This is a genomic window from Streptomyces sp. NPDC060002, assembly GCF_042737245.1.
In the GTDB taxonomy this organism is placed as follows: Bacteria; Actinomycetota; Actinomycetes; order Streptomycetales; family Streptomycetaceae; genus Streptomyces.
Map to the genome: position 1 here is coordinate 39,429 of NZ_JBHWUW010000013.1, position 57,671 is coordinate 97,099.

Consider the following 57,671-nt stretch of genomic DNA (forward strand, 5'->3'; position numbering starts at 1 on the left):
GGCTCCCGCCCCCCACCGCGGGGGGGGGGGCGCCGCCGGCCCCGGCCTAATCGGGGGGGTCGCGCGACCCCCCCCCCCCCCCCCCGGCCGCCGCCCCCGGGCGGGCGGCCCACGACGACACCCGCGAGTCCCCGCGGCACGTCGATGGATGAGGCTTCTGACAGGTTGACGGACATGTCTCCTCCTTGAACTTGATTCGACTGTCCATGCTTGACTCATTCCGTGTCAATATTGATTGAATCAATGCACGCGTCTTGTGGATACGGTGACCTCCATGCGCGATCAGGAACCCGGACCCGGCCACCCCGAACGACGGCTGAGCACCAAGGAGGCCGCCGAACTGCTCGGTGTGAAACCCGAGACCGTGTACGCGTACGTCAGTCGCGGCCAGCTGAGCAGCCGGCGCACGCCCGGAGGCCGGGGCAGCACCTTCGACGCCCAGGAGGTCGAGGCGCTCGCTCGACGCAACAGGCGGGAGAGCAGCGGGAGTCCGGGCTCCGGGGCGGAGCTGTCCGTACGCACGCGCGTCACCTTCATCGACCAGGACCGCTACTACTACCGGGGCGTCGACGCGGTCGAACTGGCCTCCCGGCACTCCTACGAAGAGGTGGCGGAGTGGCTGTGGACGGGTCGGCTGCGGCCCGGCGTCACCTTCGCCGCGCCCGAGGCATCCGTCGAGGCCGCCCGACGCGTCGTCGAGGCACTGCCCGAACACACCGGTCCCACCGACCGGTTGCGGGTCGCCGCCGTCGCCGCCGCGGCCGCGGACCCGCTGCGGTTCGACCTGTCCGAGGACGCCGTGCTCGGCACCGCCCGCATCCTGATCCCCACCCTCGTCGCCGCCCTGCCCCCGAAGGTGCCCACGCACCGTGACGAGGGTCCGCTCGCCCTGCGTCTGTGGGGCAGGCTCAGCGGGCGGCCCGCCGAGAAGGCGCAACTGCGCGCCCTAGACATGGCGCTCGGCCTGCTCGTCGACCACGACCTGGCCGCCTCGACGCTCGCGGTGCGCGTCGCCGCCTCGGCCCGTGCGCACGCCTACGCGGCGGTCTCCGCCGGGCTCGGGGTGATCGAGGGACCGTTGCACGGCGCGGCCGGAGGGCTGGCCCACCGCCTGCTGCTCGAGGTGCTCGACATCGGCAGTGCCGCCCCGGTGATCGCCGAGGAGCTACGCGCCGGCCGCCGCATTCCGGGCCTCGGTCACCGGCTCTACCCCGGCGAGGACCCACGCGCGCGTGCCCTGTTCGCCCTCCTGGAGGAGATCCCCGCTGCCGGGCCGGCCCTCGCCGCGTCCCGGGACATCGTGGCCACGACCGCCCGCCACACTCCGCTGCACGCCAACGTGGACCTGGCGCTCGCCGTCCTCACCGTGTCCTGTGGCATGGGGTCATCGGCCAGTGAGACGATCTTCGCCGTCGCCCGTACGGCGGGCTGGATCGCCCATGCCCTGGAGGAGTACGGCGAGCGGCCCCTCAGGATGCGCCCGAGCGGACACTACGTAGGGCCCAAGCCACCCCAGCCGCTACCGAGGTAGGAAGACCGCGCAAGCCGTCGCGAGCGGGCCTGCATCACCGTCCGGGAGGACAGGACCGGCACCGCCGCGACCAGGGGCGCCACCCGCGCAGACCAGGGGCCCCTCTTCCTCGCGGCACGCGCACGCGTACCCGCACGGCCGAGCACCTGCCCCGGCCTGAAGTCGTGCTCCGGCAAGTCAGGTTAGGCTCACCTCTGTGAGTACGTGCACGACCGTCTCGCGGGATCTCGACGAGCCCATTTCCGGAACCGCGGCCACGGCAACGACCTGGCTCCTCCTGGAACAGCCCGGCCCCTGGGGTGCCAAAGCGCTGGTCTCGAGCCACCTGGACCCGGCTCTGGGCCGCGCCCTGGATGCCGCCGCGCAGGACACGGGCGTACGCGTCGCGCTCATCCGCCGACCCGGGCGCCACGCGGACTTCGGAGCGGCGCCCCTGCGACAGGTGTACGCGGCCCACACCGTCCCCGGCCGGGTGTGGCTGCGCAGCGCCACCACCCACGACCCGGGGCAGCTGCTGGACCTCGACTTCGCCGCGCTCGGCAGGGGCGACCACCGCACCTTCGACAGCGCGCTGCGGGGCGGGCCCCACACGGGTGACCCGCTCGCCCTCGTCTGCACCAACGGCAAGCGCGACCGCTGCTGCGCGCTCCTCGGCCGTCCGCTGGCCGCGGAGCTCGCGGCCTCGGGGGTGCGGGGTGCCTGGGAGGTCACCCATCTGGGGGGTCATCGCTTCTCCCCCACGCTGCTCGTCCTCCCGTACGGGTACGCGTACGGCCGCGCCCAGGCCCACACCGTCAAGGAGGTCCTGCACCGCGTCCAGGACGGGCGGATCGTCGTGGACGGGTGCCGCGGATGTTCGGCCTGGGAGCGGCCCGGACAGGCGGCGGAACTGGCGGTGCGCTCGGCGACCGGCGAGGACGCCGCCGAGGCGCTGCGCGTCGTCCGGACCACGGGCGGCGCACCGCGCTGGGAGGTGACCGTCGCGCACACGGACGGACGCCGCTGGCAGGTCGTCGTCGCCCAGGGCGCTTCGCTGCCGCCCCGGCCGGAAAGCTGTGGCGCCTCGGTCCTCGGTTCACCTGCGCGGATGGACGTGGTGGCGGTCCGCGAGCCGGCCGGGGCGGCCCTGGTGGGCTGACACGCCTCCGGACGCGATCCGGCCGCACCCCGCGCGGGCACGAGGGAATCGTTTCCTCTTGAGTCGGTCAAGAGATCCACATCACCCACCCCTACGGCTGCGCCGGTCCACCCACGTACCGTCTTGGGTATGAGCCCCACTCCCCCCGCCCGCCGTCTGCGCCTCGGAATGCCGCGGCGCATGTTCTCGCAGGTCCTGCTCATGCAGCTGACGATCGCCGCGGGGGTCGTGGTGCTGGCGACCGGGCTGTTCCTCGCCCCGCTCAGCGATCAGCTGGACGACCAGGCGATGCGCCGAGCCCTCGCCATCGCGCAGACCACCGCGGCGGTGCCGCAGTTCGCCGAGGACCTGCGGAGCACTCAGCCCTCGGTCGACGGACCGGTGCAGCGGGAGGCCGAACGGATCCGCGAAGCCAGCGGCGCGGAGTACGTCGTGGTGATGGATCTCCACGGCACCCGCTGGTCGCACACCGACCCCGAGCAGGTCGGTGGCCATGTGTCGACGGACCCGAGCCAGGCCCTGGCGGGCAGGGACGTCATGGAGATCGACAGCGGCACCCTGGGCCGCTCGGCCCGCGGCAAGGTGCCCCTGCGCGACGGCGACGACAGAATCGTCGGCGCGGTCTCGGTCGGTATCGAGTACGACAGCGTGCGCGCCCGCCTGATCCACGCGATCCCCGGACTGTTCGCCTACGCCGGCGGCGCCCTCGCCGTGGGCGCGCTGGCCGCCTGGCTGATCTCCCGGCGCGTCCAGCGCCAGACCCGCGACCTGGCCTTCTCGGACATCTCGGCGCTCCTCTCCGAGCGGGAGGCGATGCTGCACGGCATCCGGGAAGGCGTCGTCGCACTGGACCGTGCCGGCCGCGTCCGGCTGCTCAACGACGAGGCCCAGCGCCTCCTCGGTATCGGTGAGGAAGCGGTGGGCGCTTCGCCCGACGAGGCGCTCGGCGGCGGACGTACGGCCGATGTCCTGGCGGGCCGGGTGACCGGCACGGACCTGATCGCCGTCCGCGGACAGCGCGTCCTGGTCGTCAACCGCATGCCCACCGACGACGGCGGCGCCGTGGCCACCCTGCGCGACCGCACCGAGCTGGAGCAGCTCGGGCGCGAACTCGACTCGACGCACGGTCTCATCGACGCCCTGCGCGCCCAGGACCACGAGCACGCCAACCGCATGCACACCCTGCTGGGGCTGCTCGAACTGGAGATGTACGACGACGCGGTGGACTTCGTCGGGGAGGTCGTCGGCGATCACCGGGCGACCGCTGAGCAGGTGACCGAGAAGATCGCGGACCCGCTGCTCGCCGCTCTGCTGGTCGGCAAGGCGACCGTCGCGGCCGAGCGCGGTGTCGCCCTGTGGGTCTCCGACCGCACCCGGCTGCCCGACCGCCTGATCGACCCGCGCGGGCTGGTCACGGTCGTCGGCAACCTCGTGGACAACGCGCTCGACGCCGTCGCGGGCAAGCCGCACGCGCGCGTGGAGGTCGAACTGCGCACGGAGGGCCGTACCGCGGTCCTGCGGGTGCGGGACACCGGCCCCGGCATCCCGGCCGAGCAGCGCGAGTTGATCTTCACCGAGGGCTGGTCCACGAAGAAGCCGCCCGCGCACGGCAAACGCGGCATCGGGCTCTCCCTGGTGCGCAGGCTCGCCGAGCGGCAGGGCGGCCACGCCACGGTGGACGAAGCGACCGGTGGGGGCGCCGAGTTCACCGTCGTCCTGCCCGAGGCACTCACCGAGCCCGATCTGGAACCCGCCCTGGCCGCACCGGCGCAGAGCACGGCCGAGGAGGAGTCGCGATGATCGAGGTCCTGGTCGTGGACGACGACACCAGGGTCGCCCGGGTCAACGCCGCCTACGTCGAGAAGGTGCCGGGCTTCCACGTCGCCGGCGAGGCCCACAGTGCGGCCGACGCGCTGCGCCGGCTGGAGCTGCTGCCCCGCGTGGACCTGGTCCTGCTGGACCACTACCTGCCGGACGAGACGGGTCTTGAGGTCGTCCAGGAGATGCGCAGGCGCGGCCACCAGACCGACGTGATCATGGTGACGGCCGCACGGGACGTGACGACGGTGCAGGCGGCGATGCGTCAGGGCGCCCTTCAGTACCTGGTGAAACCGTTCGCCTTCGCGGGTCTGCGCGCCAAGCTGGAGGCGTACGCCGAGCTGCGCCGCACGCTGGACGGCGGCGGGGAGGCCGAACAGGCCGATGTCGACCGCATCTTCGGCGCGCTGTCCGCCCCCTCGGAGCCCGGTCTGCCCAAAGGGCACTCCCCCACCACCGCCGAACTCGTACGCCAGTCCCTGATGAACGCCGAAGGACCCTTGTCGGCCCAGGAGATCGCCGACCGGACCGGGGTGAGCCGCCAGACCGCCCAGCGCTATCTGAAGCTCCTGGAGCGCACGGGGCGGGCCCGGCTCACCCTGAAGTACGGCGACGCGGGCCGCCCGGAACACCGCTACGTATGGGCGACCCGCGCCTGAGGGCACGGTCCTCGGGGGCGGGGGAAGGAACCGTGCCCCTCCTGGGATACGGATCCCGGCCCGCCCTCTGCTCGACCGTCAGCCCACCGCCTTCTCGACGAACTCGGTCGTGTAGGTCTTGCCCAGGTCCACGTCGGCGTTCTGGATGTTGGGATTGAAGGCCTTGAGGACCTTCTCGACGGTCTCGGGGCCGTTCTTGGGCATCACGCCGTCGTTGGTGAACATCGGCAGCGTGTTCTTGATGGCCACCGAGTACAGCAGCTTGTTCCCCTGGGAGTAGTCCGTCGGCATCTTCTCGGCGATCTCGGCCGCGCTGTGGGTGGACATCCACTTGAGCGTCTTGACGAATGCATTGGCCAACTTCTGGACGGTGTCCTTGTGACTGTTGACCCAGTCCGTCTGCATGTACAGGCTTGACGAGGGATACGGTCCGCCGAGCGCGTCCTCGGATCCCTGCGGGGTGCGCATGTCGAGCAGGACCTTGCCGGCCTTCTTGTCCAGGATGGTCGCCACGGTCGGGTCGGTCGTCATGCCGCCGTCGATGGCCCCCTGCTGGAGCGCGGCGATGAAGGTCGGCCCCGCGCCCACGGCGACCGGGGTGAACTCGCTGACTTTCACGCCGTTCTTGACCGCGAGGTACTTGGTGAGGAAGTCGGTCGAGGAGCCGAGGCCCGTGACGCCGAGTTTCTTGCCCTTGAAGTCCTTCGGCGAGGTGATGTCGTCCTCCGCCTCGGTGGAGACGATCTCCACCTCACCGGGCGCGTGAGAGAACTGCACGACGGACTCGACCTCCTTGCCCTTCACCTGAAGGTCGAGGGTGTGGTCGTAGAAGCCGACGGCTCCCTGCACCTGGCCGGAGACGAGCGCTGTCTCGGCCTGGACACCGGCCGGCTCGCTCAGCATCTCGACGTCGAGCCCCTCGGCGTCGAAGTAGCCCAGGCGCTGGGTCAGCATGGCGGGCAGGTAGATGACCTTGTCCAGGCCACCGACCATGATCTTGACCTTGGTGCCCTTGCCGTCCCCCTTGCCTCCGGACCCCGTGGACGAGGTGCTCGCCGCGTCGTTGGCACAGGCGGTGAGCGTGGAGAGGGCGAGCAGGCCGGCGGCGGCCAGGGCCGTGTATCTGGCGGTTGTGCGCATGGCGGGTTCACGTCCTTGTGAGAGGGCGATGCGGGGTGGGGCAGGGGTGAGGGGAGGGGAGGGTGAAGGGAGGGCGGGTGAAGGGAGGGCGGCGCAACCGTCGACGGAAGGTCCCGAGGACCCCTTCGTGGAAACGGCTCCTCGGGGAAACGGCTCCTCGAGGGATCGTTCAACGAAGGGTCAGCTGTCGGAGCCCGACGGCTTCCACCGGAAGATGCGGCGCTCGGCGAAGGTCAGCAGGCCCTCCGCGACGAGAGCGACGACGGCGAGGATGACCATCGCGGCGTACACACCCGCCGCGTTGAACGTGCCCTGCGACTGCGCGACGAGCAGGCCGATGCCCTTGGTCGCCCCGATGTACTCGCCGACGATGGCGCCGATCAGGGCGAAGCCGAAGCTCACATGGAGGCTGGTGAAGATCCAGGAGGTGGCGGACGGGACGACCACCTGGAGCGTCACCCTGCGGTCGCTCGCGCCGAGAATGCGGGCGTTGGCGACCAGGTTGCGGTCCACCTCGCGGGCGCCCTGGAAGGCGTTGAAGAAGACCGGGAAGAACACCAGGACGACGGCCGAGGCGACCTTGGAGGCAGGGCCGAGGCCGAACCAGATCACGAAGATCGGAGCCAGCACGATCCTGGGTATGGAGTTGAGCACCTTGATGTATGGACCAAGGATGTCGGCGAGGAAGGTGATCCGTCCCAGTGCGATACCGCACACGACACCGGCGACCACACCGATGATCCAGCCGAGCAGTGCCTCGTAGAGCGTGTACCAGATCTGCTCACCCAGAGAACCGAGCGCGGTCCCGTGCGTCACCCAGGTCCAGATCTGGTCCCAGATCTTCGTGGGCATCGAGAAGTTGAAGGGATCGATGACCTTGGCCCGCGAGAACGCCTCCCACAGGGCGAGCACAGCCACCAGGAGCAGAACACGGGACGCCGTCACGACGGCCTTGCGTCTGCGAGCGGCACGCGCGCGCGAGTGGGCGCGGTCAGGTGCCTTGGCCGTGTCGACGACCGGCGTGCTGAGCACTTCAGGCGACACGGGCGGCACCTCTCTCGCGGGTGATGCGGACCTCTTCGCCGAGGGACTCCCAGATCTCGCGGTAGATCTCGATGAACCGCGGCTCCAGACGGACCGACTCGACCTTGCGCGGCCTCGGCAGGTCGATGTCGAAGACCTGCTTCACGGTGGCGGGGCCGGCGGTCATCACGACGACCCTGTCGGCCAGCGCGATGGACTCCTCCAGGTCGTGGGTGACGAAGACGACGGAAGCGCCCGTGCCCTCCCACAGCTCGAGGAGCTCGTCCGACATCAATGCCCTGGTCTGCACGTCGAGCGCCGAGAACGGCTCGTCCATGAGGAGGATCTCCGGGTCGTTCACGAAGGTCGCGGCGAGGGCCACGCGCTTGCGCTGACCGCCGGAGAGCTGGTGCGGGTAGCGGTCCTCGAAGTCGGTGAGCCCGACCCGCGCCAGCCACTCGCGCGCTTTCAGCTTCGCCTCCGCCTTGGGCACACCGCGAAAACGGGGCCCGGCCATGACGTTGGACAGGACCGTACGCCAGGGAAAAGTGGCGTCCTGCTGGAAGACGAAGCCGACCTTGTCACCGACGCCACGCACGGGCTGCCCGGCGACCATCACCTCGCCCTGGGTGGGCTCTTCCAGACCGCTGACCAGGGTCAGCGTGGTCGACTTGCCGCAGCCGGTCGGGCCGACGACGGCCACGAACTCGCCACGCCCGACAGTGAGGTCGAGTTCTCGCACGGCGGTGTGCGGGGCCCCCGACGGGGTCCTGAAGACCTTGCTCGCGCCCCGCAGCTCGATGGCGGGGCTGGTGTGTGCGCTCATGGCCGGGGACGGTAGAGGTGACCCGGGAGGCGCCATCAGCCTTCTGGCCGCATGCGCTTCTTTTGCTTGCAGTAGCCTGTTGTGCTCGTTTTGCTCCCGCTAGAACAGCGAAGCCGAAACACGGGCTTAACGCCTGCCTGGCCTTCACGGAGAGAGGCCCGATGATTGACGTCCTGGTGGTGGACGACGACTTCCGTGTCGCCGAGATCAACGCCAAGTACGTGGGAAAGGTTCCCGGCTTCCGGGTGGCCGCCCGCGCGCACAGCGCCGCCCAGGCGCTGGGAGCCATAGAGCGCGGAACCATCGACCTGGTGCTGCTCGACCACTACCTGCCCGACCAGACCGGCCTCCAGCTCATCCACCGCATGCGGGAACAGGGCCATCGGACCGACGTCATCATGATCACGGCAGCCGGCGACGTCACGACGGTCCAGACCGCGATGCGCCTGGGCGCCCTGCACTACCTGGTCAAACCGTTCACCTTCGCTGCCCTGCGCACCCGCCTCGACTCGTACGCCGCCCTGCGCCGCACGGTGGACCGGGTCGGTGGGCAGGGCATCGCCGGCCAGGAGCAGGTCGACCGGATTTTCGGCGCCCTGCGCACCGGGCCGGCGCCCTCGTCCCCCGGCCTGCCGAGCGGCCACTCGGAACCGACCACGGACCTGATCTGTGACGTTCTGCACCGGGCGAAGCACCCTCTGTCGGCCCACGAGGTCGCCGCCGAGACCGGCCTGAGCCGCTCCACCGCCCAGCGCTACCTCCGCCACCTGGAACAGGCCGGACGCCTGCACCTCTCCCTCAAGTACGGCGACACGGGCCGCCCGGAACACCGCTACGCCTGGGTGGCGCCGTAGCCGTGCGCCAGGACCCCGATACGCCAGGACCCCGATACGCCAGGACCCCGATGCGGTACGACGACGAGGAGTCGCCCGCTAGGCGGCGCCCGCCCCTGTCAGTGACCGCACCTCGGTCTCCGCGTGCTTGGCCTCGTCCGCGACCTCGGCCGAGGTGACCGTGCCGAGCCAGCCCGCCAGGAAGCCCAGCGGAATCGAGACCAGGCCGGGGTTCTGCAGCGGGAAGTACTGGAAGTCCACGCTCGGGAAGAGCGACTCGGGGCTGCCGGACACCACGGGCGACAACACGACCAGCGCCAGGGCCGGGACCAGCCCGCCGTACACCGCCCACACGGCGCCCCGCGTGGTGAAGCCCCGCCAGAACAGCGAATACATCAGGACCGGCAGATTCGCGGACGCCGCGACGGCGAAGGCGAGCCCGACCAGAAAGGCGACATTGAGATCGCGGGCCAGCAGGCCGAGGGCGATCGCGACGACGCCGACCCCCACGGCGGCGACCCGCGCCACCGCGACCTCGCTGCGGGGTTTGGCCTGCCGACGGCGCAAGGAGGCATACAGGTCGTGCGCCACCGACGCCGAGGAGGCGAGCGTGATCCCGGCGACGACCGCGAGGATCGTGGCGAAGGCGATGGCCCCCACGACCGCGAACAGCACCGCTCCGCCGGTGGAGTCGGCGCCGCCGCCCAGGTCGAGTGCCAGAAGTGGAACCGCCGTGTTCCCGGCCGCGTTCGAGCCGCGCACCGCCTCCGGGCCGACGATCGCGGCCGCACCGAAGCCGAGGACGATCGTCATCAGGTAGAAGCCGCCGATCAGCCCGATCGACCAGACGACGGACCGACGGGCGGCCTGCGCGGTCGGCACGGTGTAGAAGCGGGAGAGGATGTGCGGCAGCCCCGCCGTACCCAGCACCAGCGCGAGCCCCAGGCTCATGAAGTCGAAACGCGCGGTCCAGTCCCCCCCGTACTTCAGCCCGGGTGCCAGGAACGCGGCACCGTGCCCACTGCGCTCGGCCGCCGTGCGCAGCAACTGGTCGAAGTCACCGTGGAAGCGCATCAGAACGAGCACGGTCAGCGCCATGGTGCCGGCCAGCAGCAGAACCGCCTTGACGATCTGGATCCACGTGGTCGCCCGCATCCCTCCCAACGACACATAGATCACCATGAGCGCACCGACCCCGATGACGGCCCAGGACTGGGCCGCCTCGCCGGTGTTCCCGAGGAGCAGCGCGACCAGGCTGCCGGCGCCCACCATCTGGGCCACCAGATAGAGAACGGACACGGTGACCGAGGAGGTTCCCGCCGCGATCCGCACCGGCCGCTCGCTCATCCGCGCGGCGACCACGTCGGCGAGCGTGAACCGTCCGCAGTTGCGCACCAGTTCGGCGACGAGGAACAGCACCACCAGCCAGGCCACGAGGAAGCCGACCACATACAGCAGCCCGTCGTACCCGAACAGCGCGATGAGCCCGGTGACGCCCAGGAAGGAAGCGGCCGACATGTAGTCACCCGCGATGGCAAAACCATTCTCCATCGGGGAGAACAGCCGCCCGCCGACGTAGAACTCCTCCTCCGAACCATGGCGGTTGCGGCTCACCCAGGTCGTGATCCCCAACGTGACCGCGACGAAGGCGCTGAACAGCAAGAATGCCAGCGCCTGATGGTTGCCGGTCACGACGCACCGCCCTTTACTCCGCGAGTCAACTCCTGTGTGTCCCACCGCAGTTCGAGCGCGGCGCGATCCCGGCGCAGCCGCGCGTGCCGGGCGTAGGCCCAGGTGAGCAGAAAGGTGCTGAGGAACTGCCCCAGCCCGGCGAGCAGCGCCACGTTCACCGCGCCCACCACCGGCCGCGCCATCAGTCCGGGCGCGGTCGTAGCGGTCACCACATACGCCACGTACCAGACGAAGAACCCTGCTGCTGCGGGTACCACGAACCGCCGGTACCGGCTGCGTACCTCCTGGAAGGCCGCGCTGTGCTGCACCTCGAGGTAGATCTGAGCCGCTGCCCCGGTTCCGGTCTCCCGCCGACGTGCCGGGGGAACCTCGGGCCCAGGGGTGCTCGTGATGGCCGACTCGCCCCAGCCCGAGGCGAGCGCGTCGTACCACGGGTCCTCGTAGCGCACGTCCCCTGGCGCCTCGGCGTACGCCTGGCCCTGGCCTTGATGGTGTTCGTGCACGTGTGGCGTGGAGGCGCCGCCATCGGGACCGTCCCCGTCGGCGCGGGCCCGACCGTTGCTTGACTGCATGCCCAAGGATGGACAGAACGGGAAGATCCCCGACTATTGTTCCCCGAACACTTCACCCCATCAGGTGACCGACGCGCCGTTCACCCCGCGGGCGGCCGGACCAGCCCCTTCGCGTACGCGTAACGCACCGCCTGGGCCCGGTCCTTGAGCCCCGTCTTGGAGAACATGTTGTTGATGTGCGTCTTCACCGTCGCGGTGGACACGCTCAGCCTGCGCGCGATCTCCTGGTTGCTGAGCCCCTCGGCGATCAGCAGCAGCACCTCCGCCTCCCGTGTCGTGAGCCCGTCGGGGACGACGCGGGGCGCAGCCCGCTCCGGTTCGGGCGCCGACAGGCGCTCCAGCAGCCTCCGCTGGACGCTCGGCGACAGCCCCGCGTCCCCGGACAGCACACTGTGCACGGCCCGTACGATCTCGTCGCCGCCCGCGTCCTTGGTGAGATACCCCCGTGCGCCCGCTTTCAGCGCGGGGAACAGGGACTCGTCGTCCGCGTAGGTCGTGAGGACCACGACCTGTGTCCCGGGATACTCGGACCGGATGCGCCGGGTCGCCTCCACTCCGTCACAGCGCGGCATGCGCAGGTCCATCAGCACCACATCGGGAGCCAGTTCGGCGACGAGCCGCACGGCCTCTTCACCGTCCCCGGCGGCGCCCACGACCTCGACTCCCGGCAGCAGCCCGAGCAGCATCACGATGCCTTCCCGGACGACCGTCTGATCGTCCGCGACCACAACCCTGGCGGGCTCCCTCACCGCCTCCTCCGTCATACCGGAACCTTCAGCGTCACCACGAACCCTTCCTCGTCCGGCCCAGCAGCGAGGGACCCGCCCAGCAGTTCGGCGCGTTCCCGCATACCCAGCAGACCGTACCCGCCTCCGGCCCGGGCGAGTTCGCCCGGCGGACCACCCGAGTCCCGCACGTCCAGGGTCACTTCATGCCGGCCGTACTCCAGTCGCACACGCACCTTGGCTCCCGGTGCGTGTTTGCGAGCGTTCGTCAAAGCCTCCTGCGCAACTCTGCGCACGGCCTGCGACGCCTCGACCGGCAGCGGTCTGCGGTCACCCCCCACCGTGACCTGGGCACCGTCGGACATGCGGACGAGATCGGTCAGGAAGTCCTCCAGCGGGGTCAGTTCACCGCGCAGCGCGGAGAGCGACTGCCTGGTCTCCTCGAGGCCGTCGCGGGCCATCCCTCTGGCCGCCACCACCCGGTCGAGAATCTGCTCGCGGTCCGCGCCCCGCTCGATCAGCAGCCGGGCCGCCTCCAGGTGCACGAGCTGCGCCGAGAGACTGTGGGCCAGGACGTCATGGATCTCCCGGGCGATGCGGGCCCGCTCCGCGAGTGCGGCCGACTCGGCCTCGGCCGCGCGCGCGGCCCGCTCCTGGGTGAGCAGTCGCTGCGCGGTGCCTCTGGCTTCGGCGTCCAGACGCAGGGCGTATCCGGCGAGGGCCATGCCCCCGATGGCAGCGGCCGAGGTCACCCCCGAGTCGTCGTTGACCACGGCGAAGGCGGCGAACCCGACCGAAGCCGCCGGCAACGCCGCCCCCAGCGGCAGTCGCTCCAGTGCCACGATGGCGCACCCGCACCACAGGACCGTGGCTGGGGAGCGGAAGTCCGCTGCCTCGGCCCCGGCCGCCAGCCCCAGCAGCATGAGGAGAAGTGCCAGGGACGGCCACAGCCGGTGTCCGAGCGTCGTCCGGAACAGGGCCCACGCCAGCCCACCTGCCACAAGAACGCCACCGGCCCCGGCGACCGCGATCCACCCCTCGATGCGGCTGTCGTGGAAGGCGCTCCACAGGAGCGCGCCCAGGACCAGCAGCCTTACTGCCCAGGCCAGCAGCCGCCTGGGGCGCGAGACCCCTCTGGGGCCCAGCGCCTCCCGTGAGGGCCAGCGTGTCCAGACGTTGTCCGTCACACGCGCTCCTTCCACGGGGACCGCGGCACGTGGTCACCGTACGCCGTGGCGTGCGCGCGGGCCTGGTTCAGAGACTGAACGCGCCAGATCAGGATCTCGGAGCGGACCAGCAAGGTGGCCGCGAGTCCCAGCATCAGGGCCGCACCGTCCTGGCGGATGCCCAACAGTGCGCCGACCCCGAAGAGGCCCGCCCTCAGGCCGATGCCGGCTCCCCAGGCGGCCACGCTCGCTCTGGTGCTCTTGCTCCACACGGCGCCGTCCGGCTCCACCCAGATGCGGGTGGTCCAGGCCCAAGCGGCTCCCATGGCCAGCGCGACGAGCAGTTCGGCGCCGAGCACCAAGACCGACTCGCCGTGGTGACGGGCATCGAGGAGATCGGGTTCGCGCAGCGCTATGACGGCCAGGATTCCCGGCAGGAGCCACCATCGCCGGTCCGTGTCGATGCGGCTTGCGCGGAACTGCCGCACGATCACGAGTGCGGCCACAGCCACGATCACCAGTGCGTTGACGAGCCCGGACATCACAGCCTCCGTGAGCGGGAAGGGAAGGCCGGCAGCGAGTGCTGCCGACGCCTTCGACGCTACGGAAACACGGCGGTCCACAGATCGGAGCAGGGGTGGATCATGGGTGGATTTCCGGAGGCTTGGGTTCTCCACCCGCGGGTGGAGAACCCAAGCCGGACCTGCACGATCCGCCCGACCGGCACAGGACCGGGCCGAAGCTGCGAGACCCGGTCGGACCGGACGCAGTGGCTACGCGTCGATACGGGACCGGTCGAGCGTCGCCGCCGAGCTGGAGATGAACTCCTTGCGCGGCGCCACGTCATTACCCATGAGCAGATCGAACACCTGCTCGGCCGCCTCCAGGTCGGAGAGGTTGATCCGACGCAGAGTGCGGTGGCGCGGGTCCATCGTCGTCTCCGCCAGCTGGTCGGCGTCCATCTCGCCGAGACCCTTGTAACGCTGGATGGAGTCCTTGTACCGGACGCTCTTGCTCTGGAACTCCATCAGCTTGTCGCGCAGCTCACGGTCCGAGTACGTGTACACGTACTTGTCCTGGCCCTTCTTGGGCTGGACGAGCTCGATGCGGTGCAGGGGTGGGACCGCGGCGAACACCCGCCCGGCCTCGACCATGGGCCGCATGTAGCGGTGGAACAGCGTCAGGAGCAGCGTCCGGATGTGGGAGCCGTCCACATCGGCGTCGGTCATCATGATGATCTTGCCGTAGCGAGCCGCGTCGATGTCGAAGGTTCGCCCGGAGCCCGCCCCTATGACCTGGATGATCGCGCCGCACTCGGCGTTCTTGAGCATGTCGGTGACGGACGACTTCTGGACGTTGAGGATCTTGCCCCGGATCGGCAGCAGTGCCTGGAACTCGGAGTTCCGGGCGAGCTTGGCCGTACCGAGCGCGGAGTCTCCCTCGACGATGAACAGCTCGCTGCGCTCGACGTCGTCGCTACGGCAGTCGGCGAGCTTGGCGGGCAGGGACGAGGACTCCAGAGCCGTCTTGCGGCGCTGCGCGTCCTTGTGCTGCCGGGCTGCGATACGCGTCCGCGCGGCAGCGACCGCCTTCTCCATGACGACCCGCGCCTGAGCTGCGGCATCGCGCTTGGCGGAGGTCAGGAACGCCTTGAGCTCCCTGGAGATCACGGTGTTCACGATGCGCCGGGCCGCTGAGGTGCCGAGGACCTCCTTGGTCTGGCCCTCGAACTGGGGTTCGGCGAGTCGCACCGTGACGACGGCGGTCAGGCCCTCCAGAGCGTCGTCCTTCACGACGTCGTCCTCGGCTACGCGCAGCAGCTTCTTGGCGCGCAGCACCTCGTTCATCGTCTTGGCGATCGCCTGCTCGAAGCCGGCGACGTGCGTGCCGCCCTTGGGCGTGGCGATGATATTGACGAACGATTTCACGTTCGCGTCGTAGCCGGTGCCCCAGCGCAGTGCCACGTCGACGCCGAGCTCACGGGTGACCTCCGTCGGGGTCATCTGCCCATGCTCGTCCAGGACCGGGACGGTCTCCTTGAAGGTGCCCTGCCCGGTGAAACGGAGGACGTCGCAAACAGGCTTGTCGGTGGCCAGGTACTCGCAGAACTCGCTGATGCCACCGTCGAAGCGGAAGGACTCCTCGCCCTTGCTTCCGCCCTCGCCGAGGCCGTACTCGTCGCGCACGACGATGGTCAGGCCGGGCACCAGGAACGCGGTCTGGCGAGCGCGCTGGTGGAGGTTCTCCAGGGAGAGCTTGGCGTCCTTGAGGAAGATCTGGCGGTCGGCCCAGTAACGCACCCGCGTGCCGGTCCGGTTCTTGGCGACCCGCTTGATCTTCCGCAGGCCGCCCGGCTCGAACTTCGAGTCGGGGCCGTCCGCGGCGAAGGCGCCCGGAACTCCACGCCGGAAGCTGATCGCGTGGGTGTGGCCGCCCCGGTCCACCTCGACGTCGAGGCGGGCGGACAAGGCGTTGACCACGGAGGCGCCGACGCCGTGCAGACCCCCGGAGGCGGCGTAGGAGCCGCCGCCGAACTTGCCGCCGGCGTGCAGCTTGGTCATGACGACCTCGACGCCGGACAGACCTGTTTTGGGCTCGACGTCGACGGGGATGCCACGGCCGTTGTCACGGACCTCGACCGAGGCGTCGTCGTGGAGGATCACTTCGATGTGGTCGCAATAGTCGCCCAGGGCCTCGTCGACGGAGTTGTCGATGATTTCCCACAGGCAGTGCATCAGACCACGACTGTCGGTCGAGCCGATGTACATACCCGGGCGCTTCCGCACGGCCTCGAGCCCCTCGAGGACGAGCAGGTGCCGCGCGGTGTAGTTGGAACCGTCCCGGTCTGCTCCTGCCAGCAGCGCTGTGGACGGCACGGAGGTTTCGGCGGTCACGCGGTTCGCTCCTCGCTGAATTTCACTTGGGGCCCTTCTGGGTAAGGGCGCGGCTTGGGTAGCCGCCAAGAGGGTACCGAGGCCTGGTAGAGCCGTTGTAACGCCACCCTCGTCCGAAACTCAGACTAGTCCAGCGTCGCATGCGTGTTCGATCCCTCGATGGAGTGAAGTACATATCACGTTCCCTTCGGGGCATGAACCATTTAGGCTCCGGGCACGTCCTCATGAACAAACCGGCAAGCCGGCCGGGGAGGACCGAACCATGACCGACAGAGCAAAACCGTAAGCACCACAGACCACGCAATACGGCACATTCGCCGCCAAACCGGCAGCAGACGGCCACCTCGGAAAGATTTTTTCGAGGACAAGCCACGAGCGGGAACGTTTTGGGGCTGGTTGGATGTTGACCCTGGTACGACAGCTCGTCGAGCTAGAGAAGAGGCGACGTGACTACTGTTCTGACCCCCGCGAGCCCGCTGACGGCCGCAGACCGCTGCGACCGCTGCGGCGCCCAGGCGTACGTACGCGTCGTGCTGCTCAGCGGCGGAGAACTGCTCTTCTGCGCCCACCACGGCCGCAAGTTCGAGCCGGAACTCAAGAAGATCGCCGCTGAGATACAGGACGAGACAGAGCGGCTGACGACCGTTCCGGCCTCCAGTTCGGAAGAAGAGCACTGATCTGCGCGTCCACGACGAGCCAGAACCGGCACAGGCCGGTAGACGGGCGGCCGTCCCTGCTCCCAGGGGCGGCCGCCCGCTCTCATGGCAGCAAGCCGGCCACGCCGCGGCAGGACTCGCTCAGACGCCCTCAGAGGGCTTCATAGCGCCCTCCTGGCCCCGCGCCCAGCCCAGCGCCCGTACGGCGTCCGAAACGCGCGTGTAGACGCCCGGACTCCCCGGACGCCCACAGCCGCTGCCCCACGACACGAGGCCGATGAGTCGGCCCTGTGCGACCAGCGGCCCGCCACTGTCCCCCTGACAGGCATCGCGACCGCCCCGCATCTCCCCGGCGCACACCATGCTCCGCGCGTCGTAGGTGCCGTCGGAGGTACCGGGGTACGCCTGCTCGCACTCCGCGTCGGCCAGCACATGGACCCGAGCCGCTCGAAGGGTGCGGGCATACGCACCGAACCCGGTGGCGTCTCCCCAGCCGTAGACGACGGCGTCAGTGCCCGCCGCGTACGCCGAATCGCCCTCGCCGGCCATGCCGATGACCGCACCCGCAGGAAGTGGGTCGGCAAGGGTGAGTACGGCGAAGTCCCCGGCATTGCTGGAACTGTCATAGGCGGGATTCACCCACACGCTGCGCACGGAGACCTCCCGCCCGGTGTCGCTGTACAGGTCCGTACGGCCCGCGACGACCCTCAGGTCGGCCAGCTGCCCCGGCGGCGATCCCAGGACGTCCTCGCCCATACAGTGGGCCGCGGTGAGCACGGTGGACGGGCCGACCGCCACCCCTCCGCAGAACTGCCCGGAGCGCGTACCTCCGAACCGGTCACGACTGGACAGCGCGACCGTCCACGGGCTCTCGGAGACGTCGACCGGGAAGCCGCCCACGACAACACCGTCGGAGGCCGCCGGGGCGGCGGAGCCCAAGGGTATGGCCACCGCCGCGGCCGCCAGGATCAACGGCCGGGCCAGGGCCCGGACAAGGGGACGACGCATGCGCGCTCCTCACTCTGGAGTGACCGATGGACACCCAGAGTCATCCAAGGCGCGGCACCCCGCACCTGCGCCGACGCCGAAGGCCCGGCTCCCTCACGGGAGACCGGGCCTTCGGCGTCGTACGGCTGCGACCTAGTCGAGGTAGTCGCGCAGCACCTGCGAACGGGACGGGTGGCGCAGCTTGGACATGGTCTTGGACTCGATCTGGCGGATGCGCTCGCGCGTCACGCCGTACACCTTGCCGATCTCGTCGAGGGTCTTCGGCTGACCGTCGGTGAGACCGAACCGCATGGAGACGACGCCCGCCTCGCGCTCGGACAGGGTGTCGAGGACCGAGTGCAGCTGCTCCTGGAGGAGAGTGAAGCTGACCGCGTCGGCCGGGACCACGGCCTCGGAGTCCTCGATGAGGTCACCGAACTCGCTGTCACCGTCCTCGCCCAGCGGGGTGTGCAGCGAGATGGGCTCACGGCCGTACTTCTGGACCTCGATGACCTTCTCCGGGGTCATGTCGAGTTCCTTGGCCAGCTCCTCCGGGGTGGGCTCGCGGCCCAGGTCCTGGAGCATCTGGCGCTGTACGCGCGCGAGCTTGTTGATGACCTCGACCATGTGCACCGGGATACGGATGGTGCGGGCCTGGTCGGCCATCGCGCGGGTGATCGCCTGACGGATCCACCAGGTGGCGTACGTGGAGAACTTGTAGCCCTTGGTGTAGTCGAACTTCTCGACCGCGCGGATCAGACCGAGGTTGCCCTCCTGGATGAGGTCCAGGAAGAGCATGCCGCGGCCGGTGTAACGCTTGGCCAGAGAGACCACCAGACGGAGGTTGGCCTCCAGGAGGTGGTTCTTGGCCCGCCGGCCGTCCTCGGCGATGATCTCCAGCTCGCGCTTGAGCTTCGGCGCGAGCTTGTCGGCGTTGGCCAGCTTGTCCTCGGCGAACAGACCGGCCTCGATGCGCTTGGCGAGCTCGACCTCCTGCTCGGCGTTGAGCAGCGGGACCTTGCCGATCTGCTTGAGGTAGTCCTTCACCGGGTCGGCGGTGGCACCGGCCACGGCGACCTGCTGGGCGGGCGCGTCGTCCTCGTCGTCGTCGGAGAGGACGAAGCCCTTGTTCTCGGCCCCCTCCTCTTCCTCTTCGCCGGGCTTGGCGTCCTCGAGGACCTCGTCCTCGGCAACCTCGGCGTCGTCCTTGCCTGCGGTCTTCTTGGCCGCCGTCTTCTTGGCGACGGTCTTCTTCGCGACCGCCTTCTTGGCGGTCGTCTTCTTGGCCGCCGCCTTCTTGGCGGGGGCGGTTTCGTCTGCGGAATCGTCCACAGCAGGAGCGGCCGGGGTGGCCGGGGCGGCCGTGGCAGTGGCCTTCCTCGTGGTCACCGCCTTCGCCGCGACCGTCTTGGTGGCGGTGCGCTTGGCCGGACTCTTCGCTGCGACGCTCTTTCGGGTGCGCTTGGGCTCCGCGGCACTGACCATCAGCGTCACACCCTCTTCCTCGAGGATCTGGTTGAGGCTGCGCAGTACGTTCTTCCACTGAGTGGCCGGAATCTGGTCAGCTTCGAAGGCCCGACGCACATCGTCGCCGGCGATCTGCCCCTCAGCCTTTCCCCGCTCAATGAGCGCCATGACAGAGACGGACTCGGCGATCTCCGGCGGGAGCGTACGGGATGTGCTGGCCGACACGAACAACCTCTCGGAACGTTGGAAAACGGCTTTCGGCCCCGTCCGTGACGGACAGGAGCCGACCACCGGCCTGGGGGTGGCCGACGGCGCGGGCGGGGGCCGGGAGGATTAACAGCGCCTTGTACGGCGTCCGTATTCCCTCCGCGGCAGTCACCTCTTAGGTCATCGCGTTGTTTCCACAAGCGTTACGCCCAATCTTCGTGGCCCGAGTCACACCCCGTAAGCGTTCAAAAAAGGTCAGACGCGGGCAGACGAGGTCACCCGTGAAGCCTACCGGTGCCGCCGGGACCGGTTCCGCCACATCGACCGTCGGACCCCGCAGCCCCCGTGACGGGTTCTGCGGGGTCCGACGGGAGTGCGGGTGCAGAGGCCGAGGACGACGCGGGAGGGGGAAGACGTCCCCCGGCCGCTTCCCCGCGCGGTGCGGTCAGTGTTCGCGCGGCGCCGGCACGACGCGCTCCACCTCGGGATGAACGGTGAGCAGCTGACGCATGGCCGTCTCGGCCGCGGCGCCGTCGCCCGCCGCGAGGGCGTCGGCGATCCGGCCGTGGTGCCCCAGCGACGCGTCGTTCGGCCGGTCACAGCCCGTGACCGGGCCGCCGGAGACCTGGAGGGCGGACGACACGATCCCTGAAAGGTGTTCCAGCATGCGGTTGCCCGCGACCTGGATGAGCAGCGAGTGGAACTCGGCGTCGGCCCGGGAGTAGGTGAGCGCGTCGCCCTGCGCCGTGGCGTGCGCCATGATCTCGACCATGTCGGACAGTCGCTGCTGGATGTCGGCGCGTCCGTGCCCCGCGGCGAGGCGGGCGGCAAGCGGCTCGATCGTCCAGCGCAGCTCGCTCAGCTCGCGCCGTTGGTTGTCGCGCTGAGGGCCGAACGCCCGCCACTCGATGATGTCCGGGTCGAGAAGGTTCCAGTCGCTCACGGGACGCACGCGCGTGCCGACGTTCGGCCGGGCACTGACCAGACCCTTGGCCTCGAGGACACGCAGCGACTCGCGGACGACGGTGCGGGACACCTCGAACCGCTGACCGATCTCCTCGGGCACCAGCGGTCGGTCGGCGCCCAGATCGCCCGAGACGATCATCTGACCGAGCTGCTGGACGAGTTGGCCGTGCAGCCCGCGTCCGCGGTTGCCCGCGGTACGGCGGCCCACACGGCCCAGCTCGGGCTCCGGATCCCAGACGGGGGCTCCGGCACGTTCGGCCACAGGAGCCTCGGCGAAGGGGTAGCGGTCGAGTTCGCCCGGGCCGGAGAGACCGGAGTCGGTGGAGCGGGCGGCGGTCATCATGGTGTGCGCAAGGGTACTCACGGATCCTTTGTCGGCGCTGCTCCCAACTCCCTTGAGGTCTTTGGTGAAAAGCACACGAAAGGGTGATCGCTCACCCCGTCGCAATTGACGCCTTATCGGAAAGAAATGGGCTTTCTTCGGGGAGTTGCGCACACGCCGGGATCGGATCGGCCCGGACGGTGATCATCTGGCTCTGCTCCGCAGGGTCGTGAGCAGGTACGCGCACAGCAGGGCCGTCAGTGACAACGCCATTGCTCCGCCGACCGGTTGGGCGATCACGCGTGCCACGGCGTCCAGATAGCGCTCGCCGCCGAAGGGCCACTGCACCAGGAGCAGCTCGCGCAACCGCATCGAGAATCCGGCCGCCGTCCGCACGGACGCGCTCTCCACGGCCTTCTGTACGACGGGCAGGACGACGACGGGCATGGCGACCACCGCCGCCAGCCCGGCCGTGGTGGATCGGAAGACGCCGGCGGCCAGCACACCGGTCCAGGCGCAGCCCACCACGAGACCGATCCAGCTCGCGCTCAGCGAAAGCCAGCCCGCGGGAACCTGTGCGACCTCCCGTCCGTAGACGAGATAGAGCGCTTCGGCGTCGCATCCCACCGTGAGAATGGCCAGCATCAGTGCGGTGAGAGCGGCGACGAGGAGCTTGGCGGTGAGCACACCCAGCCTTCGGGGCACCGTACCCCGGTCCACGGCCAGGGCGGGGTGGCGGAACTCGTCTCCGAAGGCCAGCGCACCGAGCAGTCCCGCGCCGAGCGCCGCGGGCGGCAGCGGAAGCTCCGCAGGCCACGCGGCCAGCAGCCGTGCAGGCGCGGTGTGGCCCACGCGGGCCAGGAGTACGGCGGTGAGGGCGGAGACGACCAGGACCAGGGCACCGGTGGTGAATCCGGTGCCGATGCCGGTGGCGCGACGGAGTTCGTAGCGGAGTGGACGCAAGGGACTGGGGGCCGAGCGGACGGAGATGGGAGGTGGCAGGGCGGGCAGGGTGTCGACACCACGGGACGCGAAGGGTCGGGTGAAGCGCTGAGCCGAGGACATGACAGACGCGGCCGGGGAACAGGAGGCGGCGGGGCCCACACCGGAAGTGGTGCCGTCGGCGGTGTCGGTCTCTCCGGGCTGCCGGAGTTCGTTGAGGATCGCGCCTGTGGAGTCGTCCGGATCGCAGGCAGGGCGCCTGCCCCAGACAGTCAGGGACTCCGTCGTGTCCGGGGTCTCTGCAGCCCGACCCGCGACAGCCGGTGTGACGACACGGGACGGGGAGTCGCCATCGGAAGCCAGGATGACGTCGTGATGTGCCGCGTCGACCGGCCGGTACGGTGCTGGAGGCGGCGTCGATGCACCGTCGGGGCTGCATGGCGCGTCCGCGGTGCCTGTGTGCCGGGTTGCGCTCGCCACACGTGTGTCCTCCGGGACCCCCTCGCGATCCGTGTCCTGCTCGGAGGCGGCGATGGTGGCCGGTTCCCCGCCCCAGGAGTCCTGGCCCGCTTCCCCCGAAGGGCCCGGTCCTGCCTCGGAGTGCGTACGCCGTGGAGCCTCGACTCCCGCCCCCGGCCCCATGTCGCCCGTCTCGTCGGCGAGTTGGTGGACCAGGATGTCGTGCCGGAACGCCGTCTCGCCGACGTGGGCGCAGCTACTGCCGTACACGGAGAGCCGGTTGCCGCCCTCCTGCACCACCTCGACGGAGCGCTGCTCGGCTCGGGCCTCCCTGGCGAGCAGGGCGGCCAGGCGGACGGCGTGTGGGCTGCGGACGGCCACCCTGGGTCGCAGCCGAGTGCGGGCGAAGTCGGCGGCCTCCTGGTCGGCGACCAGTGTGCCCCGGTCCAGGGTGATGACCCGGTCGGCGGTGCGAGCCGCCTCCTTGGGGTCGGTCGTGGTCGTCAGAACGGTACCGCCCTGGTCCGCGTGGGCGCGCAGCATGCCGTGCAGCCAACGGTTCTCGCGCCCGGAGAGCCCGTCGGCCGGATCGTCGAGGACGAGGGTGTGCGGGTCCGCGAGAAGAGCGCAGGCAAGGCCCAGCCGCCGGTCCACGCCGCGGGACAGGGTGCCGAGGCGTTCGTCGCGCAGACTGACCAGGCCGACCACCTCGAGCACTTCGTCGGCCCGCCGCGCCGGCACCCCGGCGGCCGCGCACAGCATGCGCAGGTGGCCCCGGACCGTGCGGGCCGGGTGCCCCGGCACATCGCCGAGAACGACGCCGACCTCACGCGAGGGGTGAGCGATGCGGTGCAGCGGACGGCCTCGGAAGTGGGCGAGGCCGCGGCCCTGTTCGAGTTCGAGCATGAGTCTCAGCGCCGTGGTCTTGCCCGCGCCCCGCGCTCCGAGCAGCACGGTGACGCGGCCCGCGCGCGCCTCGAAGGAGACATCGTCGACGGCGGGCGGAAGCGCCTTGCGGGAGTTGCTGGTCAGTCCGAAGGCCTGGATCACCCGTAGCAAGATAGCGCGTTATATCCCTTTTTCCCGTTCACCGCACGGTGACGCCGTGCGGCCGGTCACGCAGCCGCGACCGACCGGTTCGGGATCCCTCTCCACTTGTCATGGGGCGCGGTCGGCCTGGTCACACCTCGGGCCGCAGCATCGGCGGGTTGAGCAGGGTGGCGCCGCCCGCCCGGAAGAGCTGGGCAGGGCGGCCGCCCTGCCGAGTGGTGGTGCCACCGGTGGGCACCAGGAAGCCGGGCGTGCCCGTGACCTTGCGGTGGAAGTTCCGCGGGTCGAGCGCCACGCCCCACACCGCCTCGTAGACCCGGCGGAGCTCGCCGACCGTGAACTCGGTGGGGCAGAACGCGGTCGCCAGGGACGAGTACTCGATCTTGGAACGGGCCCGCTCCACGCCGTCGGCGAGGATCTGGGCGTGGTCGAAGGCGAGCGGTGCGACCGGTTCCCCGTCACGGCCGTAGCCGCCATGCTGAAGCAGCTCCTCGACCGGCGCCCAACGCGCGTTGCTGGCGTCTCCGCCCGCTCGCGGCGCCGGCAGGTCCGGGGCGAGCGCCAGGTGCGCGACGCTGACGACCCGCATCCTCGGGTCGCGCTTGGGATCGCCGTACGTGGCGAGCTGTTCCAGGTGGGCACCGTTGTCGTGGGCCGGGGCCGAGGGGTCGTGTGCACGGAGTCCGGTCTCCTCGGCCAGCTCGCGCGCCGCAGCCTGGGTGAGGTCCTCGTCGGCCCGTACGAAGCCGCCCGGGAGCGCCCACCGCCCCTGGAACGGCGCCTCGCCCCTGCGCACCGCCAGCGCGCACAGGGCATGGCGGCGCACGGTCAGCACGACCAGGTCCACGGTGACGGCGAAGGGCGGAAAGGCTGACGGGTCGTAGGGCATGCGGCGATCATAGTCGTCTTCCTGACGATAAACACTCCCTTCGCCGGCCGCTTCGATGGCTGATCCACTTCGGTGTCGCCGGGCCGTCGTCGTCCACCCCGGCCGACGTCCGGAGCCGCGTCGTACGAGGTCACAATCCCCATTGCAGTCCGTCGGCCGCCTCCTCCACCATGGCGAGACCGAGCCGACTGACCCGTACGGAGAAGGGCGCGCCGTCGACCCGCAGTCCGGTCAGGCGGATCTCCCCCAGGGGCGCGCCACGCAGGGGTCGCAGGGTGACGGTTCTGGCCGGAACGTCGGGCCGGACGCCGGCCAGGGTGGCCAGCAGCAGCACACCGGCCGCCGCCGCGGTGGCGGCGGGACGACAGGCGGCCGGATGGGGAAGCGGGGCTTTCCCATCACCCCGTTTCTCCCCCGCGTACATCTCCGGGAGCCGATGCCCGAAGGCTTCGGCCGCCGTCAACAGGCCTCGCAGCAGCGCGGCGCTCTCCTTCTCGTAGCCCGCGGCGGCCAGGCCGGCCACGGCGATGGCCGTTTCGTGGACCCGGACGGCACCGCTGCGGTGGCCGAATGGGTTGTAGCCGACCTCCTTCGCGCCGAGGCCACGGAGTCCCCAGCCCGAGTCCATGACGGGGCTGCCGAGCAGCCGGGCGAGTTGTTCGGTCTGCACCCGGTCCAACAGCCCGGGGGCGTGGGCGCCACCGCCCAGCAACCCGGTGTCGAGGAGGTGGACGGCCGTCGCACAGAGCTGGGGCAGCGGTCGCCCGTCCGGGGTACGGGCGGTGGCGGGTCGGCCGCCTCCGGGATCGTCGATCCAGAAGTCGCGCCGGAAGGTGGCGCGCAGCTTCCGGACCCACTCCCGCAGCCCGTCCCCGCCCGGTCTGCCACAGGCGTCGAGCAGGTCGGCGCCGAGCAGTGCGGCCCGGTGGGCGTGGGCCTGAGTCTCGCAGCGGACGGGACCACCGGGCTGGGGGTCGCTGAGGTAGGGCCCCTCGCCGACCGTCGTACGCAGCCAGGTCAGGCAGCGCTCGGCCGCCGGCAGCAGTTCCTCCGTGTCGTTGTCGGGCAGCCCCCATCGGCGGGCCTCCGCGAGGAGCACCGGGAAGAGCAGTGTGGCCTCGGTGCCCGTACAACCCGGCGGAAGGTGCGCGCCCGCGTCCCGCCGGGGGCCGGGGATCATGCCGCACCGTGGCCCCGGAGCCGTGATCTGTGTACGGGCCAGGGTGCGCAGCGTGCCCGAGGCCAGGCGGGTCCCGAGAGGCAGTGTCATGCGGGCCGCGGCGAGCGCGTCCGCCGGTGCCAGACCGCAGCGCCACGGCGCCCCTGCCGCGAGGTGGGTGTCGGCGGGGTGCGCCGGGTCTCGCACCAACAGGGCCTGAAGATCCGCGACGCTCGTCGCCATCAGCGCCGGGACGCGCGGATCGTCGCCCGTCGCCTCCGCCGGGGCCAACGGGCTCGTGGCCGCCCGCCCCACGGCTCGGACCGGTCCCGCACCGTCCAGGCGGACCCTCAACTCCACACGGACGGTGCCGCCGGGAGGCACGTCGAAGTCCCAGCGCAGCAGCCCCGCGGAGGCGATCGCGTCGGCCGGGGGCGGGTCGGCCGTGACGCACGAGGCCCCTGCGGCGCAGGACCACCGCAGACCGGAATCGTGGACGCTGGCGGCCAGTTCGGGCCCCACGGTGCCGGACGCGATCGCCCCCAGGTCGGCCAGATCGGCGCCGAGTGCCACCTCGACCGGGAGGCGCAGCGGCCGGGCGGCGGCGCTGTGCAGCGTGATCACTTCTGTACCGTCCGCGGAGCGGGTCCGCTCGACGACGATGTCCGGGTCCGGGCCGCCGTGCGGTGTGACACGGAGCGTGCCGACGAAACGGGCCCGGTCGGCCGAGGTCATCCGGGCCTGGACCGCCAACGGTTCGCGTCCCGCCACCCGCACCTGGCAACGGGACAGGATGCGCCGGCCCGCCCGGTAGAAGCCCTCCAGCCCATGTCCCGTCAGCTGCCCCTGTTCCGTCGAGATGGCGAGGCCCGGCAGGGCGACGCAGATCATCGCCGTGTGGGCGGGGGGCAGGCCGACGGAGCGAGGCTGGGTCGGCGTCCCGGGCGGTGTCCCGGCGCCTCGGGACGGGGGTGGCGGCGGGCGACGCCCTGTGCCGACCGCCGGGAAGGCGGACGTGCCACGGATGCCCGGACCGGCGGACCGGCGCGGGCCTCCTTCCGGCCCGACGAGCGGAGAGGGTGGCCAGGTGCGCCGGCCCTCGCCCGGAAGTCCGGCCCGCTGCGGGCCGGGCCCGGGCCCGTCAGTGCGCGGTGGGTCGTCCCCCGTGCCAGGGGGCGGCATCGGGGTCTCGGAGCCGGAGCGTTCGTCGGCGGCTGAGGGCGGAGTCGGCTGATGCATGCGGTGACTTCTTCTGCTCTCTGTGCGCCTCGGACATGGTCGCGGCCGGGTGGACGGCTCCGGCAGGGCGGTGCGCTGCGGCGGCACGAGCCGTTCAGGCGTTCCGCCACTCAGGTGAACGGGGCGGGACTCCCCCAGGTCACGCCCCGTGGCCACACGGCCCACCGAATGGCGGCCGGATCCGGACAGGCCGGGCCGGCTCCGGGGCACGCTGGGCCGGCCGGGACGCGTGTCCGGCCATGGGCGCTCACCAGGCACGGCAGGCTGTTTACCCGGCTTCGGTCACCGTCCGCCCACGAGGGACACCGTGTTCACCACCACGGCAGGGTGGGGTCATCCCTTCCCCATGGTGTCGTCGCTGTCGGACCTCAGGCCTTCCGAGGAGTCGTCGCGGCGCCGCGTGGAGGCCTTCCCCACCGGGCGGGTGCGGGAACCTCCTCGGCTCGGCGCGGCAGGGCGCGTGATGTGCGGCCTCGGCGGCTTGGCGCGAAGCTCGTTCGTTCCCCGTGCCCGGCGTTCCGGTTGCCGGCCTTCTTCCGCTCCGGCCACAGCCTGTGCGCGACCCGCGCCGGCATCGGTGGGGCGGACGCGGCGACGCCTGCGAGCCGGCGTGAGGGCTGATGTCGGCACAGGTTCTGATGCGCAGATGGCCGGAGGGTGCGGGACGCAGCCGGAGGTGCCCCCCTCTTCACCGGGTCGGTCCTCGTGTTCGGCTTCGCCGGAGCCGTCTACGTCGTTCGGTTCGCCGGAGCGGTTCCCTTCGCCGGAGCAACCGCGCTGATCGGGGCAGCTCCTCTTGCCGGGGTGGTTCTCCATTTCTGGACACCGGAGATCGGTGGACGCGTCTCCCCACTCGGTTGCGCACAGGCCTGCGCGGAACACCGTCCCGCCGGTGTCCTGTGGGCCCTCGAAGCCTTCGGAGTCCTCGGCCTCGGCCGCCTCGCCAGGTGTCTCCACTGCCGTGGGCATTCCGCGTCCCTCGCGCTCGGTGCGCAGGCAGCGTCGTACCGACTCGGGGTCGAGGCCTTCGTTGCAGGCCTGGTGCAGGAGGCGGGCGAACAGATAGTCCGGGTCCGCTCCCAGGGCCATGGCGAGGGCCTCCCTCGCCTCGAGTTCATCGCCGCTGGACCAGGCGACCCAGCCTGCGAGGGTGAGAGGCGCCGCCGCGTGTTCGCCGTAGGGCCCGACACAACGCCGCGACAGCGCCCGCCAGAGACGCAGGGCGGGGGCCGCCTCGTCGCCCTCCATCCACCCCGCCGCCCGGTCACGCGTCACCCGGTCCTGAAGGCCGAGAATCAAAGCCGCGGCTTCGTCGAATCCGAGCAGTTCGTCGTCTCGGCGGTCCGCGATGAGAGCACCCGGCACGACGGGCGTCTCGGCGAGGCGGCGCACCAGTCGTCCGGCCAGTTCGAGCGTCTCCTCGGCCACCGCCGCGCGACTCGCCTCGTCGAGGATCCTCGGGACGAGCGCCATGCCGGCGGTGTCCAGGGCGACCTCCTGCTCCAGCGCGGCACCGGTCTCCAGGGGCAGCAGTCGGGCGCGCAACTCGCGCAAGGTGCCCCTGACCTGGATCCCCGCGTAGGTCGCGGCCGCGGCCAGCACTGAGGTGCCGGGCAATCCCATCGCCCCCCCTTCGACCGGACAGCAGCCCTTGCCCCCGCAGCAGTACGACCAGAAACGGCCGTCGGAGATACAGAGCGCCTCGATCACGGGGACATCGAGGCGGCCGCATTCGAGACGTAGCCGGTGGGCCAGCGGCTGAAGCCGCTCCATGACCTGACGGCCCGTCTCCCCCTTCCCCGGTTCCTGGCAGAGGTAGGCGACCATGTTCGCGGGACGGATACCACGGCGTTCGCTGCCCTTCACAAGCCCTTGCGCCAACTGCTGGGCGACGGCTTCCCAGTCGTCCGGGTTCGCGGGAATGCCGAGCCGGGCCCGGCCGCCGAACCGGCCTCGCCCGCCGCGGTCGTGCAGGGCGACCAGGACGATGCTGTCTTCCGGCCGGTACCCGAGCAGATAGGGCAGGGCGTCGGCCAGCTCCCCCGGAGTCCGCAGGGTGACCTGGTGGTCGGCGGCACGTGCGCCGTACCCGACATCTCCGTCGTACATCGTGTGGCTGACATAGTCCGGGCGCTCACGTCCGTCCCGTCCGGTGATGTCGCCGTTTTCGGAGGATCCAGTGGTCTCGCTGTGATTCGTCATGCGCCGACGATCTCGCGGATCACAAGGTTCCGCTTAGCCTGTGGATAAGTACGATCAGGAACACGTCAGACATCCGGGGTGGACGGGCCGCAGCACCGCCGAGCGAGGCCCCGCTCCTTCCCGCCGCTGACCGGATTGTCAGCGCCGTCCTGTTGTATGGGGGCATGGAGCACACGAGCAACGCGGATCTCCGGGCCGACGCCGACGCCGTCCTCGCCCGCCTCGTCGGGGACGACACGGGCGTGGCCCGGCTGCGGGAGGATCAGTGGCGGGCGATCGAGGCGCTGGTCGCGGACCGGCGCCGGGCCCTGGTCGTGCAGCGGACGGGGTGGGGCAAGTCCGCCGTCTATTTCGTGGCGACCTCGCTGCTCCGCGCCCGTGGTTCCGGCCCCACGGTGATCGTCTCTCCGCTGCTCGCCCTGATGCGCAACCAGGTCGAGGCAGCGGCCCGGGCCGGTATCCACGCACGGACGATCAACTCCTCGAACACCGAGGAGTGGGACACCGTGCAGGACGAGATCGCCGCCGGCAAGGTCGACGTCCTGCTGGTCAGCCCGGAGCGGCTCAACAACCCGGACTTCCGTGACGAGGTGCTGCCCGCACTTGCGGCCGCGACCGGACTGCTCGTGGTCGACGAGGCCCACTGTATCTCCGACTGGGGCCACGACTTCCGCCCGGACTACCGTCGGCTGCAGACCATGCTCACCGATCTCCCGCCGGGCGTACCGGTGCTCGCGACGACCGCGACCGCCAACGCACGCGTGACCTCTGACGTCGCCGAACAGCTCGGCACCGGCGGCACCTCGGACGCCCTGGTGCTGCGCGGCCCGCTGGACCGCGAGAGCCTCAGCCTGAACGTGCTGCGGCTGCCCGACGCCGCCCACCGGATGGCGTGGCTCGCCGACCATTTCGACGACCTCCCCGGCTCCGGAATCGTCTACACGCTCACCGTCGCCGCCGCGGAGGAGGTCACCGCCTTCCTCCGGCAGCGCGGCCACATCGTCGCCTCGTACACCGGACGCACGGAGAACGCCGACCGGCAGCAGGCCGAGGAGGACCTGCTGGCCAACAAGGTCAAGGCGCTGGTCGCCACCTCCGCGCTCGGCATGGGCTTCGACAAGCCCGACCTCGGATTCGTCGTGCACCTGGGCTCGCCCTCCTCCCCCATCGCGTACTACCAGCAGGTGGGTCGCGCCGGTCGCGGTGTGGAGCACGCGGAGGTGCTGCTGCTGCCGGGGAGGGAGGACGAGGCGATCTGGGAGTACTTCGCGTCGCTCGCCTTCCCGTCGGAGGAGTTGGTGCGCCGCACACTGGATGTCCTCGCGCGTGCGGAGCGGCCCGTTTCGCTGCCCGCCCTGGAACCCTTGGTGGAACTGCGCCGCTCCCGTCTGGAGACCATGCTCAAGGTCCTCGACGTGGACGGGGCGGTCAAGCGGGTCAAGGGCGGCTGGCTCGCGACCGGACAGCCGTGGAGGTACGAGACCGAGCGGTACGAGTGGGTCGCCAAGCAGCGCAAGGCCGAGCAGGAGGCGATGCGGCAGTACGCGTCGACGACGGACTGCCGGATGGAGTTCCTTCAGCGCCAGCTCGACGACGAAGGCGCCAAGCCCTGCGGCCGCTGCGACAACTGCGCGGGGGCGCGTTACGCCGCCGAGACGTCCACGGCCGCACTGGACGCGGCGCGAGTGGACCTGGGCCGCGCGGGCGTCGAGGTGGAGTCCCGCCGGATGTGGCCGACCGGACTCCCGGCGATCGGCGTGGAGCTCAAGGGGCGTATTCCGGCCGGTGAGCAGGCGTCGACCGGGCGTGCGTTGGGGCGCCTCTCCGACATCGGCTGGGGCAATCGGCTGCGCCCGATGTTCACCGCCCAGGCTTCAGACGAGCCGGTTCCGGACGATGTGGCGAAGGCCGTGGTGGGAGTGCTGGCCGACTGGGCGAAGGGGCCCGGCGGTTGGGCCTCCGCGGTGGCCGACGCCTCGCCGCGCCCGGTCGGCGTGGTCACCATCGCCTCCCGCACGCGACCGCGGTTGATCCACTCGCTTGGCGCGCGCATCGCCGAAGTCGGCCGACTGCCGCTCCTGGGCTCGGTGGAGTACACCACTGACGCTTCGCCGATCTCCCGGAGCAACAGCGCCCAACGCCTCAAGGCGCTCCACGGCATGCTGGAGGTGCCGTCGGCGCTCGCCTCCGCGCTCACCGAGACCCCAGGGCCCGTTCTGCTCGTGGACGACTACACCGAGACGGGCTGGACCCTCGCGGTCGCGGCCCGGATGCTCCGTCGTGCGGGTGCGCAAGGGGTGTTGCCCCTGGTACTGGCTGTGCAAGGCTGACCACAGATGGCGACCGACGAAGCCCGCTTCGAGCGTCCCCGGCCGCCTGCCGGTGGCGCCTCGGCGTCCGTGTGCCGTCGAATCCGCCGCTTCGGAAGCGCGTCCGAGGCGTGAGCTGCCGGCGCACGTGTCCTTCCGCGAATCACTGGGTAAGGATATAAGTCACTCATCGTCACATAACGGTCGGTGGCCCCAATTGCTCGTTGCCGCATCCAAGTTCGGCAGGAAGAATTGAGTTCCGCTCCCCGCACGGCTCGCCCGTAGTCCGGTAGGGCTCTGCTGCGGCGTGCGCTCCCCCGAACCCGACCCGCCCGCAGTGTGGGCCGTAGCCGAAGGGAGGATCGTGACCTTCGGATTCGCTCCGTCCTCGGCGGCATCGTTGTCGACGTCCACGTCCGCCACCTCCGCCACCCGCTTGCTCGAACCCGCCGAATGGGCGGCGGCCGGCATCCCGCTGCTGCGCAACCCCCGGGAAGTGGTCAGCGGACTGCACTCGCGGCACCGGCCACGGCCGGCCACCGCGATCGTGGCCGTGCTCGACCCGGACGAACGCGTGCGGGCCAGCGCCTCGTTCACCAGGCGCCAGGCATCGACCGACGGCTGGATGTTCCGCAACGCCCTGCTCGCCCAGCTGCGCCGGGTCATCCCGCACGACCTTCGGCTGCGCACCCCCGTGCGCACCGCCGTGCTGCTCTACTGCCGTGACGGCGACGCGCGCTGGACTGAGGAGGACGGGGCGTGGATGTGGGGCCTGCGAGATGCCTGCACATTGCACGGACTGCGCTGCGGGGCGTACATCACTCTCACCCGGGACGGCTGGCAGGTCCTCGGCGAGGGGCGCGGAGGCCGTCGGCCCCACGCGGATTCGGCTCCGGAACCCTTCGCTCTGTCCGAGGCCCCACCGCTGCTGCCCCGGACCGGCGGCGCCGCCTCGGAAGTATTGCGTCGCGCGGCAGCCCGCTGAGAGGCGGCCGGTCGGCCAGAACCCGCAAAAGAACGTCGGCCCCCGGGAGCCACAAACCCCCCGGGGGCCGACGTACATCGTCGCGTGCCGAGACCTGAGCCGTCCGCACCGGATCGGACCGCAAGGGCACACGACAGAGGCGCCGCACCAGCGACGCCTCCGTGGGCCCGGTACCTCCCGGCCTACCGGACCCGGCTCAGACGTCCGCGCCCAACGCCGCGTTGATCTGCTGCGGGTCGCCACAGACGATCAGCAGGCCGGCCGCCCGAGCGCGGGCCAGCGGCAGCACGGTGGTGGCCACGGTGTCGGGTCCGCCGTTGACGGCGACCACGACGACGGGACGCACGCCCGCCCGGTCCACCACAGCGGCATCCGCGTAGAAGACGTCGTCTCCCGCGTCGTGCTGCGCCCAGTAGGGCGCCTCACCGAAGGTCAGTTCATGGGTGGCCCAGGGGTGCTGCTCGCCGGTGGTGATCACCAGCACGTCCCCCGGAGTACGGCCCGAGTCCAGGAGGAGGTCCACAGCCTCCTCGGCGGCGTCCAGCGCGCCCTCGGCCGAGGCCGGGACCAACTGGACCTGGGGAGTCGCCGAACCGGACGCGGCGACGACAGGGGCGGCCGGGGCCGAGGGCCCGGGCTTGGCGGCCACGTCACGCGGCGCGCGTTGCGCCGGCGGCGTGGGCCGGACGGGTCCTGGACGACCGGGACGCGACGGAGCCGCGGGACGGGGTCCGGGTACAGGTCGAGGGGTCGGCGCTGTGCGGCCGCTGGCCGGAGTGGCGCGAGGACCCTGGGCACTCTCGTGAATCTGAGGCTCCTGGGGAATGAGAGGCATGAGCTGTTGTCTATCAAACGTTGGTGCGGGAAGCGCCAGCGGGTGGCACATCAGTGCGACCGGAATCGTCAGAAATCGAAGCCGAGTTGACCTTCGACTCCCGGAACGCTCCCGATCGCCCACGTGCGGGCCTTCTTGAGGTGCCGCCACTGGGGCAGCGCATCAAGATACGCCCACGACAACCGGTGGAGCGGAGTGGGTCCCCGCTCCTCCAGTGCGGCCTTGTGCACGGGCGACGGATACCCGGCATTGTCCGCAAAACCGAAGTCTGCATGGTCGATGCCCAGTTCGGCCATCATTTTGTCGCGCTGGACCTTGGCGATCACCGAGGCCGCCGCCACCGCCACGCAGGACTGGTCACCCTTGATCACCGTACGGACCCTCCACGGGGCGCCGAGATAGTCGTGCTTCCCATCGAGAATCACCGCGTCCGGGCGGACCGGGAGGGCCTCCAGAGCCCGCCCGGCGGCAAGCCGGAGCGCGGCGGTCATCCCGAGGTCGTCGATCTCCTCCGGGGAGGCGTGCCCCAGGGCGTGGGACGTCACCCACGTCAGCAGCTCGTGCGAGAGCTCGTTACGCCGCTTGACGGTGAGCAGCTTGGAATCGGTGAGGCCTGCGGGGGGCCGACGGAGTCCGGTGACGGCGGCGCAGACGGTGACGGGTCCGGCCCAGGCACCGCGGCCCACCTCGTCGACACCGGCAATGACCTTCGCTCCGGTCGTGGCGCGGAGGGAGCGCTCGACGGCGTGAGTGGGTGGTTCGTACGGCATGGCGCCCTTAGATTACGCCGCCCGGATCCCGTCGCGACACCCCGGTCTGCGCCGCCCCCTCGCCGACCGGGCGCAGGTGCACCGAATCCGCGCTCAGGGCATGTCCGGGCGCAGCAGCGGCAGCATGAGCCCGTCGATCATCTCATCGAGCTCACGATCATTCCATTCGCATCCGCACATCTTCGACCGGTACATCATCATGGCTGGGATGGCATCGAAGACATAGCCGTTCGCCGCGTCGGGCCGCACCTCACCTCGCTCGATTCCGCGGGTGACAACCTCGTGCAGGAGTTTCACGGTCGGTTCCACCACTCCCTCGATGATCAAGGTGTGGAAGCGTTCGGCCTGGATCGGATCGCATTCGTGAATGATCGAGCGCAGCGCGAAACCGGGGCGGGAGAACATCGCGTCACGTGCGTCACGGCACAGCGCCATCAGATCCTCACGCACGCCGCCCAGATCGGGTACGGCATCCAGCCGGGGCAATCCGGCCCGCAGGGCGTCCGCGACAAGCGCCTCCTTGGACGGCCAGCGGCGGTAGACGGCGGCCTTGCCGGTCTGGGCGCCGGCCGCCACCCCCTCCATCGTGAGGCCGTTCCAGCCGACGGTGCCCAACTGCTCCAGCGTGGCATCGAGAATCGCACGTTCGAGCACGGCGCCGCGCCGGCGGGGAGAGGACGCCCGAGCGGGGGCGGCCGTCCAGCGCGAAGTAACCATCCGAGTGTCTCCAGCGAGCAGAGGAAGCGGGGATCAGGGGGTGGAGCGATGCTCTGCGCGACCGCGGCGGGGGACACGCCGAGAGGCGACGCCGCGAGTGAACGCTTGCGTTCACTACGAAGAACTCACTACCGTTGACGGGCCAGTGAACGCCATCGTTCACTAATGCTCTTGTGGGGGACTCATAGTGACAACCTCTCAGCTGACCCAGAACCAGAAACGCGGAGCGGCCCGTCGGGAGGGACACCCCGGCATCGCACTCACCGTGATCGCGGCCTGCCAACTCATGGTGGTGCTCGACGCGACGATTGTGAACATCGCGCTCCCGCACATTCAAGACTCGCTCAAGTTCAGCACCACCGATCTCACCTGGGTGGTCAGCGCCTACACGCTCACCTTCGGCGGCCTGTTGCTGCTCGGCGCCAGAGCGGGTGACATCCTCGGCCGGCGACGAGTGTTCATGGCCGGCATCCTTCTCTTCACCTTCGCCTCGCTCCTGGGCGGACTGGCGCAGGAACCCTGGCAGTTGCTCGCCGCACGCGCCCTCCAGGGCGTGGGAGGCGCCATCGCGTCGCCCACCTCGCTGGCGCTCATCACCACCACGTTCCCCGAGGGACCAGAACGGAACCGGGCCTTCGGCGTCTTCGCCGCGGTCTCCGCGGGCGGCGGCGCCATCGGTCTGCTCGCGGGCGGCATGCTCACCGAGTGGCTCGACTGGCGCTGGGTGCTGTTCGTCAACGTGCCCATCGGCATACTCATCGCCTTCGTCACGCCCCTCTACATCAGCGAGTCCGAGCGTCACCCCGGACGCTTCGACATAGCCGGCGCGCTGACCTCGACGCTCGGCATGGCCTCGCTGGTCTACGCGTTCATCCGCGCGGCGGAGGAAGGCTGGCGGGACGGCGTGACCCTCGGCGCCTTCGCGGTCGCGCTGGTCCTGCTGGTCGCCTTCGTGTTCACGGAGGCGCGGGCCAAGGAGCCGATCACTCCGCTGAAGATGTTCGCCGACCGCAACCGCTCCGGTACGTACGTGATCATGCTGAGCCTCGCCGCGGCCATGTTCGGCATGTTCTTCTACATCGTGCTCTTCGTGCAGAACGTGCTGGGCTACAGCCCGATCAAGGCGGGCCTCGCCTTCCTCCCCGTCACGGTCGCCATCGCGGCGGGCGCGGGACTGTCGCAGCGCTTCCTGCCTACCGTCGGCCCCAAGCCATTCATGATCGTCGGTTCCGCGCTGGTGGCGCTCGGCCTCACCTGGCAGGCCTTCATCAGCCCCGACAGCTCCTACGTCGGCGGGGTGCTCGGACCGATGGTGATCTTCGCCTTCGGCATGGGACTGAACTTCGTGACGGTGACGGTCACCGCTGTCTCGGGTGTCGCCCCGCACGAAGCGGGCGCCGCGTCCGGCCTGCTCAACGCCACGCAGCAGGTGGGAGGTTCGCTCGGTCTGTCCATCCTCACAACCGTCTTCGGTACGGCCAGCAAGGACGAGGCGGAGAAGCAGTTGCCGAAGTTCCTCATGGACGGAACCCCGGAACAGAAGGCGGAGTTCGCCAAGACGCACCAGTTGCCCGCTCCCTGGGGGCACGAGGTACTCGCCCACGGCATCTCGACGGCCTTCGTCCCGGCCGCCGCCATGGCCGCGCTCGCCCTGGTGACGGCGTGGTTCGTCATCCGTATCCGGAAGAGCGACCTGGAGGCACTGTCCGGCACGGCGGGCCCCACGGCCGGCTGACGGGACGGCGCCGCCGGCCGGCCCGGGAATGTCACCGCCTGTCACGCCGAGGGCGCGTCCACCGCTTCCGGGTCGGCCCGCGCGGTCTCTCCGTACCGCCGCCGACATGATCGCCAACAGGTCGAACCGCACGCCCACCCCCTAGGTTGTCCACGGTCACCCGCACGCACAGGTCACACAGCGGATGCCCGAACAACGCACGGGCGGTCACGCAGAGTTCCCATCGGGCACCGAGAGTTCTCAGCGGCCCGCCGCACCACCTCGCCCCCCGCGGCGACGCAGGCCCACGGTCAGGCGCAAGGCGCTCGCCTGTCGGGCGTCAGGCGTCAGGCGTCAGGCGTCAGCTCAGGCTTCGGGCATCACGTCGCGTGCGGGTATCCACCCCGGCAACGCCTCCACCTGCCGCGCCCACGCCTGCGGTGGAGTCCCCGCCTTGCCGGACGCGAGTATGCCGCCCACGATGGCGCAGGTCGTGTCCACATCGCCGCCGACCTGCGCGGTCGTCCAGAACGCCGTCTCGTAGTCGCCAAGGGCACGCGCCGCCGACCAGACCGCGAAGGGGACGGTGTCGTGGGCCGACGTCCGTCTGCCGCAACCCAGCACCGCCGCGACGGTGGCCGCGTCGGCGTAGTCGAGCATGTCCCTGGCCCGCCGCAGACCGGCACCGACGGCACTCTTCGGGACAAGGGCGACGACGCCGTCCAGGAGCGCCTCGGCGGTGGGCGGCCCTCCCGGGGCGCCGACCAGCGCGGCGGCCGCGGCGACGGCCATGGCCCCGACCACGGCCTCCCGGTGCTGATGCGTGGGATAGGCGGAGATCTCGGCCTGATGGGTCGCCTGCTCGGGATCGTCCGCGTACCAGGCACCCAGCGGCGCGACGCGCATCGCGGCGCCGTTGCCCCAGGACCCCTGCCCGTTGAACAGGGCGGCCGCCAGCTCACGCCAGTCGGCGCCCTCCCTGACCAGCCTCAGCAGCCGGTTGACCGCCGGACCATACCCGCGGTCGAAGTCGTGGTGCCGCGCGAAGGACTGGGCCAGCGCGTCCTGGTCGATGCGATGGTGGGCGGCGAGGACGGCCACCACGGAGCAGGCCATCTCCGTATCGTCGGTCCACTGCCAGGGACCGGGCGGCAGCTCACGGCGCTGGAGCAGCGGATAGTTCACCGGCACGAAAAACTGCGAGCCCAGCGCGTCGCCCACGGCGAGGCCGCGCAGGCTTGCCAGCGCGCGCTCCAGGCGCCGGTCGGGAGAGGAGTCAGCGGTCATCGCTCTGCCACCCTATCCGGTGATTCCGTACGGTTCCGGGTCTCGCCAGCGGTTGAAGGGCCGGTCGAGCGTGTACCTGTCGTCGTCCCCGAGAACGAGCATGCGCATCTCGGCGTTCCCCGGATTCGCGAGGGACTCGAATTCCGCGACCGTCCAGTGGAACCAGCGCATGCAGAACAGACGCATCGCGAGGCCATGGGTCACGATGAGCACGTTCGGCGGGTGGTCGGGGGCCTCGAAGCTACGGAAGAGGCTCTCCAGGAAACCGCCGACCCGGTCGTAGACGTCGGCGCCGCTCTCACCCTGCGCGAAACGGTAGAAGAAGTGCCCGTAGGCGTCCCGGTAGGTCTTCTGCAGCCGTACGTCGTCGCGGTCCTGCCAGTTTCCCCAGTCCTGCTCGCGCAGCCGGGGCTCCTCACGTACGCGTATGCGGTCGGGGTCCAGGTGGAAGGCCCGGAGCGTCTCATGCGTACGCCGGTAGGGGGAGACGTACACGCTGACCTGCTCGCGGCCGAACACCTCCCGCAGGCTCTTTCCCGTCTCCTCGGCCTGCTGCCAGCCCCGCGAGGTCAGGGCCAGTGCATGGTCGGGTTCACGCTCGTAGACGGTGTCATCAACATTGCCCGTTGACTCCCCGTGCCGGACAAGGACGATGCGCCGTGGTCGTGCCATGCCAAAACCCTAGATCGGGTGACGGCCGATCGAGCACTCGTACGGCCTCCATACAGCGTAGGTCACACAAATCCCGCACCAGAAAGCGCATACAACGCATGATCGACGAGCCCGCCGGTAGGTCCGGTTTTCAAACCGTCCACGTCGACTCGAGTTCGACGATGTCGCCGGTGAGGGAGGATATGTCCGCCTCCGTCTGGGCGCGAAGCGCGAGCCGCTCCACGCGTTCGGTTCGGTACTTTCCGTGTTCGGCCGCCGAGCGCCACATCGAGAGCACCATGAACTCGTGCCCGGGAGCCTCGGCGAACAGCCCCCGGATCATGCCGGGCGAGCCGGCCATGGCGGGGTTCCACACCTTCTCCTGCATGAGGGAGAAGTGCTCGGCGCGTTCCTCGTGGACCCGGCAGAGTGCCACCCGCAGCAGGTCGGAGTCGGTGAAGCGGGGCTCGAAACCCGTCTTCACGTCGAAGCGGTAGTCGAACAGCCGTACCTGGGCGTCCTTGAAAGTGCCCGACTGAGTCGCCGCCAGCCGGTCATGGGAACGCGCCATGAAGGAGTCGTAGAAGGCACGGCTCTCCCAGAACGCGAAGACATGCGCGACGGAGGGCCGCGCCCTGCTCCAGCCCCCGCCCTGTCCCCGGAACCCCGGCTCCCCCAGAAGCCCCGCCCACTTTCGCTGTCCCCGTTCGAAACCGCGGCGGTCCACCACGGTGCAGCGAATCCACTTGACCAGCACCGCGCCATGGTAAGGCCAGTGGGCGTGGCGTTGGTCACCCTCGTTCACAGTGCGGCGCTGCGACGGCGTACGCGCGCGTGGCAGGATGGACAACCGGCCCTGTAATTCTGCGGGTTCAGTGCAATGTCAGACGGGGAAACGGGGAGGGGAATTCCGGTGAGCGGCCTCAACAAGGGAATCCGCAAGGTCGAGATGGCGCTGAAGTGGGACCCGAGTCCGACGGGGGAGCCGCCTACCGACCTGGACATCGTGGCCGCGACCTACCTGGAGAGCGATCCACATGGCGCACCCGCCTATGTGGTGCACTTCGACAGCCGCTCCCCCGACGGAACGATCTATCTCAACCGGGACAGCAAGGACGGCAAGGGCTTCGGCTGGGACGAGGTGATGACGCTGGAGCTCGACCGCCTGGACGTGCGGTACGCGCGCGTGGTCGTCGGTGTCGTCATCCAGCAGAACCCGGAGCACCGGACGTTCGTCGGTGTGCTCAACCCCGGCTTCCGGATACGGGAGGGCTACACCGTCCTGGACGAGGACGACTTCGCAGGCGTCCTCGGTGCCACCGCGGCGACGGTCGGGGAGTTCCTGCGCGAGTCGTCCGACGGCTGGTCGTTCCACCCCGGCGTCCAGGGCTTCGAGGACGACCCGGCGACGTTCACGAGGACCATGGGCCAGGTGCGCCACTCCTGACGGCACGAAGGACGCCACCGAGCCCTCGGGGCCGGTGGAGCCTCCGGAAAACACCGAGGGCGGCGGAGCCGGGAACCGGCTCCGCCGCCCTTTGTCAGGTCATCGCGACCTGACCGGCGCGGCTGGGATACTGGCGGAGACCACTTATTCCTGGGGTGTCGTATTCCTCGCCTCAACCGCGCTTCATGCTCGACGTCGCGGGCCTGGCCAGGGGTAGCCGAGCTGATCGGCGAACTCCTTTGAACCGCCGCAAACCTCAGCGACCTCGCGGGGGTCTTCGGCCGTGAGACGCGCCTCGAAGCGCTCTGCTTGGTCACCCGGGTCGTCCCCGGAGACCGGAAACGTCATCCTGAACTGAAGCCAGGGACGATCTTCTCTGATCGCGGAACGGCTGGGATGGAACAGGAAGACGCTGATCTGGTCAGGTTCCCAGTGCCAAGCTGAGACGGCTCCCAGTTCGCATTCCCAGGTCGTCAGCCAACCGACACGCTCCCGGAGCCGTTCCTCCAGAAGCCTGGCGACTGTTCGGGCCGGCCACTCCCAACTGTGGTCGGTCGCGGCCCGGCGAACCTCCACGTCGTACTGATTGACGTCGAATCGAAGCTCTGGGAGGTCGACATCGTCCTCATCCGGGTTGCGCCAGCCGCTCCAGACCACGTGCTGTCCTTCGCGCCTGATGGTCACGTAGACAGCGCCGCAGCATCCTTCCGTGCACTCGGCCTCGGCAAGCCGAACCTCGCGGGGCGTGTCTGTCGCGTGAAGCCGCGCGTCCGGCCCCAACAGATACCGAGGGTCATCCGCCGGCCCCTCATCGAACACGTCGGCCAGGATGTCTCGTCCGTTGATGATCGGTCGGCATTCCACGGTGCCGTGTCGGCTTCCCAGCGGAGGCACGACGATGCGGAGGGACAGCAGATGCGGTTCTCTGGTCATGGGCTGATGGTTTCGGAGTTAGTGGCGGTTGTCCTGCGTGTTTCTGCTTGAAGAGGGACGGGCGACTCCGTCCTGGACATTCTTGCCCGGAGGCATCCACATGTCGTGGGCTCGGGCGGCGAGGTAGTCGGTCCAAGAGGTCTTAGCGAATCCTGACCAGCGGACGGCAGTGTTGGGATGGAGGCCAAGGACGCTGGCGAGGACCGGCGCGGGCAGGTCGCCGGCGAGCGCGGCCAAGGCCGCGTTCCGGGCTGGCCGGGTGTCGATGCCGTGGGGCAGGAGTTTCGAGCTGAGGCCGGTCTGCGAGGTGGGGCGGCCGGGGACGAGGCCGGGGAAGAGCCAGGGCTCGCCGCGGTTGGTGCGCGTGAGAGCGGCCCGGGTGTGGGGTGCTTCGGCCAGCTGGTGGAGGAGACTGGCGAGCCGGGGTGGCAGCAGGATCGGGTGCCGGTCGACGGTGAGGTAGCTATTGCCGTCGCGGCGGGTGAGTTGGGTCGCGGTGAGGTGCCGGACGTGGGACGCGTGCAGGCCGAAGAGCAGGATCAGTGCGCCTGCGGCCCGGGTGTCCAGGGCCATGCTGGAGTCGGTCAGACACAGTTTCAGCAGCTTCCAGCGGCCTTCTTCGTCCATCAGCTGGCTGGGCTGCTGACGCGGGATGGAGGGGACCATGAGCTTGCCGGTGAGACCGCGGCTGGCGGTCCAGGACAGGAAGTAGCGGATCGCGTAGGTGCGGGTGTTGCCCGCATCCAGCCAGCGGTCGAGGCCGTCTTGTCGAAGTCCGCCCAGGTCGAGGCTCTGCTCGTCGAGCCAGGCGAGGAACTCTAGGGCCACCAAGACGCGGGTGCGGAGGAACGAGCCCGGTTCCGCTGGGCGGCGTCGCTGGGCGGCGCGTCTTCGGGCTCGTCGCAGCAAGTGCCAGTGCGCATAGGGACGGACCAGATGGACGTGGCCGGTGGGGCGGTCGGCGAGGACCGTGTCCAGCCAGGCGGGGATGCGATCGAGTTCCTCATCGCGCTCCGGAAGGGCGCCGAGGTGCACGAGGGTGTGGCGGACGTAATGCAGGTGTCGGCTGGGCGGGAGCTGATCGAGCCGCTGGTGGGTGATCGGTTCGCCGGAGGCGGCCAGGCTGGTGAAGAGGGCGGCGTTCGGGCTGCGCTTGAGCCAGTGCAGGATGCCGCGGGGTCGTTCAGCCAGGGCGAGAGCGTCCCGCAGCGGCTGTAGCGGTGCCGGGATGTGCCCGTCGGGGCCAGACAGCAGTTGCTGGAGGCGGATAGTGAGGACGCAGCGGGCGCACTGCGTGTCGGCGTAGGTCCGGCCGCCGAGTCCGCAGGCGCGGCAGGTGTAGTCGAAGGCGGTGCCCGCGCATGCTCCGCAGATCCTGGTGCCGTCCTCGGCGATGCCGATCAGTGGCTGGTGGCGGCCGCAGTCTGCGCAGGTCGCGGGCGCGTCCAGCACGACGGTGTAGCAGGTCGAGCAGACCGGGCCGATTGGCCAGCGGGTGTGGACGCGGCGGGTCCGCCCGCAGCGGCAGCACTCCTGGGTCAGCCCCGGGCGGCAGGTCCGGCAGGTCCATGCGCCGTCCGTCCCTCGGTGGCAGGGGCGGACTTGCCCGCAGGTTGAGCAGGTGTTGGTGGGCCCGTTGTAGCAGTCCTCGCAGATGTCCGGCCGCGAGCCGGTGGCCCGTCGAGCGATGCGTCGTACTTGTCCGCAGCGGCCGCATTCCCTGACCGGCTTCTGTTGCCGGTGGTGGCAGGACGCACAGATCGGTCCCTCGGGACCGTTCGACTTGGCCGGGCCGAGGGCGCCGCAGCTCAGGCAGGTGTACTCGGGGCCGGTCCAACAGGACGCGTAGATCGGCGAGTTGTCCGGGCGGCGGGTGACCGGCATGCGGAGTTGGCCGCAGGCGACGCATTCTTCGACGACGTCCGGGTCGACGCGGTAGCAGGAGTAGCAGATGAGGCCCTCGGCCCGGCGTGCGGCGAGCCGGGTGTCGGTGCGGCCGCATCGATCACAGGTGCCTTTGCTGCTGCGGGCGGAACAGTTGATGCAGAGACGTCCGTTGGGGCCGAGCCGTGGGAGGTCCAGGTTGGATCTTCGGCAGTCGGTGCAGGCCGGCCGGACCACGGCTGTGTGTCCCGTGGTGTGCAGGACCTTGGCGAGGCGGACGATGACAGGCGGGCAGTGGGCTTCGCCGGAGATCAGGGCTGTGGGGTGGTCGGCGAGGTGCTGGTCGAGGTCGCGGAGCGGGGTGCCGCGGGCGGCCCGTGCCTCGGAGACAGCCTGAACGGCCTCCGCTCGGTCGAGGCCAGGCAGTGAGGCGGTGAGCGCGGTGATCACGCGGTCCAGAGCGGCCTGTCGCTGTTCGGCTCGCTGGCGGTCGCGGGCCTTGGTCATAGTCCCTCGGGTCGGCGGATCGTGGTCCGGCGGGCAGTCGGCAGCGGCCGGACCGGTGCTTCGTCTGCGGTCTTGCGAATCTCCTCGTTGACGACCCGGACTTCGATGAGATCGCCGGGCTGGCAGCCGAGGATGTCGCAGAGCGCCGCGAGGGTGTCCATCGACAGCCGCTGCGGGGGCTGGGTGACCAGGCGGAATACCTGTTCCCGGGACAGAGTGATGCCTCGCTCGGCGAGTGGGCCGACCAGGTCGGTGGTCTGGAACATCTGCCGGGTGGCCATGATCTGCCGCAGATGCCAGTGGTAGCCCATCTTCTTGATCACGTCTTGTCGTCCTCCCAGAGATCGCCGTGGCGTTCCTTCAACACCCGCTGGAGCAGCCGGTTGCGGTACTCGTCCGAGACACCGGTGTAGATGGCGGTGGTGCTGGCGTAGGCGTGGCCGACCTGGTCCTGGACGAACCGCTCGGGGTAGCCGAACTCCACGAGATGCGTGACGTAGCTGTGGCGAAGCCCGTGCAAGTCGAGTTCTTCGGGCAGGCCCGCGGCTTCGCGGGCGGTCTCGAAGGCTTCGTCCAGGCGTCGAGCGGACATCCGGCCGCGGCGTTCGGTGATCCAGAGGGCTGGGTGCTTTCCCGGGGCGAAGACCGGGCGGACCTCCTCCAGGTACTGGTCGAGGAGGTCAACGCTCCAGTCCAGTTCGGGGACGGTCAGGACGGTGCGGCGCTTAGGTGGCCCTCCCTTAGAGGACTTTCCGTAGCGTACGAACAGGCCGCCAAACCGGCCGTACTGCGGCATCTTCGGATTCCGCCGCAGGTCAGCCAAGTCCAACCCGCAGGCTTCCTGACGGCGAAGCCCGTAGGCGTAGACGGTCTTGAGGAGGATCGCGTCCCGAAGGGCGGCGAGTGAGCCCTTGCGGCGCCGGGCCCGGATCTCGTCAACCCGTGCGTCCGCCGCGTCGAACAGGGCCTGAACCTCGTCGTAGGTCAGCGGGCGCCGACCAGCGTCGCCCTCGTATTCGCTGCTGTGGGTGACAGTGTTCCACTCGTGCAGGATCTGCACGGGCGCCTGGCCGAAGCGTTCCAGGCAGCGCGCAGGCCAGCCGTAGCGAGCGTCAGTGGTGTACTCGCAGAACATCCGGAGCGCGTTCTGGTAGTTCCGCCCGGTGGAGACCGCGAACTTCTTCCGCCGCGACCTCAGATGGTCGATGAACGCCTCGACCTCGGCGGGCTCCCACTGCCAGGGGTACTGATTGGTGAACTCCGCAAACCGCCGCACCACCGACAGCCGCGGCTTGATCGTCCCGTCTTCGTCCAGGAACCGGGTTCTTTGCTGCCGGGCCCAGCCGTCCAGCATCGCCTCGAAAACCGCTGGCTCCGGTTCCAGATGCACGACGCCGTCGGCCAGCATCAGGTGCGCGGCACCCGGCAGATCCACCCCTCGACTCACGATGCATTCAACGCAACATCGTTGAATCGGTTACGGCGGCGTGCCTGGCCAGCGGAAACGGGGCTGGCCGCCCCGGGTGTAGGCCCGGGACAGCCAGTATCACTTCTTCTTGGTCTTGCCGGTCTTCGTCTGCGACAACGCGCTGGCCGCCACAGACTTCTGCGCCGGGGTCGACTTCGGGCTGGTCAGCTGCTTGCTGGCCTTCGCGGCGACCTTCTTGCTGGTCTGACGCTTGTTCGTCATGTTCATCACTCCCTTCCTGGTTGCTTTTGCATCGCAGACCAGGACGTGATGTCATGCAGGCTCCTACACGCGCAGGACATTACGTTCCTGACTGCAACGACCGCCCGGCCCCCTACAAGGCTGGGCGTTCGTCATTCCAGGGGCTTGCGCCCCCGGAACGATCTCTTCTCGCGCCTTCGGCGCGACGCGTGTTCTCAAACGCAGTCGTGGTGTACCAACTGCGGAAAGGGAGGGGCGTCAGCCCAGGGCTGACGCCCCTCCCTCACAGAGATCACGCTTCAGGTTCAGCTACGCCGGGTGTTGCATCCGACGCAATTCCGCCCGGTATCAGCTGCAACCGCTGGTCGAACCGCAGCCCTCGCAGATGTAGCAGGAACCGGCCCGCTGCATCTTCGTACCGCAGGAGAAGCACAGCGGGGCGTCGGCCTGGATGCCCAGCTGCATCTCCACCAGCTCGGCACTGGTGTGGGCCTGCTTCGGGGCGGGCTCGGCCACCTCGACGTCTGCCTTGGGCGTGGCGACGGCCTTCAGGTCCGTCTGACGCGGAGCCGACTGCGCGAGCCCCTCCACGTCCACGTTCTCCTCCTCGAAGCTCGGCTCGTACGAACCGGTCTCCAAGTGGCGCTGACGCTCCTCGGCGGAGTGGATGCCGAGCGCGGAACGCGTCTCGAAGGGCAGGAAGTCGAGCGCCAGGCGACGGAAGATGTAGTCGACGATCGACTGCGCCATCCGCACGTCCGGGTCGTCCGTCATACCGGCCGGCTCGAAGCGCATGTTGGTGAACTTCGAGACGTACGTCTCCAGCGGCACGCCGTACTGGAGGCCGACGGAGACCGCGATGGAGAAGGCGTCCATCATCCCGGCGAGGGTCGAACCCTGCTTGGACATCTTCAGGAAGACCTCGCCGAGACCGTCGTCCGGGTAGGAGTTGGCGGTCATGTAGCCCTCGGCGCCGCCGACCGTGAAGGAGGTCGTGATGCCGGGACGGCCCTTGGGCAGACGCTTACGGACCGGGCGGTACTCGATGACCTTCTCGACCGCGGTACGGATCGTCTCCTCGGCCTTCGCGGTGACCTCGGTCTTCTCCTTCTCCTTGGTCTTCGCGGAGAGGGGCTGGCCGACCTTGCAGTTGTCGCGGTAGATCGCGAGCGCCTTCACGCCGAGCTTCCAGGCCTCGAAGTAGATCTCCTCGACCTCCTCGACGGTCGCCGTCTCCGGCATGTTGACCGTCTTGGAGATGGCACCGGAGATCCAGGGCTGGATCGCGGCCATCATGCGGACGTGGCCCATCGGGGAGATGGCGCGCTCGCCCATGGCGCAGTCGAACACCTCGTAGTGCTCCGGCTTGAGACCGGGGGCGTCGATCACGTTGCCGTTGTCGGCGATGTGGGCGACGATCGCCTCGATCTGCTCCTCCTGGTAACCCAGGCGGCGCAGGGCCTGCGGGACGGTGCCGTTGACGATCTGCATCGAGCCGCCGCCGACCAGCTTCTTGAACTTGACCAGGGCGAGGTCGGGCTCGACGCCGGTGGTGTCGCAGGACATCGCCAGACCGATGGTGCCGGTCGGGGCGAGTACGGACGCCTGCGAGTTACGGAAACCGTTCTTCTCACCGAGACGCAGCACGTCCTGCCAGGCCTCCGTGGCGGCGGCCCAGACGGAGCTGTCCAGGTCGTCCGTGCGGACGGCCACCCCGTTGGCGTCGGAGTGCTGCCTCATGACGCGGTTGTGGGCGTCGGCGTTGCGGGCGTAGCCGTCGTACGGGCCGACGACGGCGGCCAGTTCGGCGGAGCGGCGGTAGGCCGTGCCCGTCATCAGGGAGGTGATGGCGCCGGCCAGGGTGCGGCCGCCGTCGGAGTCGTAGGCGTGGCCGGTGGCCATCAGCAGGGCGCCGAGGTTGGCGTAGCCGATGCCGAGCTGGCGGAACGCGCGCGTGTTCTCGCCGATCTTCTCGGTCGGGAAGTCAGCGAAGCAGATGGAGATGTCCATCGCGGTGATGACGAGCTCGACGACCTTCTGGAAGCGGTCGGCCTCGAAGGACTGGTTGCCCTTGCTGTCGTCCTTGAGGAACTTCATCAGGTTCAGCGAGGCGAGGTTGCAGGACGTGTTGTCCAGGTGCATGTACTCGCTGCACGGGTTCGACGCGGTGATCCGGCCGGACTCGGGGCAGGTGTGCCAGTTGTTGATCACACCGTCGTACTGGATGCCCGGGTCGGCACAGGCCCACGCGGCCTCGGCGAGCTTGCGGAAGAGCGCCTTGGCGTCGACCTTCTCGATGATCTCGCCGGTCATACGGGCGCGTAGGCCGAACTCGGTGCCGTTCTCGACGGCCGTCATGAACTCGTCGTTCACGCGGACGCTGTTGTTGGCGTTCTGGTACTGGACGGACGTGATGTCGTCGCCGCCCAGGTCCATGTCGAAGCCCGCGTCGCGCAGAGCGCGGATCTTCTCCTCTTCCTTCACCTTGGTGGCGATGAAGTCCTCGACGTCCGGGTGGTCCACGTCGAGGACGACCATCTTGGCGGCGCGACGGGTGGCTCCACCGGACTTGATGGTGCCGGCGGAGGCGTCGGCACCACGCATGAAGGAGACCGGTCCTGAGGCGTTGCCACCGGAGGAGAGGAGCTCCTTGGAGGAGCGGATGCGGGAGAGGTTCAGGCCGGCGCCGGAGCCGCCCTTGAAGATCATGCCCTCTTCCTTGTACCAGTCGAGGATCGACTCCATGGAGTCGTCGACGGCCAGGATGAAGCAGGCGGAGACCTGCTGGGGCTGCGGGGTACCGACGTTGAACCAGACGGGGCTGTTGAAGCTGAAGATCTGGTGCAGGAGGGCGTACGCCAGCTCGTGCTCGAAGATCTCGGCGTCGGCGGGCGAGGTGAAGTACTTGTGGTCCTCACCGGCCTTCCGGTACGTCTTCACGATGCGGTCGATCAGCTGCCTGAGGCCGGTCTCGCGCTGAGGGGTGCCCACGGCACCCCGGAAGTACTTGCTGGTGACGATGTTGACCGCGTTCACCGACCAGAAGTCGGGGAACTCGACGCCACGCTGCTCGAAATTGACCGAGCCGTCGCGCCAGTTGGTCATGACGACGTCACGACGCTCCCAGGCCACCTCGTCGTAGGGGTGCACGCCGGGGGTCGTGTGGATGCGCTCGATGCGCAGGCCCTTGGTGGTCTTGGTGCCCTTGGCTCGGGAACCTCGTGCCGGACCGCTCGCCGTCTCTGTCATGCCGCCTCCCTCTACGGGCGAAAACGCCCTAAAATGCCACGTTGTTCCCGTGACACGGTGTTCTGTCTTGTGCTGTGGGCATCCACGCGCTATCGCCCACAGCAGGTCTTGGTCCGCCGGCGCCCGGCCGTCCCCGGACTCGAAACCCCGGTTCCGGCGCTCGGGTCAGTCGGCGGCGTGGGCGGGCTCGGGGACCTGCACGGTCCCACCGGGCCCGTCTTCGCCCTCCCGGCTCCCCACGACAGCCCCCGCAACGCCCTCGCGGTCGTCGTCGTCCGCGGCGGGGCGTGCCGTCTGGTTCCTGAGTTCCGCGATGGCGGCCTCGAAGTCCTCGAGCGAGTCGAACGCCCGGTAGACGGAGGCGAATCGCAGATAGGCGACGAGGTCGAGCTCCTGCAACGGGCCGAGTATCGCCAGCCCCACGTCATGGGTGGTCAACTCGGCGCTTCCGGTGGCCCGCACCGCCTCCTCGACCCGCTGGCCGAGCTGAGCCAGAGCGTCCTCGGTGACAGGCCGCCCCTGACATGCCTTGCGCACGCCATTGATGACCTTGATACGGCTGAAGGGCTCGGTGACTCCGGACCGCTTCACCACCATGAGCGAGCACGTCTCCACGGTCGTGAAACGACGGGAGCAGTCAGGGCACTGGCGACGCCTGCGGATCGACGTGCCGTCATCCGTCGTACGGCTGTCGACGACACGGCTGTCGGGGTGCCTGCAGAAGGGGCAGTGCATGAACTCCAACCCTCCTCAGAGCAGACTCAATGGCCTCGCCGGACCTCACTGGCCCCTCGAAGCAGCCTCAAGCATAGGGGATCCATGAGTATCCGAAGACACCGGGGACCACAACTTCTGGGCCGCTGGTGCAATCCAACCACTACATATGGGGGCTTGGCTCATACATCCAGGCTGTATCGCGTGTCGTGTCCGACGACCTCACCGCTCGCGATTCCACCGTCACGCCCAGCACCCGAAAACCACCCGTGCACGCGCGTGCAGCCGCGTCGGCGCGGCGGATACGGCGATACCGTGGGCGCCACAGGGAGGAGTGGTGGGACTCTCGCGCAGAGCGGGGCCGATCCTCGGCCCGCGGAGCGCCGGATGACAGACTGGGGCCGCGCCTCGACTACGCCAGCAGTCCCGGCGGTGGAGAGTACGACAATAAGCCCTTTTGTCTGCCGGGCGACATGTTGGCCATACACCCAGACACATGATCAAGGCACGATATCCACGCTTTTTCACTCGAACGTGTGTTTGGCGCAACCTTTCGAAAGCAACTACCGTTGTCCAGCAGGGAGACAATCGAGAGGGGCCGACGTGACCACCACCGCAGACAGTGCCACCATCACTGCCCAGGACCGCTCCCAGGGCCGACTCGAGCCGGTGCATGCGATGAACGAAGCCACGAATCCCGAGGGACACAAGCGCTCTCTGCCTGGGCGACCTCCAGGCATCCGCGCCGACAGCTCGGGACTCACCGACCGGCAGCGCCGAGTGATCGAGGTCATCAGGGACTCCGTACAGCGGCGCGGCTACCCGCCGTCCATGCGGGAGATCGGTCAGGCGGTCGGCCTGTCCAGCACGTCCTCGGTCGCCCACCAGCTGATGGCACTGGAGCGGAAGGGCTTCCTGCGCAGGGACCCGCACCGGCCCCGCGCCTACGAGGTGCGAGGTTCCGACCAGGCCAGCTCCGCGCAGCCCACGGACACCGCCGGCAAGCCCGCCGCGTCGTACGTCCCGCTGGTCGGCCGCATCGCCGCCGGTGGCCCGATCCTCGCCGAGGAGTCGGTCGAGGACGTCTTCCCCCTCCCGAGGCAGCTGGTGGGCGACGGCGAGCTGTTCGTGCTGAAGGTCGTCGGCGACTCGATGATCGAGGCCGCGATCTGCGACGGCGACTGGGTCACCGTCCGCCGCCAGCCCGTCGCCGAGAACGGCGACATCGTGGCCGCGATGCTGGACGGCGAGGCCACCGTCAAGCGGTTCAAGCGCGAGGACGGCCATGTGTGGCTCCTCCCGCACAACTCGGCCTACGAGCCGATCCCGGGCGACGACGCGACCATCCTCGGCAAGGTGGTGGCCGTACTCCGTCGCATCTGAGTACGGCGGCGGACGGGACGCCTCCGTCCGCTCCCTGAAACTGGGCCCCGGAATCCCTGCGCCGATTCCGGGGCCCTGTGCTGTGCCAGAGCTGAACCATGAAGGAGGGGGCCGGCGGCGGAACGGCCCCCTCCTTCACTGTGCCTCCGCCTGCTTGGCCATCGCATCGATCGCCGCGAGCGACTTGCGAACCTGATTGCGGTCCGTCGTGTACCAGAAGTCCGGCAGGGACGCCTTCAGATAGCTCCCGTAGCGGGCCGTCGCCAGCCGCTGGTCCAGTACGGCGACCACACCACGGTCCCCCGACGCCCGTACCAGTCGGCCCGCACCCTGGGCCATCAGCAGCGCCGCATGGGTGGCCGCGACGGCCATGAAACCGTTGCCGCCGGCATCCTCCACCGCCTTCTGGCGGGCGCTCATCAGCGGGTCGTCCGGGCGCGGGAACGGGATCTTGTCCATGACGACCAGCTGGCAGCTGGCACCCGGCACGTCGACACCCTGCCAGAGCGACAGCGTGCCGAAAAGGCATGTCTTCGGATCCGCCGCGAAGTTCTTGATCAGCTCACCGAGTGTCTCCTCGCCCTGGAGCAGGATCGGGAACTCAGGTACACGCGTGCGCAGTTCTTCGGCGGCGAGTTGCGCGGCCCGCATGGAGGAGAACAGGCCGAGGGTGCGTCCGCCGGCCGCCTGGATCAGCTCGGTCAGTTCGTCCAGCATGTCGCCGCGGTCGCCGTCCCGCGCGGGACGCGACAGGTGTTTGGCCACATAGAGGATGCCCTGCTTGGGGTAGTCGAAGGGCGACCCCACGTCGATGCCCTTCCACTGCGGGACGTCCTCGCCCTCGGTGCCCTCCGGGGCCAGTCCCATCGAGGCACCCACACCGTTGAAGTCCCCGCCCAGTTTCAGGGTCGCCGAGGCCAGGGTCACGGAGCGGTCGGCGAAGAGCTTCTCCCGCAGCAGGCCCGAGACGGACATGGGCGCGACACGCACAGAGGCGCCGAAACGGTCGTGCCGCTCGTACCAGACGACGTCGTACTCGGAGCCGTTGACGATCCGCTCCGCCACATCGTGCACGCTCTCCACGGACGCGAGGGCCTGCTTGCGGACCGCGTCCTCGTCCTGGACGGACTTGTCGCGGGTCGCGCCGATGGCCGAGATGACGGTCCGCGCGGCGTCACGCAGCGCCATGAGGGCGTACCCGAGATCCTCCGGAACCTCCTCCAGACGGCCAGGCAGCGCCAGTTCCATGATCCGCTCGAAGCCCTCGGCGGCGGTCTGGAGCTGGTCGGCGGCCTTTTCGTTGACCAGCTTCGCCGCCCGGCGTACGGCCCGGTTGACCTGGCCGGGAGTGAGCTCGCCGGTGGCCACACCGGTGACCCGCGAGACCAGCTCGTGCGCCTCGTCGACGATCAGCACCTCGTGCTGCGGAAGGACCGGCGCACCCTCGATGGCGTCGATGGCGAGCAGTGCGTGGTTGGTGACCACGACCTCGGCGAGCTTGGCGCGCTCGCGGGCCAGCTCCGCGAAGCACTCGGCGCCGTAGGCGCACTTCGTGGCTCCCAGACACTCGCGGGAGGACACCGACACCTGCGCCCAGGCCCGGTCGGAGACACCCGGCGTGAGGTCATCCCGGTCACCGGACTCGGTCTCGTCCGACCAGTCCCGCAGCCGGAGCAGGTCCTGGCCCAGCTTGCTGGTGGGTGCGGCCGCCTCGAACTGGTCGAAGAGGCCCTCCTCCTCGTCCTGCGGGACTCCTTCATGGAGTCGGTGCAGGCACAGGTAGTTCGACCTGCCCTTGAGCATCGCGAACTCCGGGCGACGGCGCAGCAGCGGGTGCAGCGCGTCGACCGTACGCGGCAGGTCCCGCTCCACGAGCTGGCGCTGCAGGGCCAGCGTGGCGGTCGCGACCACGACGCGCTCCCCGTGCGCGAGTGCGGGCACGAGGTAACCGAGCGACTTACCGGTGCCGGTGCCGGCCTGGACCAGCAGATGGGATCCGTCGTCGATCGCCTCGGCGACGGCTTCGGCCATGGTCACCTGGCCGGGACGCTCCGTGCCGCCGACAGCGGTGACAGCAGCGTGCAGGAGTTCGGGGAGTGAGGGCTTCGTCATAGCGCGACCACCCTACGGCGCGGCACTGACAAACGTGTGGTCAAGGCGGACGAGAGGGAATGGATCAAGGCGGTGGGTTTCTCGGTGGGGGCGGGAGAGCCGGGCTCCGGCGGGGGTCGGGAACTGATGCGTCACGAGAGGCGTTCCAGATGTGACGGCGTGATTACACACCGTTATGACGAATCACGCGGGATCCGGTCCCGGACCATGAGGGCGGCCCGCTTGGTGGACAGGTCGACCTCTGTGAGGAACCGGAAGCCCGCGCTCAGGAAGGTGGCGATGGACGCAGTGTTGCGAAGGTCGGGTTCGGCGACGACACGGGCACAAGCGGGCCTCCTGTCGAGGACCAGGTCGGCGACGGCTCTGAGCAGACGGCTGCCAAGGCCTCGCCCGCGATCGGCGTCACCGCCGATGAGCAGGTGGATGCCGGTGTCGTGCGGTCGGGCCGGATAGTGGCAGGCCAGCGGGTCGAGGTCTGCCCGGTAGATCTCCCAGTAGCTCATGGGCCGGCCCTCCAGCACCCCTAGGCAGGGGACGCTGCGCCCGTCGCCGGCGAGTTGGCGACGCAGGTGTCGCGCCGTCATGGATTCGGGTCCCGCCAGTTCCCAGAACGCCGCGACATCGGGGTCGTTCATCCACCGGCCGACGAGACCGAGGTCCCTCTCGACCTGTACGGGGACCAGGTGGAACGCACCTGCCGGAGTGGCGGTGGCCCCCCAGGCGCCGACGCGGTCGAGCAGATCGGCTGCGGGGGAAGGGGTACGGCTTTCGGCGGCTGTCCGGACGGGAGCCATGGCAGCTCCTCTCAGCAGGTCGGGTGGGGCATGGACTCCGGAGGAAGGCAGGGACCGGTGGCCGGTGGAGTGCCGGCTCAGGAGCACAGGGGGTTGGCGATGGTGACGTAGACGGACTGCGTGTCCACGGGGCCGACGAGTTCGTCGAGGCCGTGCAACCGGGTCAGCAGATTGGCCTTGCAGCGCAGGCGGGGCGAGTCGAGCAGCCGGGCGGGCAGGGAACCGCTCAGCCGGCGGGGGCCGGAGGCGGCGTCGGCGAGAAAGCGCCGGAAGGCGGCGAGCAGCAGTTGCTCGTCGGCGAGCCGCTGGGAACCGAACGCGCCGATGAGTCCGAGCACGTTGTTGATGCCCAGGTAGTAGGCGAAGCGCTCGTCGGTGACGTCGTCGGACACGAAGGTGTCGCTGCGTTCCCCGATACCGGGCAGTCGGGCTTCGAGTTCCGCGCGGCTGGACTCTCGGAAGTAGTAGCCCTGGTTGTCCCGGTAGCGACCGCCGGCGGGCCAGCCGTCGGGGTCCAGGAGGAGGAGCGTGTTCTGCTGATGCGCCTCCAGGGCGATCCCCGCCTCACCGTCGAGCCACAGGACGGGGCGGACGACCTGCTCCAGGTAGCGCAGGAACCACTCGGCGGCGACAGCCGACGGCGGCCGGCCTGTCCGCGCGGCGAGGTGCCCGACGATCGCGGTCAGCCGGGAGCGGTGGGCGGAAGCCGAGTCCGGCCGGGGTGCGACGAGACCGGCGATGCAGGAGACGTCGTCCGCCGGAGCGAACGGGTTGTGCCGGATCATCACGTCGAGGCCTGTCAGCGGGAGGCCGTCGGCGCCGTCGACCGCGAGCCAGGCCGGATCTCGGACGATGTCGAAATCCGGGTGGGCCGCCTGCCACTGCTTGGCCAGACCCGCGCGGAGAAGACGGTGTACCTCGACACCACGGTGGAGTTCTTTGCGGAGGTTCTCACGACGGGAGTTGGTGATGCGCAGACCCAGCGACAGTTTCAGCATCGCGGGCGATCCGGGCCGGTGGACGGTGCGTACGGAGGAGGTCGGATGCCACGAAGGGCCATGGGCGCCCAGGTCCTGGAGGAGTCCGGCGTCGAACAGGGCCTCGACCCCGGGACGGTGCCGCGCCTCGCGCAGCTGCCATGGGTGCACCGGCAGGGCGGCGAACCCGGTCGGCAACGGCAGGTCGGCACCGCCGAGTCGGGCCGTCAACCGGGCGGCGGGGACAGGACGACCGCCTTCGGTCCAGGCGGAATCGGTGGCGACCACGGAAGGAGCGACAGCGAGCCAGCGAAGAGGGAAGGAGCCACGCGACTCCGGCGAGTACAGGCGCGCTTCGCCGTCCGAGAGGCCTTCCCGGCTCTTCGGCGTCGGGTGCAGCGGATGCCCGAGCAGCAGCGCCTGTTCGGCGGTCAGGAACAGGTCGGATTCGTCGCCGGGGCGCTCCCGGCGCTCGCCGATGAACACCGCGGTACGACGGACGGAGTCGGCGACGCGGGCGACGAGGTCAATGCCTTCGCCGCTCATGTTCATGGGAGCGGGACAGGGCATCGGGTCGGCAGCGGTGGCGCGCTCCTCCGGTAGGGCGTCCGCGTCGGCCGCCGCCACGGCTTCGGCGGACCCGCCGGACGGGCCACCGTCCCGAAGCGTCTCGCGGGCCAACAGGGCCGCGACCGTGACGGCGTCGGCGGGCGGTGACTGCTCGGGTGTGCCGGCCAGGCACGGGAGGCCGAAGCGGTGCCAGCCGGTCGGGGACCAGTAGTGGACGGGGATGAGCAGGGTGATGCCGCTGGCGGGCAGCGGCACGCGGAGGACGCCGTCATGCGGTGCCGCCAAGCCCGTCTCGCGCACCCAGCAGCGCAACAGGTTCTCCACGGCAGCCGCGTCGGCCGCCGTGTGCGGATCGGGGTGGTCCAGGAGATCGGCGGCGCGGCTCGGCGACGCCACGTGGACGGCGTTTCCCTGTTGGCGGGGGACGGGGGACGTGAGGGAGGTGGACTGGTGGGATGAGGTGGTCAAGGTCGTTCCTCGTGGAGTCGTGGGATCGGCCGCGCGCGGGCGACGGCATGGAGCTCGCGCGCTCGTGGGTCGCCTGGGCGTCGCACACCGCCGGGGAGCTCCATACCGGTACCGCCGACGCCCGTGGTCGCGGTCGCGTGGATGCGCCGGCGGTTGCCCCCGGGGCTGCCCGGGACTACCCCGCCCACTCGGCGTGGCCGCCCTGGCGCCGGTCCGTACCGGGCGGCCGACCCGACAGGCTCTGGCTCTCGGGCTGGTGCTCGGGCTGGTGCTGGGGCTGGGGCTGGGGCTGGGGCTGGGGCTGGGGCTGGGATTGATGGTTCGGCTGATCGGGCACCCTCCGGCCCGCATCGCGGATGTGGTTGCGGGACACCGCCGCCATCGCGTCCGCCAGTCGGTCGAGTACCGCGGCTGCCTGCTCGTCGGTGATCGTCAAGGGCGGCAGCAGCCGTACGACGCTGGTGTGCCGGCCACCGAGTTCGACGATCAGGCCCCGCCGCAAGCACTCCCGTCGGACGGCGGCGGCCAGCGCGGGGGCGGCGGGACAGGGAGCGTGCCCGGGAGTCGAAAGCGGCGTCGGGCGGGGCGTGACGTCATGGGCATGGACACCGCAGGCCGACGTGCCGGGCTCGTCACCGGCCTGCGCGACGACCTGTGGGGCGCCGATCGCGCCGGACCCGCTTTGCGCTTCGGGATCCACCATCTCGACCCCGAGCATCAGCCCGCGACCCCGCACGTCTCCCATGCACGGGAAGTCCTGGGCGAGACGGCTGAGTTGGCCCATCATGCGGGCTCCCAGGGTGGCCGCGCGCTCGGCGAGGCGGTTCTCGCGGACGTAGGCGAGGGTTGCCGTACCGGCGGCCATGGCGAGCTGGTTTCCACGGAACGTGCCCGCGTGGGCGCCGGGTCGCCAGACGTCGAGGGCGTCACGGTAGACGATGACGGCGAGCGGCAGGCTGCCTCCGATGGCCTTGGACAGGACCATCACGTCAGGGACGACCCCGCTGTGTTCCACGGCCCAGAAGGCGCCGGTGCGGCCCACGCCCGTCTGAACCTCGTCGGCGATCAGCGGGATCGCGCGCTCGGCCGTGATCTGCCGCATACGCCGCATCCACCCGTCCGGCGCGGGAATCACACCGCCCTCGCCCTGGACCGGTTCGAGGATCATCCCGGCGGGGTGCCGTACCTCCGACTTTGGATCGTCGAGGACGGACTCGGTCCAGCGGGCGGCGAGTTCGGCGCCGGGCTCGCCACCGACGCCGAACGGACAGCGGTAGTCCTGCGGGTAGGGCAGTCGCGCCACCCGCACGTCGAAGGCGCCCCCGGAGGCTTCGAGCGATCCTGCGGTCATCCCGTGGTCGGCACCGGCGAAGGCCAGGACACCGGTGCGGCCGGTGGCGGCCCGGACCAGTTCGAGGGCGGCCTTTACGGCGTCCGTACCGGCCGGTCCGCAGAACTGCACGCGCGCGTGGTCGGCGAGACCGGACGGCAGCGTCCGGAACAGTTCGGTGATGAAGGCGTCCTTGACCGGGGTGGCGAGGTCGAGGACGTGCAGGGGCGCCCCCGAGTCGAGGACCTTGCGGATGGCCTCCAGCACGACGGGATGGTTGTGTCCGAGCGCGAGCGTTCCGGCGCCCGAGAGACAGTCCAGATAGCGGCGGCCGTCCGCGCCCTCGATGGTCAGCCCGCGTGCGCGTACCGGCACGATCGGCAGGGCACGGGCGTAGGTGCGCGCCGCGGACTCGCGAGCGGACTGACGCCGCAGGATCCCCTCGTGCGCGGGCCGGCCGCCCGTCCCGCCCCTCGCCGCGGCCGCTCCGGCGACGAGGGCTCCCTCGACACAAGACCCGGCGCCAGAGGCTCCGTCGGGGCGAGTCGCGGTGGTATGCCCCGAAGGGGCCTCCTCGGGTACTGGCTCGGTCATGGCCACGCCTCCCCTGTCCTCCCACCGGTCGAAGGGCGAGCACAGACAACAGCTCCTATCGCTACCAACACCGAACGGCCGTGCTGGTTACGGGTCGTGACGAGAATGACCGTGCCCGCGCCGACGCCCGCGCGCCCCACGTCGACCGTTGCGATCCCCCTGCTGTCCGGTCTCGTCGGTGGTCTGTGGCGGAACAGTTGCCATTCGGTCGGGAGTCCCCGGCGGCGACCGCATATCGTGTGGTGGCATCACACATGGCCGTGAGACCCGCTTGAACTCGGTGTGAGATCACCATGAGTTCCACTTCGCGGGGGCGGCCGGTACTTCAAGTTCGTTGACAGCAGGGGGAGTCAGATCATGCGATCCATACGGCCGTCGTTCACCGCTCGGCGGGGGAGGAACGCGCGCCGCAGAACCTCCCCCGTACTCGGCGCTGTGGCCCTCGCCTCGGTGCTCGCGCTCACCGCGACCGCCTGTGATTCGGGCGACACCGACGCGGGCAGCCAGACCGAAGCGACGGCGTCGACCGGCGGCGACGGCAAGATCACGATCCCGGACGACATCAAGGACAGGCTCAAAGAGCACGGGATCGACCTCGACAAGTGGAAGAACGGCGCCTGGAAGAACTGGGACAAGGACGACTGGCTGCGTGAGGCGCAGGACTACGTCAACCCGATCATCGAGGGGCTGTGGGACCCGGACCGGATGCGGGAGGCCGAGGACCCGGACCGGAGCGTCGACGAGAACGACCTCTCCGGTGACCAGGGCGTGACCGACGCGACGCCGCAGGCGGTGGACGCGAAGGCCGTTTCGCCCTCGTACCACGAGAACGCCGCCGAGGCGGGCAAGGTGTTCTTCGACTCCCCCGAGGGCACGATGGTCTGCTCGGCGACGGTCGTGAAGGACCCGGCACACCCCGGCAAGTCCAACCTGGTGTGGACGGCCGGCCACTGCGTGCACGCCGGCAAGGGTGGCGGCTGGTACCGCAACATCGCGTTCGTGCCGTCGTACAACGACTCGGGCATGTCGGCCGAGCAGTTGGAGACGGCCACCAAGGAGCAGGCGGCTCCGTACGGGGTCTGGTGGGGCGACTGGACGAAGACGTCCGACCAGTGGATCGCGCAGGGCGGGCAGACCGGCGGTGACGGTGCCTCGTACGACTACGCCGTCATTCATGTGACGCCGGAGGAGGGCGGTACGGGCAAGTCCC

Annotated in this window: 46 protein-coding genes (1 of these 46 only partly in view); 13 read left to right on the plus strand and 33 right to left on the minus strand. The window is 70.0% G+C overall.

Annotation, left to right across the window (positions count from 1 at the left end; genetic code table 11):
- Positions 1–274: 274 nt before the first annotated feature.
- The 4 genes from ACFWBD_RS14695 to ACFWBD_RS14710 all read left to right on the plus strand — a co-directional run bounded on the left by ACFWBD_RS14695 (position 275) and on the right by ACFWBD_RS14710 (position 5,146).
- Positions 275–1,531 carry a citrate/2-methylcitrate synthase gene (locus tag ACFWBD_RS14695; protein WP_385666901.1) on the plus strand — a complete coding sequence of 419 codons (1,257 nt, stop codon included), beginning with the start codon at positions 275–277 and terminating at the stop codon, positions 1,529–1,531.
- 196 nt (positions 1,532–1,727) lie between these two features.
- Positions 1,728–2,669, plus strand: a complete 942-nt coding sequence (locus ACFWBD_RS14700; RefSeq protein WP_385666903.1) for a sucrase ferredoxin — start codon at positions 1,728–1,730, stop codon at positions 2,667–2,669.
- A gap of 129 nt (positions 2,670–2,798) precedes the next feature.
- The gene (locus ACFWBD_RS14705; protein WP_385666905.1) at positions 2,799–4,469 is read left to right on the plus strand and encodes an ATP-binding protein; all 1,671 of its coding nucleotides are present in this window, start codon (positions 2,799–2,801) and stop codon (positions 4,467–4,469) included.
- Positions 4,466–5,146, plus strand: coding sequence for a response regulator (locus ACFWBD_RS14710; protein ID WP_385666907.1), 681 nt, complete (start codon positions 4,466–4,468; stop codon positions 5,144–5,146). Before ACFWBD_RS14705 ends, ACFWBD_RS14710 begins: the two co-directional genes overlap by 4 nt.
- A gap of 78 nt (positions 5,147–5,224) precedes the next feature.
- Here ACFWBD_RS14710 and ACFWBD_RS14715 read toward each other — a convergent pair whose 3' ends face one another.
- From ACFWBD_RS14715 to ACFWBD_RS14725, 3 genes are all read right to left on the minus strand, one after another.
- Entirely contained in the window at positions 5,225–6,286 is a 1,062-nt protein-coding gene (locus ACFWBD_RS14715; RefSeq protein WP_385666908.1) for an ABC transporter substrate-binding protein, read from the minus strand.
- A gap of 180 nt (positions 6,287–6,466) precedes the next feature.
- Complete coding sequence (locus tag ACFWBD_RS14720; RefSeq protein WP_351766243.1) at positions 6,467–7,330, minus strand: ABC transporter permease; 864 nt, start codon at positions 7,328–7,330, stop codon at positions 6,467–6,469.
- Positions 7,320–8,135, minus strand: coding sequence for an ABC transporter ATP-binding protein (locus ACFWBD_RS14725; RefSeq protein WP_385666910.1), 816 nt, complete (start codon positions 8,133–8,135; stop codon positions 7,320–7,322). The genes ACFWBD_RS14720 and ACFWBD_RS14725 overlap by 11 nt, the downstream gene beginning before the upstream one ends.
- A 161-nt stretch (positions 8,136–8,296) precedes the next feature.
- Between ACFWBD_RS14725 and ACFWBD_RS14730 the strand changes: the two genes are divergently transcribed.
- Complete coding sequence (locus tag ACFWBD_RS14730; protein ID WP_385666912.1) at positions 8,297–8,989, plus strand: response regulator; 693 nt, start codon at positions 8,297–8,299, stop codon at positions 8,987–8,989.
- Positions 8,990–9,067: 78 nt separating this feature from the next.
- Here ACFWBD_RS14730 and ACFWBD_RS14735 read toward each other — a convergent pair whose 3' ends face one another.
- The 6 genes from ACFWBD_RS14735 to ACFWBD_RS14760 form a co-directional block, all read right to left on the minus strand.
- Positions 9,068–10,660 carry a cation acetate symporter gene (locus ACFWBD_RS14735; protein ID WP_385666914.1) on the minus strand — a complete coding sequence of 531 codons (1,593 nt, stop codon included), beginning with the start codon at positions 10,658–10,660 and terminating at the stop codon, positions 9,068–9,070.
- The gene (locus tag ACFWBD_RS14740; protein ID WP_385666916.1) at positions 10,657–11,232 is read right to left on the minus strand and encodes a DUF485 domain-containing protein; all 576 of its coding nucleotides are present in this window, start codon (positions 11,230–11,232) and stop codon (positions 10,657–10,659) included. The genes ACFWBD_RS14735 and ACFWBD_RS14740 overlap by 4 nt, the downstream gene beginning before the upstream one ends.
- 80 nt (positions 11,233–11,312) lie before the next feature.
- Complete coding sequence (locus tag ACFWBD_RS14745; protein ID WP_385666918.1) at positions 11,313–11,996, minus strand: response regulator; 684 nt, start codon at positions 11,994–11,996, stop codon at positions 11,313–11,315.
- Complete coding sequence (locus ACFWBD_RS14750; RefSeq protein ID WP_385666920.1) at positions 11,993–13,144, minus strand: sensor histidine kinase; 1,152 nt, start codon at positions 13,142–13,144, stop codon at positions 11,993–11,995. The genes ACFWBD_RS14745 and ACFWBD_RS14750 overlap by 4 nt, the downstream gene beginning before the upstream one ends.
- Positions 13,141–13,665 (minus strand): DUF1453 domain-containing protein, encoded by a 525-nt coding sequence (locus ACFWBD_RS14755; protein ID WP_385666922.1) that lies wholly within the window; start codon positions 13,663–13,665, stop codon positions 13,141–13,143. The genes ACFWBD_RS14750 and ACFWBD_RS14755 overlap by 4 nt, the downstream gene beginning before the upstream one ends.
- A 231-nt stretch (positions 13,666–13,896) precedes the next feature.
- Positions 13,897–16,017, minus strand: a complete 2,121-nt coding sequence (locus ACFWBD_RS14760; protein WP_385666924.1) for a type IIA DNA topoisomerase subunit B — start codon at positions 16,015–16,017, stop codon at positions 13,897–13,899.
- Positions 16,018–16,463: 446 nt separating this feature from the next.
- Here ACFWBD_RS14760 and ACFWBD_RS14765 point away from each other — a divergent pair, with 446 nt between their 5' ends.
- Positions 16,464–16,694: a hypothetical protein gene (locus ACFWBD_RS14765; protein WP_385666926.1), complete on the plus strand. Its 231-nt coding sequence runs from the start codon at positions 16,464–16,466 to the stop codon at positions 16,692–16,694.
- Positions 16,695–16,814: 120 nt separating this feature from the next.
- Here the strand turns inward: ACFWBD_RS14765 and ACFWBD_RS14770 are convergent, their stop codons facing one another.
- Positions 16,815–17,681, minus strand: a complete 867-nt coding sequence (locus tag ACFWBD_RS14770) for a serine protease (protein WP_385666928.1) — start codon at positions 17,679–17,681, stop codon at positions 16,815–16,817.
- 132 nt (positions 17,682–17,813) lie between these two features.
- The gene (locus ACFWBD_RS14775) at positions 17,814–19,352 is read right to left on the minus strand and encodes an RNA polymerase sigma factor (protein WP_385666930.1); all 1,539 of its coding nucleotides are present in this window, start codon (positions 19,350–19,352) and stop codon (positions 17,814–17,816) included.
- Here ACFWBD_RS14775 and ACFWBD_RS14780 point away from each other — a divergent pair.
- On the plus strand, positions 19,294–19,464 hold the full coding sequence (locus ACFWBD_RS14780) for a hypothetical protein (RefSeq protein WP_385667049.1): 171 nt from the start codon (positions 19,294–19,296) through the stop codon (positions 19,462–19,464). The genes ACFWBD_RS14775 and ACFWBD_RS14780 overlap by 59 nt on opposite strands.
- Positions 19,465–19,779: 315 nt before the next feature.
- On the opposite strand, the gene ACFWBD_RS14785 is transcribed toward ACFWBD_RS14780, so the two are convergent.
- From ACFWBD_RS14785 to ACFWBD_RS14805, 5 genes are all read right to left on the minus strand, one after another.
- On the minus strand, positions 19,780–20,664 hold the full coding sequence (locus ACFWBD_RS14785; RefSeq protein ID WP_385666932.1) for a FadR/GntR family transcriptional regulator: 885 nt from the start codon (positions 20,662–20,664) through the stop codon (positions 19,780–19,782).
- Between the two features lie 162 nt (positions 20,665–20,826).
- Positions 20,827–23,073 carry an ATP-binding cassette domain-containing protein gene (locus ACFWBD_RS14790; protein WP_385666934.1) on the minus strand — a complete coding sequence of 749 codons (2,247 nt, stop codon included), beginning with the start codon at positions 23,071–23,073 and terminating at the stop codon, positions 20,827–20,829.
- Between the two features lie 130 nt (positions 23,074–23,203).
- Positions 23,204–23,962, minus strand: coding sequence for an NUDIX hydrolase (locus ACFWBD_RS14795; RefSeq protein ID WP_267021135.1), 759 nt, complete (start codon positions 23,960–23,962; stop codon positions 23,204–23,206).
- 130 nt (positions 23,963–24,092) lie between these two features.
- Positions 24,093–26,012, minus strand: a complete 1,920-nt coding sequence (locus ACFWBD_RS14800; protein WP_385666936.1) for a glycogen debranching N-terminal domain-containing protein — start codon at positions 26,010–26,012, stop codon at positions 24,093–24,095.
- A 681-nt stretch (positions 26,013–26,693) separates the two neighbouring features.
- Entirely contained in the window at positions 26,694–28,562 is a 1,869-nt protein-coding gene (locus ACFWBD_RS14805; protein ID WP_385666938.1) for a DUF4192 domain-containing protein, read from the minus strand.
- A gap of 164 nt (positions 28,563–28,726) precedes the next feature.
- Here ACFWBD_RS14805 and ACFWBD_RS14810 point away from each other — a divergent pair, with 164 nt between their 5' ends.
- Positions 28,727–30,892, plus strand: coding sequence for a RecQ family ATP-dependent DNA helicase (locus ACFWBD_RS14810; protein WP_385666940.1), 2,166 nt, complete (start codon positions 28,727–28,729; stop codon positions 30,890–30,892).
- 343 nt (positions 30,893–31,235) lie between these two features.
- Positions 31,236–31,856 carry a hypothetical protein gene (locus tag ACFWBD_RS14815; RefSeq protein WP_385666942.1) on the plus strand — a complete coding sequence of 207 codons (621 nt, stop codon included), beginning with the start codon at positions 31,236–31,238 and terminating at the stop codon, positions 31,854–31,856.
- A gap of 196 nt (positions 31,857–32,052) precedes the next feature.
- Here the strand turns inward: ACFWBD_RS14815 and ACFWBD_RS14820 are convergent, their stop codons facing one another.
- From ACFWBD_RS14820 to ACFWBD_RS14830, 3 genes are all read right to left on the minus strand, one after another.
- Complete coding sequence (locus ACFWBD_RS14820) at positions 32,053–32,691, minus strand: hypothetical protein (RefSeq protein WP_385666944.1); 639 nt, start codon at positions 32,689–32,691, stop codon at positions 32,053–32,055.
- A 68-nt stretch (positions 32,692–32,759) separates the two neighbouring features.
- Positions 32,760–33,461, minus strand: coding sequence for a ribonuclease HII (locus ACFWBD_RS14825; protein ID WP_385666946.1), 702 nt, complete (start codon positions 33,459–33,461; stop codon positions 32,760–32,762).
- 93 nt (positions 33,462–33,554) lie between these two features.
- A complete protein-coding gene (locus ACFWBD_RS14830; RefSeq protein WP_385666948.1) occupies positions 33,555–34,178 on the minus strand; it encodes a TetR/AcrR family transcriptional regulator in 624 nt (207 codons plus the stop codon).
- A 187-nt stretch (positions 34,179–34,365) separates the two neighbouring features.
- Here ACFWBD_RS14830 and ACFWBD_RS14835 point away from each other — a divergent pair, with 187 nt between their 5' ends.
- Positions 34,366–35,913, plus strand: a complete 1,548-nt coding sequence (locus tag ACFWBD_RS14835; RefSeq protein ID WP_385666950.1) for an MFS transporter — start codon at positions 34,366–34,368, stop codon at positions 35,911–35,913.
- 345 nt (positions 35,914–36,258) lie between these two features.
- On the opposite strand, the gene ACFWBD_RS14840 is transcribed toward ACFWBD_RS14835, so the two are convergent.
- The 3 genes from ACFWBD_RS14840 to ACFWBD_RS14850 form a co-directional block, all read right to left on the minus strand.
- Positions 36,259–37,179 (minus strand): ADP-ribosylglycohydrolase family protein, encoded by a 921-nt coding sequence (locus ACFWBD_RS14840; protein WP_385666952.1) that lies wholly within the window; start codon positions 37,177–37,179, stop codon positions 36,259–36,261.
- Positions 37,180–37,191: 12 nt separating this feature from the next.
- Positions 37,192–37,851: a histidine phosphatase family protein gene (locus ACFWBD_RS14845; protein WP_385666954.1), complete on the minus strand. Its 660-nt coding sequence runs from the start codon at positions 37,849–37,851 to the stop codon at positions 37,192–37,194.
- A 130-nt stretch (positions 37,852–37,981) separates the two neighbouring features.
- Positions 37,982–38,587 carry a YdbC family protein gene (locus ACFWBD_RS14850; protein ID WP_351766193.1) on the minus strand — a complete coding sequence of 202 codons (606 nt, stop codon included), beginning with the start codon at positions 38,585–38,587 and terminating at the stop codon, positions 37,982–37,984.
- 156 nt (positions 38,588–38,743) lie between these two features.
- Here ACFWBD_RS14850 and ACFWBD_RS14855 point away from each other — a divergent pair, with 156 nt between their 5' ends.
- Entirely contained in the window at positions 38,744–39,277 is a 534-nt protein-coding gene (locus ACFWBD_RS14855; protein ID WP_385666956.1) for a TerD family protein, read from the plus strand.
- A 183-nt stretch (positions 39,278–39,460) separates the two neighbouring features.
- Here the strand turns inward: ACFWBD_RS14855 and ACFWBD_RS14860 are convergent, their stop codons facing one another.
- The 7 genes from ACFWBD_RS14860 to nrdR form a co-directional block, all read right to left on the minus strand.
- Positions 39,461–40,210: a hypothetical protein gene (locus ACFWBD_RS14860; RefSeq protein WP_385666958.1), complete on the minus strand. Its 750-nt coding sequence runs from the start codon at positions 40,208–40,210 to the stop codon at positions 39,461–39,463.
- An 18-nt stretch (positions 40,211–40,228) separates the two neighbouring features.
- Positions 40,229–42,601: an XRE family transcriptional regulator gene (locus ACFWBD_RS14865; protein WP_385666960.1), complete on the minus strand. Its 2,373-nt coding sequence runs from the start codon at positions 42,599–42,601 to the stop codon at positions 40,229–40,231.
- Complete coding sequence (locus tag ACFWBD_RS14870; protein WP_352024104.1) at positions 42,598–42,924, minus strand: helix-turn-helix transcriptional regulator; 327 nt, start codon at positions 42,922–42,924, stop codon at positions 42,598–42,600. The genes ACFWBD_RS14865 and ACFWBD_RS14870 overlap by 4 nt, the downstream gene beginning before the upstream one ends.
- Entirely contained in the window at positions 42,921–44,009 is a 1,089-nt protein-coding gene (locus ACFWBD_RS14875; protein WP_385666962.1) for a tyrosine-type recombinase/integrase, read from the minus strand. The genes ACFWBD_RS14870 and ACFWBD_RS14875 overlap by 4 nt, the downstream gene beginning before the upstream one ends.
- Before the next feature lie 138 nt (positions 44,010–44,147).
- Positions 44,148–44,291 (minus strand): hypothetical protein, encoded by a 144-nt coding sequence (locus ACFWBD_RS14880; RefSeq protein ID WP_167358901.1) that lies wholly within the window; start codon positions 44,289–44,291, stop codon positions 44,148–44,150.
- 327 nt (positions 44,292–44,618) lie between these two features.
- Positions 44,619–47,519 (minus strand): vitamin B12-dependent ribonucleotide reductase, encoded by a 2,901-nt coding sequence (locus tag ACFWBD_RS14885; RefSeq protein WP_385666964.1) that lies wholly within the window; start codon positions 47,517–47,519, stop codon positions 44,619–44,621.
- A gap of 165 nt (positions 47,520–47,684) precedes the next feature.
- The gene (gene nrdR / locus ACFWBD_RS14890) at positions 47,685–48,254 is read right to left on the minus strand and encodes a transcriptional regulator NrdR (RefSeq protein ID WP_385666966.1); all 570 of its coding nucleotides are present in this window, start codon (positions 48,252–48,254) and stop codon (positions 47,685–47,687) included.
- Between the two features lie 582 nt (positions 48,255–48,836).
- Here nrdR and lexA point away from each other — a divergent pair.
- The gene (gene lexA, locus ACFWBD_RS14895) at positions 48,837–49,616 is read left to right on the plus strand and encodes a transcriptional repressor LexA (protein WP_385666968.1); all 780 of its coding nucleotides are present in this window, start codon (positions 48,837–48,839) and stop codon (positions 49,614–49,616) included.
- A 135-nt stretch (positions 49,617–49,751) separates the two neighbouring features.
- Here the strand turns inward: lexA and ACFWBD_RS14900 are convergent, their stop codons facing one another.
- The 4 genes from ACFWBD_RS14900 to ACFWBD_RS14915 form a co-directional block, all read right to left on the minus strand.
- Positions 49,752–51,728 (minus strand): ATP-dependent DNA helicase, encoded by a 1,977-nt coding sequence (locus tag ACFWBD_RS14900; RefSeq protein WP_385666970.1) that lies wholly within the window; start codon positions 51,726–51,728, stop codon positions 49,752–49,754.
- 173 nt (positions 51,729–51,901) lie between these two features.
- Positions 51,902–52,705 carry a GNAT family N-acetyltransferase gene (locus tag ACFWBD_RS14905; protein ID WP_385667047.1) on the minus strand — a complete coding sequence of 268 codons (804 nt, stop codon included), beginning with the start codon at positions 52,703–52,705 and terminating at the stop codon, positions 51,902–51,904.
- Complete coding sequence (locus ACFWBD_RS14910; RefSeq protein ID WP_385666972.1) at positions 52,600–54,537, minus strand: IucA/IucC family protein; 1,938 nt, start codon at positions 54,535–54,537, stop codon at positions 52,600–52,602. Before ACFWBD_RS14910 ends, ACFWBD_RS14905 begins: the two co-directional genes overlap by 106 nt.
- A 175-nt stretch (positions 54,538–54,712) precedes the next feature.
- A complete protein-coding gene (locus tag ACFWBD_RS14915) occupies positions 54,713–56,467 on the minus strand; it encodes a diaminobutyrate--2-oxoglutarate transaminase family protein (RefSeq protein WP_385666974.1) in 1,755 nt (584 codons plus the stop codon).
- A gap of 351 nt (positions 56,468–56,818) precedes the next feature.
- Between ACFWBD_RS14915 and ACFWBD_RS14920 the strand changes: the two genes are divergently transcribed.
- A protein-coding gene (locus tag ACFWBD_RS14920) for a trypsin-like serine peptidase (protein ID WP_385666976.1) crosses the window boundary here: on the plus strand, positions 56,819–57,671 show its 5' portion. Its footprint extends 371 nt past the window's final position; the window shows 853 of its 1,224 coding nt (coding positions 1–853); it begins with the start codon at positions 56,819–56,821; its stop codon lies beyond the right edge, outside the window.

Excerpts from the sequence above, each read along its gene's own strand:
- ACFWBD_RS14795 (WP_267021135.1), bottom strand. The coding sequence starts at position 23,962 with ATGCCCTACGACCCGTCAGCCTTTCCGCCCTTCGCCGTCACCGTGGAC.
- ACFWBD_RS14875 (WP_385666962.1), bottom strand. The coding sequence starts at position 44,009 with ATGCTGGCCGACGGCGTCGTGCATCTGGAACCGGAGCCAGCGGTTTTC.
- ACFWBD_RS14865 (WP_385666960.1), bottom strand. The coding sequence starts at position 42,601 with ATGACCAAGGCCCGCGACCGCCAGCGAGCCGAACAGCGACAGGCCGCT.
- ACFWBD_RS14880 (WP_167358901.1), bottom strand. The coding sequence starts at position 44,291 with ATGACGAACAAGCGTCAGACCAGCAAGAAGGTCGCCGCGAAGGCCAGC.
- ACFWBD_RS14695 (WP_385666901.1), top strand. The coding sequence starts at position 275 with ATGCGCGATCAGGAACCCGGACCCGGCCACCCCGAACGACGGCTGAGC.
- ACFWBD_RS14885 (WP_385666964.1), bottom strand. The coding sequence starts at position 47,519 with ATGACAGAGACGGCGAGCGGTCCGGCACGAGGTTCCCGAGCCAAGGGC.
- ACFWBD_RS14745 (WP_385666918.1), bottom strand. The coding sequence starts at position 11,996 with ATGACGGAGGAGGCGGTGAGGGAGCCCGCCAGGGTTGTGGTCGCGGAC.
- ACFWBD_RS14755 (WP_385666922.1), bottom strand. The coding sequence starts at position 13,665 with ATGTCCGGGCTCGTCAACGCACTGGTGATCGTGGCTGTGGCCGCACTC.
- ACFWBD_RS14830 (WP_385666948.1), bottom strand. The coding sequence starts at position 34,178 with ATGGTTACTTCGCGCTGGACGGCCGCCCCCGCTCGGGCGTCCTCTCCC.
- ACFWBD_RS14840 (WP_385666952.1), bottom strand. The coding sequence starts at position 37,179 with ATGACCGCTGACTCCTCTCCCGACCGGCGCCTGGAGCGCGCGCTGGCA.
- ACFWBD_RS14860 (WP_385666958.1), bottom strand. The coding sequence starts at position 40,210 with ATGACCAGAGAACCGCATCTGCTGTCCCTCCGCATCGTCGTGCCTCCG.
- ACFWBD_RS14770 (WP_385666928.1), bottom strand. The coding sequence starts at position 17,681 with ATGCGTCGTCCCCTTGTCCGGGCCCTGGCCCGGCCGTTGATCCTGGCG.
- ACFWBD_RS14820 (WP_385666944.1), bottom strand. The coding sequence starts at position 32,691 with ATGCCTCTCATTCCCCAGGAGCCTCAGATTCACGAGAGTGCCCAGGGT.
- ACFWBD_RS14725 (WP_385666910.1), bottom strand. The coding sequence starts at position 8,135 with ATGAGCGCACACACCAGCCCCGCCATCGAGCTGCGGGGCGCGAGCAAG.
- ACFWBD_RS14710 (WP_385666907.1), top strand. The coding sequence starts at position 4,466 with ATGATCGAGGTCCTGGTCGTGGACGACGACACCAGGGTCGCCCGGGTC.
- ACFWBD_RS14740 (WP_385666916.1), bottom strand. The coding sequence starts at position 11,232 with ATGCAGTCAAGCAACGGTCGGGCCCGCGCCGACGGGGACGGTCCCGAT.
- ACFWBD_RS14780 (WP_385667049.1), top strand. The coding sequence starts at position 19,294 with ATGACAGAGACGGACTCGGCGATCTCCGGCGGGAGCGTACGGGATGTG.
- ACFWBD_RS14810 (WP_385666940.1), top strand. The coding sequence starts at position 28,727 with ATGGAGCACACGAGCAACGCGGATCTCCGGGCCGACGCCGACGCCGTC.
- nrdR (WP_385666966.1), bottom strand. The coding sequence starts at position 48,254 with ATGCACTGCCCCTTCTGCAGGCACCCCGACAGCCGTGTCGTCGACAGC.
- ACFWBD_RS14825 (WP_385666946.1), bottom strand. The coding sequence starts at position 33,461 with ATGCCGTACGAACCACCCACTCACGCCGTCGAGCGCTCCCTCCGCGCC.
- ACFWBD_RS14705 (WP_385666905.1), top strand. The coding sequence starts at position 2,799 with ATGAGCCCCACTCCCCCCGCCCGCCGTCTGCGCCTCGGAATGCCGCGG.
- ACFWBD_RS14845 (WP_385666954.1), bottom strand. The coding sequence starts at position 37,851 with ATGGCACGACCACGGCGCATCGTCCTTGTCCGGCACGGGGAGTCAACG.
- ACFWBD_RS14805 (WP_385666938.1), bottom strand. The coding sequence starts at position 28,562 with ATGACGAATCACAGCGAGACCACTGGATCCTCCGAAAACGGCGACATC.
- ACFWBD_RS14800 (WP_385666936.1), bottom strand. The coding sequence starts at position 26,012 with ATGATCTGCGTCGCCCTGCCGGGCCTCGCCATCTCGACGGAACAGGGG.
- ACFWBD_RS14900 (WP_385666970.1), bottom strand. The coding sequence starts at position 51,728 with ATGACGAAGCCCTCACTCCCCGAACTCCTGCACGCTGCTGTCACCGCT.
- ACFWBD_RS14715 (WP_385666908.1), bottom strand. The coding sequence starts at position 6,286 with ATGCGCACAACCGCCAGATACACGGCCCTGGCCGCCGCCGGCCTGCTC.
- ACFWBD_RS14730 (WP_385666912.1), top strand. The coding sequence starts at position 8,297 with ATGATTGACGTCCTGGTGGTGGACGACGACTTCCGTGTCGCCGAGATC.